The 53,631-nt window shown below is 63.7% G+C and carries 59 protein-coding genes and 6 pseudogenes (1 of these 65 only partly in view); 31 read left to right on the plus strand and 34 right to left on the minus strand.

What is annotated here, in order from left to right:
- Together AC1D2O_RS25780 and AC1D2O_RS25785 are read left to right on the plus strand one after the other, a co-directional pair.
- Positions 1-242, plus strand: a 242-nt coding sequence (locus tag AC1D2O_RS25780; protein ID WP_478095027.1) for an IS30 family transposase, incomplete at its 5' end; no start/stop codon positions are given.
- A 106-nt stretch (positions 243-348) separates the two neighbouring features.
- Positions 349-573 carry a hypothetical protein gene (locus tag AC1D2O_RS25785; protein WP_478095029.1) on the plus strand — a complete coding sequence of 75 codons (225 nt, stop codon included), beginning with the start codon at positions 349-351 and terminating at the stop codon, positions 571-573.
- A gap of 793 nt (positions 574-1,366) precedes the next feature.
- Here AC1D2O_RS25785 and AC1D2O_RS25790 read toward each other — a convergent pair.
- Both AC1D2O_RS25790 and AC1D2O_RS25795 read right to left on the minus strand, forming a co-directional pair.
- Entirely contained in the window at positions 1,367-2,788 is a 1,422-nt protein-coding gene (locus AC1D2O_RS25790) for an AsmA family protein (RefSeq protein ID WP_477650562.1), read from the minus strand.
- Positions 2,789-2,952: 164 nt separating this feature from the next.
- A complete protein-coding gene (locus AC1D2O_RS25795; protein ID WP_478158131.1) occupies positions 2,953-3,189 on the minus strand; it encodes a BON domain-containing protein in 237 nt (78 codons plus the stop codon).
- 233 nt (positions 3,190-3,422) lie between these two features.
- Here AC1D2O_RS25795 and AC1D2O_RS25800 point away from each other — a divergent pair, with 233 nt between their 5' ends.
- The 7 genes from AC1D2O_RS25800 to AC1D2O_RS25830 all read left to right on the plus strand — a co-directional run bounded on the left by AC1D2O_RS25800 (position 3,423) and on the right by AC1D2O_RS25830 (position 11,007).
- The gene (locus AC1D2O_RS25800; protein WP_478158132.1) at positions 3,423-4,622 is read left to right on the plus strand and encodes a DesA family fatty acid desaturase; all 1,200 of its coding nucleotides are present in this window, start codon (positions 3,423-3,425) and stop codon (positions 4,620-4,622) included.
- The gene (locus AC1D2O_RS25805) at positions 4,619-4,777 is read left to right on the plus strand and encodes a DUF3309 family protein (RefSeq protein WP_478158133.1); all 159 of its coding nucleotides are present in this window, start codon (positions 4,619-4,621) and stop codon (positions 4,775-4,777) included. Before AC1D2O_RS25800 ends, AC1D2O_RS25805 begins: the two co-directional genes overlap by 4 nt.
- 295 nt (positions 4,778-5,072) lie before the next feature.
- Entirely contained in the window at positions 5,073-6,137 is a 1,065-nt protein-coding gene (locus AC1D2O_RS25810) for a glycosyltransferase family 4 protein (protein ID WP_478094499.1), read from the plus strand.
- A 28-nt stretch (positions 6,138-6,165) separates the two neighbouring features.
- Positions 6,166-8,325 carry an amylo-alpha-1,6-glucosidase gene (locus tag AC1D2O_RS25815; RefSeq protein ID WP_478158134.1) on the plus strand — a complete coding sequence of 720 codons (2,160 nt, stop codon included), beginning with the start codon at positions 6,166-6,168 and terminating at the stop codon, positions 8,323-8,325.
- Positions 8,326-8,839: 514 nt separating this feature from the next.
- The gene (locus AC1D2O_RS25820) at positions 8,840-9,556 is read left to right on the plus strand and encodes a Crp/Fnr family transcriptional regulator (protein WP_477650554.1); all 717 of its coding nucleotides are present in this window, start codon (positions 8,840-8,842) and stop codon (positions 9,554-9,556) included.
- A 95-nt stretch (positions 9,557-9,651) separates the two neighbouring features.
- Positions 9,652-10,410 carry a hypothetical protein gene (locus tag AC1D2O_RS25825; RefSeq protein ID WP_477650553.1) on the plus strand — a complete coding sequence of 253 codons (759 nt, stop codon included), beginning with the start codon at positions 9,652-9,654 and terminating at the stop codon, positions 10,408-10,410.
- A gap of 39 nt (positions 10,411-10,449) precedes the next feature.
- A complete protein-coding gene (locus AC1D2O_RS25830; RefSeq protein ID WP_477650552.1) occupies positions 10,450-11,007 on the plus strand; it encodes a DUF1003 domain-containing protein in 558 nt (185 codons plus the stop codon).
- 13 nt (positions 11,008-11,020) lie between these two features.
- On the opposite strand, the gene AC1D2O_RS25835 is transcribed toward AC1D2O_RS25830, so the two are convergent.
- Entirely contained in the window at positions 11,021-11,371 is a 351-nt protein-coding gene (locus AC1D2O_RS25835) for a hypothetical protein (protein ID WP_478158135.1), read from the minus strand.
- Between the two features lie 104 nt (positions 11,372-11,475).
- Here AC1D2O_RS25835 and AC1D2O_RS25840 point away from each other — a divergent pair, with 104 nt between their 5' ends.
- From AC1D2O_RS25840 to AC1D2O_RS25850, 3 genes are all read left to right on the plus strand, one after another.
- On the plus strand, positions 11,476-12,165 hold the full coding sequence (locus tag AC1D2O_RS25840) for a Crp/Fnr family transcriptional regulator (RefSeq protein ID WP_478093842.1): 690 nt from the start codon (positions 11,476-11,478) through the stop codon (positions 12,163-12,165).
- Between the two features lie 116 nt (positions 12,166-12,281).
- Positions 12,282-12,548 carry a hypothetical protein gene (locus tag AC1D2O_RS25845; protein WP_478093844.1) on the plus strand — a complete coding sequence of 89 codons (267 nt, stop codon included), beginning with the start codon at positions 12,282-12,284 and terminating at the stop codon, positions 12,546-12,548.
- On the plus strand, positions 12,523-12,795 hold the full coding sequence (locus AC1D2O_RS25850) for a DUF1488 family protein (protein WP_478093845.1): 273 nt from the start codon (positions 12,523-12,525) through the stop codon (positions 12,793-12,795). The genes AC1D2O_RS25845 and AC1D2O_RS25850 overlap by 26 nt, the downstream gene beginning before the upstream one ends.
- 137 nt (positions 12,796-12,932) lie before the next feature.
- Here the strand turns inward: AC1D2O_RS25850 and AC1D2O_RS25855 are convergent.
- Positions 12,933-13,330, minus strand: a pseudogene (locus tag AC1D2O_RS25855) (CoA transferase).
- A gap of 439 nt (positions 13,331-13,769) precedes the next feature.
- Between AC1D2O_RS25855 and AC1D2O_RS25860 the strand changes: the two are divergent.
- Together AC1D2O_RS25860 and AC1D2O_RS25865 are read left to right on the plus strand one after the other, a co-directional pair.
- A complete protein-coding gene (locus AC1D2O_RS25860; protein WP_478093847.1) occupies positions 13,770-13,931 on the plus strand; it encodes a hypothetical protein in 162 nt (53 codons plus the stop codon).
- A gap of 24 nt (positions 13,932-13,955) precedes the next feature.
- Positions 13,956-14,156 (plus strand): annotated as a pseudogene (locus AC1D2O_RS25865) (DUF2514 family protein); the annotation flags it as partial.
- Between the two features lie 214 nt (positions 14,157-14,370).
- Here AC1D2O_RS25865 and AC1D2O_RS25870 read toward each other — a convergent pair.
- Positions 14,371-14,625, minus strand: coding sequence for a hypothetical protein (locus tag AC1D2O_RS25870; RefSeq protein ID WP_478093849.1), 255 nt, complete (start codon positions 14,623-14,625; stop codon positions 14,371-14,373).
- A gap of 23 nt (positions 14,626-14,648) precedes the next feature.
- Complete coding sequence (locus AC1D2O_RS25875; RefSeq protein ID WP_478158136.1) at positions 14,649-15,332, minus strand: SOS response-associated peptidase; 684 nt, start codon at positions 15,330-15,332, stop codon at positions 14,649-14,651.
- Between the two features lie 244 nt (positions 15,333-15,576).
- On the opposite strand from AC1D2O_RS25875, the pseudogene AC1D2O_RS25880 reads away from it, so the two are divergent.
- A pseudogene (locus tag AC1D2O_RS25880) lies at positions 15,577-15,768 on the plus strand (VIT1/CCC1 transporter family protein); the annotation flags it as partial.
- A gap of 512 nt (positions 15,769-16,280) precedes the next feature.
- Here AC1D2O_RS25880 and AC1D2O_RS25885 read toward each other — a convergent pair.
- Positions 16,281-16,877: a DUF938 domain-containing protein gene (locus AC1D2O_RS25885; RefSeq protein ID WP_478091433.1), complete on the minus strand. Its 597-nt coding sequence runs from the start codon at positions 16,875-16,877 to the stop codon at positions 16,281-16,283.
- Positions 16,878-17,367: 490 nt separating this feature from the next.
- Between AC1D2O_RS25885 and AC1D2O_RS25890 the strand changes: the two genes are divergently transcribed.
- The 3 genes and pseudogenes from AC1D2O_RS25890 to AC1D2O_RS25900 all read left to right on the plus strand — a co-directional run bounded on the left by AC1D2O_RS25890 (position 17,368) and on the right by AC1D2O_RS25900 (position 19,234).
- A complete protein-coding gene (locus AC1D2O_RS25890) occupies positions 17,368-18,009 on the plus strand; it encodes a hypothetical protein (protein WP_478158137.1) in 642 nt (213 codons plus the stop codon).
- Positions 18,010-18,389: 380 nt separating this feature from the next.
- Positions 18,390-18,647 (plus strand): annotated as a pseudogene (locus AC1D2O_RS25895) (chromate transporter); the annotation flags it as partial.
- A gap of 125 nt (positions 18,648-18,772) precedes the next feature.
- A complete protein-coding gene (locus tag AC1D2O_RS25900) occupies positions 18,773-19,234 on the plus strand; it encodes a methyltransferase family protein (protein ID WP_478158138.1) in 462 nt (153 codons plus the stop codon).
- A 203-nt stretch (positions 19,235-19,437) separates the two neighbouring features.
- Here the strand turns inward: AC1D2O_RS25900 and AC1D2O_RS25905 are convergent, their stop codons facing one another.
- The 3 genes from AC1D2O_RS25905 to AC1D2O_RS25915 form a co-directional block, all read right to left on the minus strand.
- Positions 19,438-19,830, minus strand: coding sequence for a YkvA family protein (locus AC1D2O_RS25905; protein WP_477650313.1), 393 nt, complete (start codon positions 19,828-19,830; stop codon positions 19,438-19,440).
- Positions 19,831-19,842: 12 nt separating this feature from the next.
- Positions 19,843-20,175, minus strand: coding sequence for a YnfA family protein (locus AC1D2O_RS25910; RefSeq protein ID WP_477650312.1), 333 nt, complete (start codon positions 20,173-20,175; stop codon positions 19,843-19,845).
- Positions 20,176-20,299: 124 nt separating this feature from the next.
- Positions 20,300-20,536: a hypothetical protein gene (locus AC1D2O_RS25915; RefSeq protein WP_477650308.1), complete on the minus strand. Its 237-nt coding sequence runs from the start codon at positions 20,534-20,536 to the stop codon at positions 20,300-20,302.
- A gap of 10 nt (positions 20,537-20,546) precedes the next feature.
- Here AC1D2O_RS25915 and corA point away from each other — a divergent pair, with 10 nt between their 5' ends.
- The 3 genes from corA to AC1D2O_RS25930 all read left to right on the plus strand — a co-directional run bounded on the left by corA (position 20,547) and on the right by AC1D2O_RS25930 (position 24,815).
- Positions 20,547-21,521: a magnesium/cobalt transporter CorA gene (gene corA / locus AC1D2O_RS25920; RefSeq protein WP_477650311.1), complete on the plus strand. Its 975-nt coding sequence runs from the start codon at positions 20,547-20,549 to the stop codon at positions 21,519-21,521.
- A gap of 173 nt (positions 21,522-21,694) precedes the next feature.
- Complete coding sequence (locus AC1D2O_RS25925; RefSeq protein WP_478158139.1) at positions 21,695-23,287, plus strand: DUF1254 domain-containing protein; 1,593 nt, start codon at positions 21,695-21,697, stop codon at positions 23,285-23,287.
- 40 nt (positions 23,288-23,327) lie between these two features.
- Positions 23,328-24,815, plus strand: a complete 1,488-nt coding sequence (locus AC1D2O_RS25930; RefSeq protein WP_478158140.1) for a DUF1254 domain-containing protein — start codon at positions 23,328-23,330, stop codon at positions 24,813-24,815.
- A 212-nt stretch (positions 24,816-25,027) separates the two neighbouring features.
- Here the strand turns inward: AC1D2O_RS25930 and ggt are convergent, their stop codons facing one another.
- The 5 genes from ggt to AC1D2O_RS25955 form a co-directional block, all read right to left on the minus strand.
- The gene (ggt, locus tag AC1D2O_RS25935; RefSeq protein ID WP_478091713.1) at positions 25,028-26,650 is read right to left on the minus strand and encodes a gamma-glutamyltransferase; all 1,623 of its coding nucleotides are present in this window, start codon (positions 26,648-26,650) and stop codon (positions 25,028-25,030) included.
- 435 nt (positions 26,651-27,085) lie between these two features.
- Complete coding sequence (locus AC1D2O_RS25940) at positions 27,086-28,006, minus strand: DUF6999 family protein (protein ID WP_478091709.1); 921 nt, start codon at positions 28,004-28,006, stop codon at positions 27,086-27,088.
- Complete coding sequence (locus AC1D2O_RS25945; protein ID WP_478091710.1) at positions 27,990-29,906, minus strand: iron-containing redox enzyme family protein; 1,917 nt, start codon at positions 29,904-29,906, stop codon at positions 27,990-27,992. Before AC1D2O_RS25945 ends, AC1D2O_RS25940 begins: the two co-directional genes overlap by 17 nt.
- A 3-nt stretch (positions 29,907-29,909) precedes the next feature.
- The gene (locus AC1D2O_RS25950) at positions 29,910-30,866 is read right to left on the minus strand and encodes a fatty acid desaturase (RefSeq protein WP_478091711.1); all 957 of its coding nucleotides are present in this window, start codon (positions 30,864-30,866) and stop codon (positions 29,910-29,912) included.
- On the minus strand, positions 30,847-31,620 hold the full coding sequence (locus AC1D2O_RS25955) for a sterol desaturase family protein (protein ID WP_478158141.1): 774 nt from the start codon (positions 31,618-31,620) through the stop codon (positions 30,847-30,849). The genes AC1D2O_RS25950 and AC1D2O_RS25955 overlap by 20 nt, the downstream gene beginning before the upstream one ends.
- Positions 31,621-31,899: 279 nt before the next feature.
- On the opposite strand from AC1D2O_RS25955, the gene AC1D2O_RS25960 reads away from it, so the two are divergent.
- Positions 31,900-32,520, plus strand: a complete 621-nt coding sequence (locus AC1D2O_RS25960) for a YdeI/OmpD-associated family protein (protein ID WP_477650714.1) — start codon at positions 31,900-31,902, stop codon at positions 32,518-32,520.
- A 63-nt stretch (positions 32,521-32,583) separates the two neighbouring features.
- On the opposite strand, the gene AC1D2O_RS25965 is transcribed toward AC1D2O_RS25960, so the two are convergent.
- Positions 32,584-33,288: a hypothetical protein gene (locus AC1D2O_RS25965; RefSeq protein ID WP_478158142.1), complete on the minus strand. Its 705-nt coding sequence runs from the start codon at positions 33,286-33,288 to the stop codon at positions 32,584-32,586.
- A gap of 278 nt (positions 33,289-33,566) precedes the next feature.
- Here AC1D2O_RS25965 and AC1D2O_RS25970 point away from each other — a divergent pair, with 278 nt between their 5' ends.
- Together AC1D2O_RS25970 and AC1D2O_RS25975 are read left to right on the plus strand one after the other, a co-directional pair.
- A complete protein-coding gene (locus AC1D2O_RS25970) occupies positions 33,567-34,703 on the plus strand; it encodes an IS110 family RNA-guided transposase (protein WP_477650599.1) in 1,137 nt (378 codons plus the stop codon).
- Positions 34,704-35,066: 363 nt separating this feature from the next.
- Positions 35,067-35,288: pseudogene (locus tag AC1D2O_RS25975) on the plus strand (IS30 family transposase); the annotation flags it as partial.
- Positions 35,289-35,445: 157 nt separating this feature from the next.
- Here the strand turns inward: AC1D2O_RS25975 and AC1D2O_RS25980 are convergent.
- Positions 35,446-35,826, minus strand: a complete 381-nt coding sequence (locus AC1D2O_RS25980) for a winged helix-turn-helix transcriptional regulator (protein WP_478158143.1) — start codon at positions 35,824-35,826, stop codon at positions 35,446-35,448.
- A 51-nt stretch (positions 35,827-35,877) separates the two neighbouring features.
- On the opposite strand from AC1D2O_RS25980, the pseudogene AC1D2O_RS25985 reads away from it, so the two are divergent.
- A pseudogene (locus tag AC1D2O_RS25985) lies at positions 35,878-36,171 on the plus strand (nuclear transport factor 2 family protein); the annotation flags it as partial.
- The gene (locus AC1D2O_RS25990; RefSeq protein ID WP_477650291.1) at positions 36,151-36,975 is read left to right on the plus strand and encodes an SDR family oxidoreductase; all 825 of its coding nucleotides are present in this window, start codon (positions 36,151-36,153) and stop codon (positions 36,973-36,975) included. The pseudogene AC1D2O_RS25985 and the gene AC1D2O_RS25990, both read left to right, overlap by 21 nt.
- Before the next feature lie 394 nt (positions 36,976-37,369).
- On the opposite strand, the gene AC1D2O_RS25995 is transcribed toward AC1D2O_RS25990, so the two are convergent.
- From AC1D2O_RS25995 to AC1D2O_RS26010, 4 genes are all read right to left on the minus strand, one after another.
- A complete protein-coding gene (locus AC1D2O_RS25995) occupies positions 37,370-38,413 on the minus strand; it encodes an IS110 family RNA-guided transposase (protein ID WP_477650289.1) in 1,044 nt (347 codons plus the stop codon).
- A 114-nt stretch (positions 38,414-38,527) separates the two neighbouring features.
- A complete protein-coding gene (locus tag AC1D2O_RS26000) occupies positions 38,528-39,007 on the minus strand; it encodes a GNAT family N-acetyltransferase (protein ID WP_477650288.1) in 480 nt (159 codons plus the stop codon).
- Between the two features lie 71 nt (positions 39,008-39,078).
- Entirely contained in the window at positions 39,079-39,792 is a 714-nt protein-coding gene (locus AC1D2O_RS26005) for an alpha/beta fold hydrolase (protein ID WP_477650287.1), read from the minus strand.
- Positions 39,793-39,886: 94 nt separating this feature from the next.
- The gene (locus AC1D2O_RS26010) at positions 39,887-40,309 is read right to left on the minus strand and encodes an ester cyclase (RefSeq protein ID WP_478158144.1); all 423 of its coding nucleotides are present in this window, start codon (positions 40,307-40,309) and stop codon (positions 39,887-39,889) included.
- Positions 40,310-40,425: 116 nt separating this feature from the next.
- Here AC1D2O_RS26010 and AC1D2O_RS26015 point away from each other — a divergent pair, with 116 nt between their 5' ends.
- A complete protein-coding gene (locus AC1D2O_RS26015) occupies positions 40,426-40,728 on the plus strand; it encodes a hypothetical protein (RefSeq protein ID WP_477650285.1) in 303 nt (100 codons plus the stop codon).
- Positions 40,729-40,938: 210 nt separating this feature from the next.
- Here the strand turns inward: AC1D2O_RS26015 and AC1D2O_RS26020 are convergent, their stop codons facing one another.
- The 3 genes from AC1D2O_RS26020 to AC1D2O_RS26030 all read right to left on the minus strand — a co-directional run bounded on the left by AC1D2O_RS26020 (position 40,939) and on the right by AC1D2O_RS26030 (position 42,345).
- Entirely contained in the window at positions 40,939-41,367 is a 429-nt protein-coding gene (locus tag AC1D2O_RS26020) for a hypothetical protein (protein ID WP_477650514.1), read from the minus strand.
- Between the two features lie 175 nt (positions 41,368-41,542).
- Complete coding sequence (locus tag AC1D2O_RS26025) at positions 41,543-41,908, minus strand: glyoxalase superfamily protein (RefSeq protein ID WP_477650515.1); 366 nt, start codon at positions 41,906-41,908, stop codon at positions 41,543-41,545.
- Between the two features lie 101 nt (positions 41,909-42,009).
- Positions 42,010-42,345, minus strand: coding sequence for a YciI family protein (locus AC1D2O_RS26030; protein ID WP_477650516.1), 336 nt, complete (start codon positions 42,343-42,345; stop codon positions 42,010-42,012).
- Between the two features lie 176 nt (positions 42,346-42,521).
- On the opposite strand from AC1D2O_RS26030, the gene AC1D2O_RS26035 reads away from it, so the two are divergent.
- Positions 42,522-42,734, plus strand: coding sequence for a hypothetical protein (locus AC1D2O_RS26035; RefSeq protein WP_477650517.1), 213 nt, complete (start codon positions 42,522-42,524; stop codon positions 42,732-42,734).
- Between the two features lie 281 nt (positions 42,735-43,015).
- Here the strand turns inward: AC1D2O_RS26035 and AC1D2O_RS26040 are convergent, their stop codons facing one another.
- On the minus strand, positions 43,016-43,225 hold the full coding sequence (locus AC1D2O_RS26040; RefSeq protein WP_477650518.1) for a hypothetical protein: 210 nt from the start codon (positions 43,223-43,225) through the stop codon (positions 43,016-43,018).
- A 614-nt stretch (positions 43,226-43,839) separates the two neighbouring features.
- Here AC1D2O_RS26040 and AC1D2O_RS26045 point away from each other — a divergent pair.
- Positions 43,840-44,040, plus strand: a complete 201-nt coding sequence (locus tag AC1D2O_RS26045) for a hypothetical protein (protein ID WP_478158145.1) — start codon at positions 43,840-43,842, stop codon at positions 44,038-44,040.
- A gap of 182 nt (positions 44,041-44,222) precedes the next feature.
- On the opposite strand, the gene AC1D2O_RS26050 is transcribed toward AC1D2O_RS26045, so the two are convergent.
- From AC1D2O_RS26050 to AC1D2O_RS26060, 3 genes are all read right to left on the minus strand, one after another.
- Positions 44,223-44,573, minus strand: coding sequence for a VOC family protein (locus tag AC1D2O_RS26050; RefSeq protein ID WP_478090238.1), 351 nt, complete (start codon positions 44,571-44,573; stop codon positions 44,223-44,225).
- Between the two features lie 146 nt (positions 44,574-44,719).
- Positions 44,720-45,058 carry a hypothetical protein gene (locus AC1D2O_RS26055; RefSeq protein ID WP_478090239.1) on the minus strand — a complete coding sequence of 113 codons (339 nt, stop codon included), beginning with the start codon at positions 45,056-45,058 and terminating at the stop codon, positions 44,720-44,722.
- A 116-nt stretch (positions 45,059-45,174) separates the two neighbouring features.
- Positions 45,175-45,915, minus strand: coding sequence for an acid phosphatase (locus AC1D2O_RS26060; protein ID WP_478158146.1), 741 nt, complete (start codon positions 45,913-45,915; stop codon positions 45,175-45,177).
- Positions 45,916-46,612: 697 nt separating this feature from the next.
- Here AC1D2O_RS26060 and AC1D2O_RS26065 point away from each other — a divergent pair.
- The gene (locus AC1D2O_RS26065) at positions 46,613-47,074 is read left to right on the plus strand and encodes a methyltransferase family protein (RefSeq protein WP_478090241.1); all 462 of its coding nucleotides are present in this window, start codon (positions 46,613-46,615) and stop codon (positions 47,072-47,074) included.
- Between the two features lie 87 nt (positions 47,075-47,161).
- Here the strand turns inward: AC1D2O_RS26065 and AC1D2O_RS26070 are convergent, their stop codons facing one another.
- The 5 genes from AC1D2O_RS26070 to AC1D2O_RS26090 are packed head-to-tail and all read right to left on the minus strand — an operon-like array spanning position 47,162 to position 51,358.
- On the minus strand, positions 47,162-47,788 hold the full coding sequence (locus AC1D2O_RS26070) for a hypothetical protein (RefSeq protein WP_478090242.1): 627 nt from the start codon (positions 47,786-47,788) through the stop codon (positions 47,162-47,164).
- 2 nt (positions 47,789-47,790) lie between these two features.
- On the minus strand, positions 47,791-48,420 hold the full coding sequence (locus AC1D2O_RS26075) for an SCO family protein (RefSeq protein WP_478090243.1): 630 nt from the start codon (positions 48,418-48,420) through the stop codon (positions 47,791-47,793).
- Positions 48,420-49,034: a c-type cytochrome gene (locus AC1D2O_RS26080; RefSeq protein WP_478090244.1), complete on the minus strand. Its 615-nt coding sequence runs from the start codon at positions 49,032-49,034 to the stop codon at positions 48,420-48,422. Before AC1D2O_RS26080 ends, AC1D2O_RS26075 begins: the two co-directional genes overlap by 1 nt.
- Positions 49,009-49,722, minus strand: coding sequence for a cbb3-type cytochrome c oxidase subunit II (locus AC1D2O_RS26085; protein WP_478090245.1), 714 nt, complete (start codon positions 49,720-49,722; stop codon positions 49,009-49,011). The genes AC1D2O_RS26080 and AC1D2O_RS26085 overlap by 26 nt, the downstream gene beginning before the upstream one ends.
- A gap of 4 nt (positions 49,723-49,726) precedes the next feature.
- Positions 49,727-51,358: a cbb3-type cytochrome c oxidase subunit I gene (locus AC1D2O_RS26090; RefSeq protein ID WP_478090246.1), complete on the minus strand. Its 1,632-nt coding sequence runs from the start codon at positions 51,356-51,358 to the stop codon at positions 49,727-49,729.
- A gap of 251 nt (positions 51,359-51,609) precedes the next feature.
- Here AC1D2O_RS26090 and AC1D2O_RS26095 point away from each other — a divergent pair, with 251 nt between their 5' ends.
- Positions 51,610-53,022, plus strand: a complete 1,413-nt coding sequence (locus AC1D2O_RS26095; protein ID WP_478090250.1) for an aminotransferase-like domain-containing protein — start codon at positions 51,610-51,612, stop codon at positions 53,020-53,022.
- A 19-nt stretch (positions 53,023-53,041) separates the two neighbouring features.
- Here AC1D2O_RS26095 and AC1D2O_RS26100 read toward each other — a convergent pair whose 3' ends face one another.
- On the minus strand, positions 53,042-53,631 hold the 3' portion of the coding sequence (locus tag AC1D2O_RS26100) for an adenylate/guanylate cyclase domain-containing protein (protein WP_478090247.1). Its footprint extends 193 nt past the window's final position; only the last 590 of its 783 coding nucleotides appear in the window; its start codon lies beyond the right edge, outside the window — the gene reads right to left on this strand; the stop codon is at positions 53,042-53,044.

Genomic DNA, 53,631 nt, shown 5'->3' on the forward strand with positions numbered 1-53,631 from the left:
TCACCTTGGCGACCGACATCAAGGTGTACTTCTGCGACCCTCAGAACCCGTGGCAGCGCGGAACCAACGAGAATACGAATGGCCTGCTGAGGCAGTACCTTCCCAAGGGCATCGATGTCTCGACCTACTCACAAGCCAAGCTCAACGCGTTGGCGCGCAGGTTGAACGAGCGACCCAGGAAGACTCTCGACTTCCAAACACCGGCTGAGATGTTCAGTCAGATCGTTGCATCGATCGGTTGAATCTGCAACTGTTTGCTGTCCTTCGAATTTGGCTGCCGAACGACGGCGGTCGCCGAAACCCGACCTTGGCCCTTTTTCTTGACGAACGGCCGGTCTACTTTGGAACTTGACCTCGCCGACGTCGTTGAGGACGTTCGAGTTCGACGCCAGCCTCGGATCGCGGGCGGCAATGGACGACCAGCGCGACATCGGGCGTGAACGGCTGCTTCTGCATGTCGCCAACCAACGCTCCGGGCCCGAAGCGGAAGTACGCAGCGCTGAATTCGACGCCCTAAACCTGACCTTCGGAAACGCGCTACAGCTGCCCCGTTATCGGCTCGACCCTGGGTAACGAGTTCACGTAGGATGCGATCGACGTCGGATGCGAGTTCGTCCGCGCGCGGCGTGGGCTGAATCGAACGCCCATAGCGCAGTTCGTTTGATCTCGCCAGCAGGGCTGCGCGAGCAGATTAGCCGGACGCGGATTTCTCGTGCCGGTCCGCTGCACCGATCCCTCCATAGCGACGGGCAGGTCCGCCTCGACAATCGAGCCCTCAGTTCCGCGGGAATCGATCGCCTATTGCGTCACCGCGTCGGCCGGCGGCGGGGAGCCGGCCGTCGAAATGATGACTGCGCGGCCGTCCGGCGAGGTGTAGATGGTGCTGGAGTCGGTGCCCTCGCTTGACTTACCGCTGGGTGAGATTGCGGTTGACCTGTTTTCGGTCTCAGAATCTCCCGAGCTCCCCAATCGCGCCCGATCGAGAGCGAGGCCAGTTTCGCGCACGCACGCATCGCGCTGTGGGTAGGGCATCGTGCCATCGTTGCAGCGAGCGACACCGCAGGAGCCGCGGAAACGTTGCGCGCCGCCGCAAGCGCAATGTCGCACCGGGCATCGTCTATCGCATGGAGTACTTGCTGCGCATCGAGGCCGAAGGCCCAACTACCTGCGCGTCTCGCTGGGCGCCAGCTCTGGCCCGTTCGCGACCCGGGACTACCTCGCGTCGTCATCGAAGCGATTGCGATGGACGGCGATCGCTCCTTCGTCCATTGCCGCTACGCTCGAGCTTATGGACGAGGTCCTGCGCCGTCTGTCCGCTGAGGCACATAGCGCCATCGAGCGTCGGGCGGTGCGCCCTCGCGCGAAGTCATCTCGGCGCCGCCACCGAACCGGTGTAGAACACTTCGCAGCGTTCGCCAAAGAGCTCGCTGCCCTTTTGCAACAGTCCGCGCGCAGGCCCGGTGAGGGACGCGAGCAGACTCGGTTGCTCCACCAGCGGATTCTGGAACGTGCCGTTGATTCGCTGCCGCACCTTGGCGCAGCCCTTCGCGTCAATCAGCGCCATGGTTACGTTGTTGAACCGGCCGTTGACGAAGTCGATCCCTCCGCGCAAGGCGATGCGGTTCTCCTTCGTTACCATCGCCACATCCTGCGCGTGGGCCACGCCGCGCTCGACCTTCCAGTCGGACACGAGCGCGCGGATCTCGCTGCTGCCACCCGTTCCCTGAAGGATGTTCGCAAAGTCATACCCCTTGGTGACCACCAGGCCGAGAGGCCCGGCGAAGAAGAAGGCCCCCGCATCCACGAGGCTGAAGTTCTGGCTGGACTCAAACCGCGAAAGCTTTGCGTCCAGATCGCCGCCACTGAGCGTGAGGTTCTTGCCGCGCAGCGAGATCTGCCCCTTCATGGACTGCCGCATCTCCTTCCCAGTTCCCTGCATCGACAGGTTCGCGGAGAAGTCCATCCGGCCTGCTGCGACCTTCTGTCGCGCCATGGTCTTCAAGAACTCCTCGATGGGGAACTGCGGGAGGGAGTACTGGATGCGGTATTGCGGGACGGCGCCCGAAACGTCCACCTGTAGACTCCCCGATCCCTGCGTGCCAAAGATCCACGCCGTGAGCGGGCTCAGATCGAAGACCCCGTCCTTCGCGACGGCCGAGAACTTCAGATCCGACACTGTGAGGCCCTCGTTGCGGAGCTCCCCGCAAGCGAGTTCTGCGGTGAATGAAAGGTCCTTGATGAGGTTCGAGACCTGCCCGCCCGAAAGCCGCAGGCGATGCATGTCCAGGCGGCAATCCGCAGCCTCGAACCCTCCCCCGGATCCTTGGTCCACGTAGACGAGCGTCCCGTGCGAAAGGGAAACGTTCGGCCAGTCCAGTGGAGGCAGCGTTGCTGCGGCGGCCTCCGGCTGCTCGAAGTTGAAGCGGCCATCGCGGTCCTTCTCGATGGAGACCGTGGCGTGTTGCAGCGTGATCCTCTCGACCTGCACCTCGTTCTTGAGTAGGGGCAGCAGGCCGACCTCGATCCTGGCCTGCTTCGCGTATGCGAGGTCCCTCCCCATGTTGCGAATGTGCACATCCTCGAGCGTGACGAGCATGCCGGGGAAGAAGCTGATTCCCCGCCGTCCGCCGACGCTGACCTCCACCCCCAAGGCGCGCGAAGCCGCCCCCTCCAAGCGCGCCTTGCCGACGTTGCCGTCCACAAGGAAAAACAGCGCCCCCGCGACAAGGACGAGAAGACCCGCCACCCCGATGGCGACGGAGAGGAGGGTTCTGGTTGATCGTGCCATCGGCTCAGCTGTCACCGAGGTCGGTGTTCGCTATCAGACAAACTCGCGCGCGCCGATGGGACGAGAGTGTTGGTGCCGCGAGTCCAAGGCGACGTCGAAGGCAAAGGAGAACGGGACGAAAAGCCACCAAACCTCACGAACGCGGCGTCCCAATACGAACTGCGTCATGGGGTGGGGGGGGCGTGGCCGGCGGTGTAGCTGGTGCCCCAGTGGCCGCAACGATGATGGCGCGAAGGGACCGAGGGACGCACGGCGATCTCATTCTTGACCGCCTTCACACCGTTGACCTTGCACGCGAAGCTCTCGGCCATGCTCTTTTCCGTTGCGTTCCTGGCGAAGTCAGACCGCATGATGGTGCCATTGAGCGTCTCGACCCGCATGCTGGACGCGTCGATGTCCATGCTGTCGACGAAGATACAGGCCATAGCGGTATCGCTTCGGATCTGTCTTGACTGTACGGTGGCGCACAGACAACGCCCATGGCTCGCTCCATGCTACCAAATGACAGTCATCCGGCGCTGGTACGGTAGCGCACAGACGGCGGCCCGGGCCTGACTAGGATTGCGGACAGGGACATCGTGACCACGTCCGAAATCATCGGACGTCGGTGCGCCGTTCTGCCGTGGACCTTGTGATGCAACTTAGCCTGCTCGATCTGCCCTGGTGGGGTCTTGTGCTGGTCACGCTGGGCTTGACCCACGTCACCATCGCTGCGGTCACCATTTTCCTGCATCGCCATCAGGCTCATCGCGCGCTGGAACTGCATCCCATCGCCAGCCACTTCTTCCGTTTCTGGCTGTGGCTCACCACCGGGATGGTGACCAAGGAATGGGCGGCGATTCATCGCAAGCACCACGCCAACTGCGAAACGTCCGAAGACCCCCACAGCCCGCAGATCCATGGCATCAGGAAAGTGCTGTTCGAGGGCACCGAGCTCTATCGTCTGGAATCCAGGAACGCCGAAACGCTCGAAAGGTACGGCCGTGGCACCCCCAACGACTGGATCGAGCGCAACCTGTACGCGAGACACACCCGGCTCGGGATTGGGGTCGTGCTGATGATCGACGTCACCCTGTTCGGCCCGATCGGGCTCAGCATGTGGGCGGTGCAGATGCTGTGGATCCCGTTCTTCGCCGCCGGCGTCATCAACGGCGTCGGTCACTACTGGGGCTATCGCAATTTCGCGCCGAACGACAGCTCCAGCAATGTCGTGCCGTGGGGCATCCTGATCGGCGGCGAAGAGCTCCACAACAACCACCATGCCTATGTCACCTCCGCCAGGCTGTCCAGCAAGTGGTGGGAGTTCGACATCGGCTGGATGTACATCCGCATCCTGGAAATGATCCACTTGGCCAGGGTGCGCAAGGTGGCGCCAAGGATTCGCTACAACGCATCCAAGACTCGCTGCGACATGGGTACCCTGCAGGCCGTCATCACCCACAGGTACGACGTGCTGGCCAAGTTCGCCAGATTCTTGCGCCCGATCGCCGTGGAGGAACTCCTCCGCCTGCGGGCGAGCACGATCCCGAGTTCGACCGACTCCAGAGCGCTGGATTCGGTCAAGTACTTGCTGCAAAGGGACGCGAGGGGACTGCCGGAGAAGGAGCGCGCCGCCCTGGAACAGACTCTGCATTCGAGCGCGGTGCTGAGCACTATCTACTCGATGCGGCAAGAACTCATTGACCTGTGGAGCCGATCCGCCGCCTCGAAGGAGCAGTTGGTGAAACTGTTGGAAGACTGGTGCCGGCGCGCTGAGCAAAGCGGCGTTGGTGCTCTGCGCGAATTCTCTCGAGTACTGCGCCGCTACGACTCACTGACAGGAGAAATGAAATGACATTGGGAACAATTCTGCTGATCATCGTGGTTCTGCTGCTCCTCGGCGCGATTCCAAGCTGGCCCCACAGTCGGGGTTGGGGCTACGGCCCCAGCGGGGGTATCGGGCTGGTGCTGCTGATCCTGGTCGTTCTGTTGTTGATGGGAAAGATCTAGCCCTCATCTAGCCCTCGCGCCGAGTTGATCGATACCTCCAGGCGCCGATGCCGTCGCCAGGAGACTGAGTATGGAACAACAAGCCGGTAGCTTACCGACCGCCCCACGTCACCGCACTAGCGGCCCCTCGACAGCCTACGCTGCGTCGAGGCCTCCTGGGCTTTCTTATACGCCGCAGCATCTATGTTTTACAGACCGTCCCCGCTCGATTTGTCTGCCTTGATGAACACGCGCAGGTAGTACGGCACATTCCGCGCACCCCCGAGTTTTTCTTCGAGCACCTAGGAGAGCAGCCATGAAAATTGCTCAGGTCGCACCGCTCTACGAAGCGGTGCCGCCCTACCTGTACGGGGGGACCGAAAGGGTGGTCGCTCACCTGACCGACGCGCTTGTGGACCAAGGCCATCAAGTCACCCTATTCGCGTCCGGCGAGGCGCGAACGCGAGCCACGCTCGTGGCGACGCGCAGGCAGGCGATCCGGCTGGACCCCGCCGTGCTCAAATCCGACCTCGCGAGCCACCTGTCGATGCTGGATGAGGTACGGCGCATGGCCGACGAGTTCGACGTTCTGCATTTCCACATCGACATGTTGCACTTTCCCTTGTTCGAGGATCTCGCCGGGCGTACTTTGACGACACTGCACGGCCGGCTCGACATCGCCGACCTGCCCGATACCTACCGCCGATGGAAGAAGTATCCGCTCGTGTCTATTTCGGACAACCAACGCAAGCCGCTGCCCGATGGCAACTGGTACGCGACCGTGCACCACGGCATAGCCGCAGACAGCTGTCGGTTCAGCGATTCGGCGCGCGGCGACTACCTGGCTTTCCTCGGTCGCATTTCGCCTGAGAAGCGGCCGGACCGCGCCATCGAGATCGCGAAGCTGTCGGGCGTTCCGCTCCGCATCGCCGCGAAAGTCGACAACGTCGATCGCGACTACTTCGAGCGTGAGATTCGCCCGCTGCTTGACCACCCTTTGGTCGAATTTCTCGGGGAGATCGGCGATGAGCACAAGAGCCAGTTCCTCGGCGACGCGCGCGCGCTGCTATTCCCGATCGATTGGCCCGAACCGTTCGGCCTGGTGATGATCGAGGCGATGGCTTGCGGCACGCCGGTGATTGCCTGGCGCCGTGGATCGGTGCCCGAGATCGTCGACCCCGGCGTGACGGGTTACATCGTGGACGACGTCGCGCAAGCGGCCGAGGCCGTCGAAGCCGTGCGGCGTCTGCCGCGCGCGCGGGTACGTGCCGTATTCGAAGAGCGCTTCACGGCGCAGGCAATGGCGCAGCACTACGCGCAACTCTACTGGCAGCTCGCGCGCGACAGCCGAGCCGCGCTGCTCGAAGGCGAGGCGGCATGAAGAGACCTGGACCTGAAGGAGCGGTGCCTTGATCGCGGCAACAGAAAAATCCACGGTGACGCAGGAAGATGCATGGCCCGCCCCGCCTGCGCGCTCCGGGCAGCGGCTTTTCGTCTTGAAGGAAGGCGACACCTTCCTGGTCGCCGATGCGTTTGGCGATGTCACCGGCGAGGGTGACGGCCTCTTCCACAACGATACCCGCCTCTTGTCGACTTTCCGCCTGCTGATGGACGGGCTCCAGCCGGCGCTCCTTTCGAGCGCGGTGAGCCAGGACAACGCCTTCTTCACGGCCAACATGACCAACCGCCCGTTGCCGCCGCTGGGTGAAACCTCGATGGCCGAAGGCGTGATTCATCTGGAACGGCGGCGTTTTCTGTGGAACGCCTGCGTGTACGAACGCATTTCACTTGCCAACTACAGCGACGCCGCGGCGCGTGTGCCGATCCAACTGCTTTACGCAGCCGACTTCCGGGACATGTTCGAGGTGCGAGGCCAGAGCCGGCCCAAGCGCGGCGATCTCGCCGACGCGCAAGTCGACGACCGCGGCGTCGCGTTGCGCTATCAGGGTCTCGACGCCGTGTGGCGCAGCGCCGTGGTGTCGTTCTCGGAGGTGCCGCAACGCTTGACCGAAGGCCACGCGGAATTCGAGGTGTTTCTAGCCGGACGCGCACGCTGGACGTTGTATGTCGAGGTCGGGACCGCGCAGACCCTGCCGTCGCGCCAGAGCTACCGTGATGCCGCGGCGCAGGCACGCTGCATCCTGCGGCTGCACCGCCGCCGTGGTGCGCGGCTGCGTGTATCGAATCGGTTGTTCCAGGCATGGATCGACAAGTCCGAGGCCGACCTCGCGTTGCTGACCACCGAATTGCCCACCGGCCCGTATCCCTACGCCGGCATTCCATGGTTTGCGACGCCCTTCGGCCGCGATGCGGTGATCACGGCGATGCAGACGCTCTGGATCGATCCGGCCCTTGCGCGTGGGGTGCTTTCTTTCCTGGCGGCTCACCAGGCGCTCGAGACGTCGACCTTCCGGGACGCCGAGCCGGGCAAGATCATGCACGAGACGCGCAAGGGCGAAATGGCGGCGGTCAACGAATTGCCCTTCGGCCAGTACTACGGCGGCGTCGACACCACCCCGTTGTTCGTAATGCTGGCCGCAGCCTACGCCCAGCGCACCGCAGACTCCGCATTCATCAACGGCATATGGAGCGCGCTGGTGGCGGCAATGACGTGGATCGAGGGCAACGTGGCACGCCATGGCGGCTTCCTAAGCTACGCACGCGGAGAGGCCACCGGGCTCGCCAACCAGGGCTGGAAGGACAGCCACGACTCCGTGTTCCACGAAGACGGCAGCTCGCCGGTTGGACCGATCGCCTTGGTGGAGGTACAGGGCTACACGTATGCAGCATTGCGCGGTATGGCGTCGCTGGCAACCGGCCGCGGCGATGACCTTGCTTCTGCACGGTGGAGCGAGTCTGCGTCGTCCCTGGCGGCCCGGGTGGAGCAAGCCTTCTGGCAGGACGATCTCCAGTTCTATGCGATCGCGCTTGACGGTAAGGGCAGCCCATGCCGCGTGCGCGCTTCCAACGCCGGCCACCTTTTGTTCAGCGGCCTCCCCTCGCCCGAACGTGGCCGCATCGTGGCTCGGCATCTTCTTTCGGGCGCTTTTGATTCCGGATGGGGCGTGCGCACGCTGCCTTCAAACATGGCGCGCTTCAACCCGATGTCCTATCACAACGGCTCTGTCTGGCCGCACGACGTGGCACTTTGCGCCGCGGGGGTGGCGCGGTATGGCGACCGCGATGGCGCCGTCCATCTGCTGAACAACCTTTTCGAGGCCGCCGCGTTCTTCGGGCTGCGCCTGCCCGAATTGTTTTGCGGATTCAAGCGTTCGCCAGGCGAATCGCCCACCGCCTACCCGGTAGCCTGTCTTCCGCAGGCCTGGGCTGCTGGATCGGTGTTCATGCTGCTGCAGGCGTGCCTGGGGGTGGAAATCGACGCACAGGCAGACGACATGCTCATCAACAGACCTCGGTTGCCCGTCGGCATCGATTCACTGAACATCGGCAACGTTTCCGTGGGCGCAAGCCGATTCGATTTGGCGTTCCGGCGGGTGGAGGGCGGCGTGGTGGCCTTCGTCGAGCCGGAAGGCGGCGCGTCACCCACGCGCGTCGAAGTGCGCCTCTAACGGCCGCCGGCCACGCGCGTTGTCTTCGCGGCCCTGCAGGCCTGTTGCGCCTCCGTGGCACGCTTATGTGCCGCTTGTTCGGCCTGGAGCCCGCCGCTTCGCCCGGACTGCGCACGCGGTCGACACCCTTGTCGGCGACGCGTGGCCTTGCGCAAGGCAGCGCGTGGCAGATAAGCCGGACGACCGCTGGCTGCACTGACGACTCGCAGCGGCAGGGTCACTATGCTCCGGATTCGGTTTCCCGGATGGCCTCGTGCCTGCGTCAAAGGAATTGGGGACAGTCCCGGCATCGAGGACCCTCCCAAGACGGGAGGGCGCCGAAGCAACCTCTACCAGCGCCGGATGACTGTCGATTTGCAGCATGAGCCGATGCAAGATTCTTGTCTGTGCGCCACCGCACGGCTCGTTTGTGCGATAGCGGACATGGTTTTCGGTTCAAGTGCCTATACTGGCGAGACGGGGTACGCACGAGCATGCCCCAGGTCATCCTCAAAGCCAATATGCGGAGGAAGCGATGGCCCTTCAGCCCGAACCGAGAGGAAACCGCCTGCTCGGCGCATTGCCCGATGCCGAATGGCAGCGCTGGCTGCCTCAGCTGGAGGCGGTCGAGATGCCGCTGGGCCAGGTGCTGTATGAGTCGGGCACCACGTTGAGCCACGTGTACTTTCCGACAACCGCCATCGTCTCCTTGTTGTACGTCATGGAGAACGGAGCTTCGGCGGAGATCGCCGTGGTCGGCAACGAAGGCATCGTTGGCATCTCGCTGTTCATGGGCGGAGAGTCCACCCCCAGCCGTGCGGTCGTGCAAAGCGCCGGCCATGGCTTCCGGCTCAAGGCACAGGTGATCAAGGAGGAGTTCAACCGGGCACCCGTCCTTCACCTGCTTTTGCGCTACACCCAGGCGTTGATCACGCAGATGGCGCAAACGGCGGTCTGCAACCGGCACCACTCGCTGGATCAGCAACTGTGCCGCTGGCTGCTGCTGAGCCTGGACCGGCTGCAGGGGAATGAACTCGTGATGACGCAGGAACTGATCGCCAACATGCTCGGTGTACGCCGCGAAGGCGTCACCGAAGGGGCACTCAAGCTTCAGAAGGTCGGTCTGATCAGCTATGCGCGTGGCCACATCTCCGTGTTGGATCGGCAAGGGCTGGAGCGGCGCTCCTGCGAGTGCTATGCAGTGGTCAAGAAGGAGTACGACAGGCTCCTTCCGCGCAAGACCGCCATCTAGACGGGGAAAGCGGCATGGGTCGCGCATCGGGCGCGATGTGCGTTGCCGTACAGACAGCGCCTCGGCGCTGCCTTACAAAAGGGCGTAAGGATTTCATGCCAAAGCCCGACCTTCGCCAGGGTGGCCCTCTTTCCATCGACGCCTTCGCGGGTTTCGCCGGCATGTTGAGGATGCGGTTCCAGAGCGACCAGCCTGTGGTGGTATGCAGGCTCTGTCGCACCGTCAATCGCGACGAGGCCAAATTCTGCGCTGGTTGTGGCGGCAAGCTCCCGGCGTTCTACGCGGCCGCCTCGGAGTCGACTCCTGATCGATCGGTCCGGGAATCAAAGTGGACGGAACACTCGGGGAATTGGACGGCGTTTCCGAGCCCACGCGACGGCAACACCGACGACTGCCCGGATCGAGGCCTTCGTGCGAAGAGGAATAACGCAGCGGCACAGTTGGTTCGGCGAGCGGAGCAATGGATTCGCCACGCCGATGCCGGCGAATTGCTGCACGTCCTCCTGGTCGGCGGGCTGAGCGCCACCATCGCGGAAGACAACGGCCACTTCCGCAGCGACGTCGACCTGAGCGAGCGTCGAGATGCGCTCTCGGGGTTGGGAATCATCTGGGCGGATCTTCCTGCAGATGAAACCCTGTCGATCTTCGCCCAGGTCTGGGGTGCCTCGGCGCCGCCTGCGTGCGACGACGCGCGGGCGGCATGGTTCGCGGCCGACATCAACGCGCAGGAAGGCGCCAGGCAATGGCTGCGAGCGGAAGTCGCAGAGAACATCGCTCTCTTCGACGCGTGCGTGTCGGAATGGTGTCTACTGCGCACGGCACAGGAGCAGATGAGGACGCCCCAGTCGGCGTAGGCGTTTTGGACTCCGACCCGACGAACAGGAGGCGGAGACATGCATCGACCGGAAGAAATCGCAACCAAGCTGCTGGGTTCGCGCTACGACGCCCTCGACGAGCGAACGAAGCGCATCGCGCGACACGTCGCCGAGCGAACGCATGTTTCGCGCAATGTCGCGCAAGATGCTGATGCCGGACAGTCATTCGGCCAACGCGCGGCAGACGCGGTCGCTTCCTTCGGCGGCTCCTGGACCTTCGTCGGGCTCTTCGGCGCGACCATGCTGCTGTGGGTCGCGCTCAATGCCTTGCTCCTGGCAACCCGCGGCACGACCTTCGACCCCTACCCGTTCATCTTGCTCAACCTGTTTCTTTCGATGCTGGCGGCGGTGCAGGCGCCAATCATCCTGATGTCGCAGAACCGGCAATCCGAAAAGGACCGGATCCATGCAGAGCACGACTACGAAGTCAACCTCAAGGCCGAACTGGAGATCATGCTGCTGCACGACAAGATCGATCAATTGCGCGAGCGGCAGTGGGAAGAGTTGCTGGAGATCCAGAAGCAGCAACTCGCGCTATTGACGGGGTTGATCGAGAAGAAGACGCTGCCGCCGTAGCTTGCGACAAGCCTTAGCGGGAACCTGTCGGGTTCACCATCTTCGAAGCGTCCGCCACCTGCTGAGACATCTGGGCCTGTGCTTCAGCGGCCATCCCCATGAGGGCTTCGGCGTGTTCTCGCGCGAAGGTCGAATAGTTTTCCGTGAGACTTCGGATCAGGTCGGCCTGAGCCTCGGACGCGGGCGCACCTCCAAAAGTCTTCTGTGCCAGCTCGAGGTACTTCTGTACGCTGGTGTTGACCAGGTCGACCATTTCCTGCGACTGCGAAAAGCGCGTGATGAGTTCCGCATTCGCGGTGGAAAGATTGACGAAGGGTTTGGTGAAGTTTTGCATCGGGGCCTTTCTTCGGCTGGTGCCGTTCAAACATCATTTATAGAACGCTGTCGCTTTCAAGTCTGTGCGCTGGCAGACAGTCGCACCGGACATTTGCGCGCAAAGTGGCTCGTACCACTCACACGGAGCATCTCTTGGCCGCGATCGAGAACCACCTCATCGAACTGCTCCCGCGCAATGACCGCCGGCGGCTGCTGGACGTCTGCGAACCGATCCATCTGATCCTGGCCGAAGTGATCCACGAGCCGGGCGCTGCAACCCTTCACGTCTACTTTCCCGTCGACGGCTTCATCTCGCTGGTTGCGGAGATCGACGAGCATCCCGGACTGGAAGTGGGCATGGTGGGTCGCGAAGGGATGTTGGGCTCGAACCTCGCCCTCGGCGTGGAGATCGCGCCCTTGCGCGCGCTGGTGCAAGGCGCCGGCGCGGCCTGGCGCATCACTGCTGCCGACTTCCAGCGCGAACTGGCACGCAACGCGCCACTGCAGCGAGTGCTGGATCGCTACATCCAGGTCTCGATGTCGCAGCTGGCCGCGTCGGCTGCCTGTCTGCGTTTTCACCAGATCGGCCCGCGCCTCGCGCGTTGGCTCCTGATGAGCCAGGACCGCGCCCATGCCGACAGTTTCCACGTCACGCATGAGTTTCTCGCCTACATGCTGGGCGTGCGCCGTGTCGGCATCACCGAGGCCGCCGGTTCGTTGCAGCGCAGTGGGTTGATCGAGTACAACCGCGGAACCCTCAACGTGCTCGATCGTCCAGGACTCGAAGCAACGGCGTGCGCCTGCTATGCCGCGGACAGGAAAAGCTACGCGGGATTGCTTTGAACCGATGCGGGGCATCCGGCGGCCGATGCTTGTGTCTGTGCGCTGCCGTACGGACGAGTGGCGGTGCCCGGCGTAGAAGGGAACATCGGGCTCAGCCCCTGTTCAAGCAAGGCACCATGGAACACGACCACGACTCAACACGCTCCTCCTATCAAGGCTGGGAGATACGCAGCCACCTCACAAGCGTTGCCTACGACGGCACCGTGGCCGCCGGGGCAGTGCTGTACTTCGACGAGGTATGCCAGTGCCACATCATCTCGTGCAGGCAATTTGCCAACGGCGGCGATGCCATCCATGCCATTGAAACCAAGGCGTCAATCTGGATCGACGACCGCGGAAACCATCCAAGGACCTCGTATGTCGAACACTCCCTTCTTTCATGAGGCCTCGGGCGCCGTGCATTTCTGGGTGGCCATCGATGACAAATACGTTGGTGCGAGCATCGGCAAGGAAACGTTGCACTACTGCTATCGTTCGACCGCCATTGACGACGAGCCGCTGGCGACCTACCACCTTCACGCGCAGGAACTCAATGCAGCTGTGCGCAGGCGCGTATCGGGCGGCTCCATCGAACCGGTGATGCTGCGCGACTACGACCTGCACGAGGCAGTGGGAAAAGGCATCGAATAGGCCCGCGGGGCGCAATCCCGGCGCCTACAGCAGGCTTCGCAGCTTCACGAAGGCCAGAGGCCTTCCAGCCGAGTAGCCTCTCCTTGTATCGCTGCATCAGACAGCAACTCCTGAATTCGTTCATCGGCATAGCCAAACTAGCGCAAGATCTCCACTGTGTTCTCTCCGAGCCTCGGCGCATGGTGCCGCCGCTCGGGCACCGAGTGCGACCACTCGGTCGGGTTGGCGGTATCGAGGATCTCGCCCTCGCTCGGGTGCGTCACGGGCTGGAGGTAGCCGGTCTCCTCAAGGTGAGGGTCCGCAAGAATATCTTCGATGCTGTACATTCGCGCGGCCGGGATGTCGGCGCGCTCCAGCAGCGCAAGCCACTCCGAGGTGCTCCGCGTGCGGAAGATTTCGCCGAGAAAGCCATAGACGTGATCGATGTTTTCGAGGCGCTTGCCTGGCTGCCGAAGCGTGCGTCCTGCGCGAAGACCTCGGGCTGGCCGATGGCCTCGAAGAAGCTGCGCCAGTGCTTGTCGTTGTAGACCAGCACGCAGATGTGGCCGTCGCTGGTCTCATAGGGCCGCCGGTCGCGCGCGAGGCTTGCGAGGTCAAGCTCTGCGCGCTGTCGGTGGGGTCATCCCGCGAAGGATTACAGTGATCGGCTCGTCGCGCGGTTCGCTCTGGCCATCGACGTGGCCGCGCCGGAGTGCCGCTGATGCTGGTCATTTTCTGGCCCCTGATGTGAATGTGTCTGATGGACCCGTTCGCATTGCCCGACCTGCCGGAAGACGACGAATGAAGGCCTTCTTCGCCGCCTTCGACATGCTGCCCGGGGCGCTGTGGGCGCTGCTGCTGACCGGCGCGCTGGCCAGTCAAGGAAGTGCAATGGAGCAAGGCTCCAGTTGAAGCCGCCGAGGCCCGCGCGGACCTCTCCGACTACATGGCGACGGCTGCCGAGAGTGCGCGGCTGGCCGATCGCGCGGAGCGCCATGAAGAGGCGCGGCGCACCGCTGAACAAGGGAAAGGCTCTCAATGAAGCTGCAAAAGAAACGCTCACTGCCCAACCGAACTTTGCTATTGCTCGCGTTACTGATGAGCGGCTGCGCGTGCAAATTGCCCAATTCCGCGCCGCCGCCGATCGAGCGCCCTGAGCCTCCGCTCTCGAATCAAGCGCGGCAACCGGCGATCCCATTGGAGTGCTTGCCGCCCTGCTCGGCCGCGCTGACAAGAGAGCGGGAATCCTGGCTGCCTACGCTGACGCTTCCCGAATAGGTGGAAAGCTCTGTGAGCGCACCATCGGACGAGCGCGAACAGCCGGGACTCGCATGCTCGTCTGGCCGAACGACTCGGCCGAGCCGTGGTGTGAGCGGTCCTGACACATCGCCATCACACGGCGGCGGACGCCGGCCAGGTCGATGGGAGTGGGGGTTTTAGCGGAAAAAATCTGGTCAATGAAATCAACGTCCTCCAGTGAAAACGCCCTCAGAGACTCCTCTAAAAACCCCGGTATTCCCCGTCAATCTCCCCGGGAAATCTCCCCGAGACTGCCTGAAGTCTAAGCAGCGTCTCGCAGGCGTTGACGTGCATGTGTCACCCCCTCTTGTCCATAAGGACCCAGCCTGCAGCCTTATCCAACTCGAACATAACGTCGTAGCCCTCCAGCTTCTTGGTCTCAACCCTGTCGGGTCGGGTCCATCCGATGTCGTAGCCGGCCTTCTTCGCCTCGTTCTCGAACCCCGACGACTGCGGCCATGTGATCTCAACTAGCTTGTCTTCATCCTTCCAGGCGAAGTGTTCTTTGATGTCCTTGGCCACGTCGTAAATGAACCCAAGCGCGTCGATCATGGTGCGTTCCTCGTTGCTGTGGACTAGAGCAGGCCGGCCTGCGGCGCGTGCTGCAGCGGCTCAGGCGTGGCCACCAGCAGCTCGGCGGGGTACTTCTGCATGAACGCCATCGATTCGTCGGCGGGCGCCGCCAGCCACAAGTCGTATATCGCCTCCGGCAGGATCACGACCATGCGCTTGTCCTTGCCGGCGCGGTGAAAGTTCTTCATCAGCGCGTGCGTGGTCGCGTCGATCGTGAGGATCGTGAAGCTGAAAACGACCTCGCCGGTGCCGGCGTCGACCCACCGGTCCCACAAGCCCGCCAGGCCCATCGGATCCCCGTCAACGCGCTCGATGCGGGTCTCGATCGCCTTCCCCGTTCGCCAGTCGGGCTCGTAGATACAGTCGGCCGGGATCACGCAGTGCTGGCGCCGCCAGGGGATTGCGTAGGAGAGCTCCTCCGCCGCTGTTTCCGACCTGGCCTTCAGCGTGTCGCGCTTGATATCGCGCTTGCGCGTGCGCGCAGGCAGCAGCCCGAACTCCCCAATGAGGCACTCGCGCTCAAGGCCTCCGGCTTTGTCGGGGCCTGCCGGATTGATGACGAACGGAGCTTGGTTGTGCTTGTAGATGTGGCCGCCGTTCGGTGCCACCCAATTCGGCGGCAGGATGACGTCGAACTTCCTCTGGAGACGTTCGCGCGCCTTAATCGTCTGGTAGTGGTTCCACATCCTCAGATGCTATCGGCTTCAGCCACTCGACGGAAGCCCGGGCTGGGGCCATGGCTCGCAGGCGATCGTCGCGCCACAGGTCGGCAGCTACCTCGTCGAGCAAACCACCGACTGGCGGGCGTTAGCGTGGTTCGACGGGTCGGGCGCCGCATCATGGGTATTCTCCGGTCTGACTTACCGCCCGGAATGTGCTGGCGCCTGTGTCGGGGCCTGCTTGCGACCGACCCACCGACAGCACTGCACCATGACATCGTGTCGCCGCCACACTGAACGTCACCGCACTGACCGCATCGGCTGGCTGCGCGCCGCCGTGCTGGGCGCCAACGATGGCATCGTCTCGACCGCCAGTCTCGTAATCGGCGTCGCGGTTGCCGGTCCGAGCCACGGCAACATTCTGGTGACCGGCGTCGCGGGGCTGGTGGCCGGGGCCATGTCGACCGGGCGATCCATTTTGGAGTGCTCGGCGCGGGCGGCGCTCTTCGCCCTCGCACTGGACAGGCTCGAATCGATGATCTTGCGCAGCGCGGTGATGCGCTCCTGGTCGGGGTGGCCCGTCAGCGCGCTCTTGTCGTGGCGGATCATCTCCGCGGCCTAGTGGAAGACGTCCTGGCCGAAGCCGATGGAGCGATGGCGCACGCCGATCAGGTTGCCGCTGAAGTTGATCCCGCTTGTTCCAGCGGCCCTGTTGCTTGGTGTCGCGCTTGTCCTGGCGGCACTGGGCATCCTCATAGCTGACCGTCGTGAACGACTCCTGATGGCCGCGAGCACCAGTTCGCGGCCGTCACTGGTAGCTGACCTTCGGCGTGAAATCGCCCGATTGGCCAAGGACTGCTATCGGCGAATTTGGCGAACAGGCAGTTCCGGCCAGTTCCCGCCATTCGTGGCCGACAGCTTTGGTGCTCAAGCAAACGCGTCGATGAGGGCCCGCGCGCCGGGGAGTGCGCCGTTTTACTTCCGCCAGACCAGAGTGAAGTTGTTTGCCGGCATTGGTACGGCCTCCTCCAGCACAAGGCCTTCATTGCCCGCCACTTCCGCCACTTTGTCGATGTCGCGCACGCCCCAGAGCGGATTCCTTGCGCGCAGTCTCGCATCGAACGCTTCATTGCTCCGCGACGTATGCGCGCCGACGCGCATGTACGGGCCGTAGGTCACAAGCACGCCACCGGCGGGCAGGATCCTGCCGGCGCCCGCCACCAACGCGAGCGTGGCCTCCCACGGGGAGATGTGAATCACGTTGATGCACACGACCGCGTCGGCCGCGGATACGGGCCAGGGATGCTTCGTGACATCGATGGCGAGGGGCGGCTTTACGTTCGACAGGTTGCCTTCGGCCACCCACGCCTCGATGGAAGCATGGCGCTCCACGTCCATCTCGCTGGGCTGGAAAGTGAGGGCGGGCAAAGCCCTGGCGAAGTGCGCCACGTGCTGCCCGGTGCCGCTGCCGATCTCGAGCACGAGGCCGCGTGGCGGCAATACGCGCGCAAGTACCTCGAGGATCGGCTGCTTATTGCGTTCGGGGGAGGGGGCGGTCTCGCGTGAGTCCATGCAGCGATGGTAAGCCTCAAGTCGTGCTCGGCGCCTCAACCGCTCCGTCTGCTGCCTGCCGATGTGTGCCCTCCGCTGCGGGACTTCCTTCAGGTCCCTGTGGGCGGGCTCGGCCGGCAGCTTTGCGGCAACGAGATCAGGAAAGTGGATGTCTCTTCAGGGCCGGACTACCAATTCGGCGACGTGAAAAGCGGCCGTTCGATCGGGCTTCGAAACTGGGTTGGCGCAGTCGGTGAGGCGGGTGGATCGCGGACGAAGTCTGATATGCCTTGGGACCGGTCGTTGCTACCGGGATCTCCTTGGCAACTGGATGACCGGACTCGACGTCTCAGCGTGAGTTCGCCCGGAAGGTTCGGAAACTGCCCTGACCGTTCCATAAAGTGCCAATTGGCCACACCTGCGTTGTCGGTCTCCGTCCGCCCAGTGTCGATGCCCGTTGATGCCAAACATGCTGGGTCGTACGCTAAATCAACTTTGAAAGGGTTTCCTGTTGACGATCGATTTCAGCGCCATCGTGGCGCGTAGCGGCCAAGTGGCCAAAGGACCGTTGGAGCTTCGCAGTTGCCCCGATCAGTATGTTGGCATGCTGTGCGAGTTGGAACGACTCGGGAAGATAACGACCCGCGCCCCGGCGTCGGAGCGCCCGCACCGGCCCGCACTGATCATCGTCCTCGAGTCCCCACACACAAGCGAGTTCGACGGCGACCCGGCGCCTGCCAAAGGGCCAACGGGGCGCAATCTAGCGCAGTTCCTTCGCGAAGTGATTGGCCTGAATGCATCGATCGACCTGCCAGTCATCTTGGTCAATGCTGTGCAGTACCAATGTTCTCTCAGTCACAGCACCAGCGTCTGCCGTGACAAGATTTTTCATGCTGTTTGGACGTTGAACGGCAAGGCCTGCTTCCAGAGGCGGCTTCGGAAGATCTTTGAAGCGGGCGATGCTGTCGCGTGCCTCTGCACGAAGGGTGATAGAGTGCCCTGGCTTCGTCTGGAGGTAGTGGCCGCCATGGAAGAGGCGCTTCCCGGCGTCTCAATCCAACGGCGCACGCACCCCGCCTCTTGGAGCCGCGGGGCGCGCAATCGGACGCCTGAAGACTGGAGACAGCCGGCACCACGGTTAAGGGTTCGATGACTGCGCTGGCGATCGTACAACCCAAGTCCAGCCGCCATAAGTGGCGAGCCATCTAAGCATAGCGACGCCAAAGCTCTTAGGGTCGCAAGCAGGCTTCTGCTGTCCGCCAGGAACAATCTTTCGCCAAGAGCCAGCGGCGGTCGGATTCAGACTGGTTGCGGTCGATCGGATTTCGCTGCCGAAAGACGGAGGCCGTCGAAAGCTGACTTCGGCGCTTTTTTTTGCGACCGCCCGGTCTACTTTGGAACCTGCCTTCGCCGACACCATTGACGAAATCCGAGTCAGCGCTACTGGCCGGATCGCTGGTGGCAGCGGACGACCAGAACGACGTCGCGTGCGAAAGGCGGCTTCCAAATGTCGCGAGATGGCGTTCGGGGCCGCTTCCGCTTCTGCAGGCCAGTGTCGTGCCCAGTGGCCTGGTGCCGAACGATGTATTCCTTGCTGGCTACGGTGCGGCACCAGCGGTGCCGGGCCCCTTGTTCACCTTCGCCGCCTACCTTGGTGCCGTCATGCCCAGCCCGTTCGGCGGATGGATGGGCGGACTCGCGTTGCTCTCGGCCATTTTCATCCCCGCCTTCCTGCTTGTGGTCGGCGCGCTTCCGTACTGGGAAACCATGCGCCAGCGCGATGGCGTCCAACGTTGGTGGTCGCGCTCGCTGCGGTCACCGGATGGATGCTTGCCATCTAAGGTAGAAACGCATCCTCGACTAAACCCAGCACATTGAAGTAGCCTGCGACGAAGCACTCAAGCGACAGGAATCCCATGAATGCCCTTGAACTGAAGGTTCCGCCCCCGGTCGTGGCGTTGGTTCTCGCGTTGGCGATGTGGGCTGTCTCTCGGCTCACGCTGACCGTCGAAGTCGCTGCTCCCCTGCGCATTGCTATAACAGTTGCCATCGCGCTCGTCGGCGGCGCATTCAGCGCTGCAGGCATCACCGCCTTTCATCAGGCCAAAACAACCCTGAACCCGATGAAGCCCGAAACTTCCTCATCGTTGGTCACCACCGGCATCTACCGAGTCACCCGCAATCCGATGTACGTTGGTTTGCTTTTCGTGCTCGTCGGCTGGACGGCGTTCCTTTGCGCGCCCTGGACATTGGCCGGACCGATAGTGTTCGTGGCCTACATGACTCGCTTCCAAATAGCACCTGAGGAGAGAGCCCTCATGTCAGCATTCGGTGACGTGTATGCCAGCTACAAGGCAAGGGTTCGCCGGTGGCTCTGAAGCGCCGGGCGTCGCTTTGGGCTCGCAGTCCATGCGATGAAGGAGCCGGGCGGCAACTACGGCCGCGCGCGCATCCGAGAGGCCTGCGCATGCGCCACCAGGGATAGGGCTGAAAGCTGGAGCGGCCCGATGGTCTCCGTCCGCTGTTTGGTCGCAGTCGGTCGTTGTGGTCAGCCCACTATCGGCATCAACCCGGAAAGGGTCTATGGACGCGGATTGAGCCAAAGCCATACTGCCGCACCAATGGCAATCCACAGAACCACGATGACGACCGCGCCGGCCCGGCTGCTTGGCTTCGAGCCCTCCGTCTGCATCCACTCTTCTGCTTGGCTGCGACATTCCGCGAGGACTTCAGGAGGCAGCAGTCTGATGGTCAACCAGATTAGCCCAGGGAGTAGCAGAACATCATCGACGTAGCCCAGCACCGGGATGAAGTCTGGAATCAGGTCAATTGGACTCAGCGCATAAGCGACCACAAACACACCCAGGGCCTTCGCATACCAAGGCGTTCGGGGATTCTTGCCTGCAAACCAAAGCGTCACGCCGTCGCGTTTGAGTTGCTTGGCCCAGGTCTTCAGGTTATTGCTGATATTCATCGGCCAAGAATGTCATGCCTCGCGCGGTCCGAAAATGATGATGGCCATGCCGATGAAGCACACGGCAACACCAACCCAGTCGCTGGTCGAAGGCGTGACCTTGTCCACCGCCCATAGCCACAGGATGGCGACCCCGACGTAGACACCTCCGTAGGCAGCGTACACGCGACCGGCGGCCGTTGGGTGAAGGGACAGCATCCACGCGAAGAGCGCCAAACTCAGCGCGGCCGGCAGGAGCAACCAAGCTGATTTGCCCTCTTTCAGCCAAAGGTAAGGCAGATAGCAACCAACAATTTCTGCCACAGCGGTGGCCACGAACAATCCAAGAGTCTTGATAACTTCCATGCTCGCATTGTGCTCAACGCCAGCTCGCAAGAAAAACGCGTCGTCCACCTCGATACCGAGGTACCTCACCGTCGACTCGAGCCTGGCATGGCCAAGCAGCCACTGCACGGCGCGCAGGTTACGCCTAGCGCACAGACTCGTCGGCAATCAACGCTTCGATGAACGGCAACAAATCGGGGTCGTCGCGTCGAATGTGCTCGATCAGCAACTCCCGGCCACGCCGCCAGGAGACCGACTGAAGGCGTGTTGGAAAGCAAGCGCTGAAGACTGACAACAACCGCACGTCCTTGCTATTTGCGGCGGCTCTGTCATCGAGCTTGTGCCCGACCGTGGCACCATCGACCCTCCACAGACTTTCCATGAGCGTTTCAATGCTGATCAACTGCGTTGCCTACGAGAACGGCGCCAAGCTGGCTGACATCCCGGTGGTCGACATCAGCGAGCACATCGTGCGGCCCGGTTGTTTTGTCTGGGTCGCCTTGGCTGACGCGACACCCGCCGAACTGGATGAAATGCGCGAAGAATTCGGCCTGCACGAACTGGCCGTGGAAGACGCGAGACACGGCCATCAGCGGCCAAAGATCGAGGAATACGGTTCCTCTCTTTTTGTGGTGATGCACCTGCTGGAGCCCGAGCCGGAGCGCCCAGGCCACTTCAATGTCGGAGAGGTGGATGTGTTCGTCGGCAACAACTACGTCCTGTCAGTCCGCAACCGCAGCAAGCAAGGCTTCCTGGGGGTAAGGGAACGTTGCGAGCGCGAGCCCGACCTGTTGCGGAACGGATCTGGGTTTGTGCTGTACGCGTTGATGGACGCCGTGGTTGATCGATACTTCCCCATCATCGACGCGTTGGAGGTTGAGCTGGAAAAGGTCGAGCAGCAAATCTTCACCAGAGGCGCCGCGCGAGAAAGCATCAAGCAGCTGTACGACCTGAAGCAACGTGTCATGGTCCTCAAGCATGCCGTGGCGCCGCTGCTCGAGGGTGCGAGCAAGCTGCACGGAGGCCGGGTTCCGCAGATCTGCGTCGGGTCGCAAGAGTATTTTCGGGACGTGGTGGATCACCTGGGGCGCATCAACGGACTGATCGAGGGCATGCGGGACACGATCGGCACTGCGATCCAGGTCAATTTTTCGATGGTCACCATCGAAGAGAACGAAGTCACCAAACGCTTGGCCGCATGGGCCAGCATTTTCGCAATCTGCACTGCGTTTGTCGGCATTTGGGGGATGAACTTTGAAAACATGCCTGAACTGAAGTGGCGCTACGGCTATGCAGCTGCGCTGGTGCTCATTGCCAGCGTGTGCGGCTACCTGTACTACAGATTTCGACGAGCAGGATGGCTGTAGAGACCCAGGTGCCCAACCGCGCTGTGGAAGATCTCCGTACCTTGGCGCCACCCGCACCCTTGCGCGTCTGAAACGCGATGGCGTCCTGTCGGGATGGCGCTCGTCCCGTGTCTCGATGCGTGCATGTCCGTTGGCGGCGGCATTGCCGTTGGTCATGTCAGATGAGTACTTGCATGAAGCAACGAATCGCGTCAGATACCAAGTTTCAGCCGGAGGCTGTCGCGCATCGAATTGCCCTCTTGAAGGTCGGCGGATTCGATATGCACAATGCTCGGTTTCGATTCCCAATAGCAAGGCAAAGAACACCAATGAACTTGAAGCCCACGCCAGCGCTGCTGGCGCTATGCGTCGCCTGTGGCATGGTCTCGACGAGCCAAGCCGCCGAGAAAACCCGGCCCAGCGCTCCCGCGATTGCCATGCAGGGCGATCTGCCGTCGCCAGCTTCGGTCAAGCGCCTGTACGACGAGTTCGATGTACAGCAGGCCACGCAGACCTACCTTTGGGCCCTTCCGCTCGTCTCGGTGGCGCAGTGGCAAGCCGCACAGGCGAGCACGCTCGGCGCCGGCAACGGCGATCTGGTCGTCTACGACACGTTCGTCGACAAGCTCGGGATCCTCACGCCCAACGCCACGACCCCCTACGTGATCGCCTTCGTAGACCTCAACAAGACGGGCCCTCTGGTGATCGACATGCCCGCAGGCCATGCCGCAGGCGGCGTGAATGACGCGTGGCAGCGCGAGATCGCGTCGGTCGGCGAGGCGGGACCCGACCAGGGCAAAGGTGCTCGCTATCTCTTGCTGCCTCCGGGGCAGCAGGCGCCTGCCGATGCGCAGGGCCTGTCGCCGATCCAGGCGACCACCATGAACGTGCTCATCGGGTTCAGGGCGCTCGATCCCAATCCGAAGGCGGCTCAGGCGCTGATCGAGAAATTCAAGCTCTATGCCTATTCCGATCGCGCCCATCCGCCACCCACGCGCGTCATCATGCCGAAGGACCGGCGTTGGTATGGCGGCCAGCCTGAAGGCATGGACTACTGGCGGCGATTGCACGCGGTGATCCAGACGGAGCCCGTGGCCGAGCGTGACCGCTTCTTCATGGCCATGCTCGCATCGCTTGGCGTCGAGAAGGGCAAGCCGTTCGAACCCACGGCGCCACAGGCCAGTGCCCTGAAGCGCGGTGCGGAGCTCGGCGCCAACATGGCGAAGGCGATGGCTTTCGCCAAGCGCGCTCCCGAAGCCAAACTGTGGCCGGACCGCGAATGGAAGACGGTGCTCGAGATCGATGATCCTTCGCAGCGCGTTGCCAACTTCGACCAGCTCAACGAACGCACCGCCTGGTTCTATGAGGCCGTCACCAACTCGAAGAGCATGCTGAGCAAGACACCCGGAGTCGGTCAGGTTTACCTCGGCGTCTACGCGGACAAGGCCGGGCAGTGGCTCGACGGCGGCAAGACCTACCGTCTGCATGTCCCGGCGAATGCGCCGGCAAAGAACTTCTGGTCGATCACGCTGTACGACACGCAGACGCGCAGCTACGTGGATGGGCCCGCGCAGTCTTCGGACCGCTCGTCTCGCATGCCGCTCACGAAGAACGAGGACGGCTCGGTCGATCTGTACTTCGGACCCAAGGCGCCCGCAGGCATGACCGGCAATTGGGTGCAGACGGTGCCGGGCAGACACTGGTTCGCTTACTTCCGGCTGTATGGCCCTACCGAGGCGTATTTCGACCGCAGCTGGAAGTTGGGCGATCTCGAACTATCCCGCTGAATCGCAACCCATGACCTTCACTTTTCGCATTGGATTGACCATGAAACGTTCCACGCGCGCGTGGCTTGCCATCGGCCTCGGCTTGGCCGCGCAGGCCGGAGCCCAAACACCACCGCCGGACAACCATCACTGGCTGGGTACCGAGACTGTCAAGAGCCGGCTCGGCAACTTCGAGTTCAAGGGCGGCTTTCCGACGGCGAAGGCGAGCGGCCAGCTGAACGACCTGCTGGTGATGAACCGCGCGGTCGAGGTCTACCTCCAGAACGTCTCTGCCGTCTCGATGTTCAAGTTCCGCAAGGGCCTGGGCGACTTCGGCGCGAAGACCCCGAGCCAGATCGCGATCTGGTCCGAACTGCTCGATGCCAACACGCTGCTGCTCACGCCGAATTCCGACACGGTCTACACGATTGCATTTCTCGACCTCAAGAAGGATGGGCCCACTGTTGTCGAACTGCCGCCAAAGATGCTGGGACTCTTCGACGACATGTGGATGCGCTACATCGTCGATGGGGGTGTCGCCGGGCCGGACAAGGGCGAAGGCGGCAAGTTCCTGTTCCTGCCGCCCGACTACAAGGGCGAGGTACCTGCCAGCGGTTACCACGTTGCCAGGTCACCGACGTACGGCGTCTGGATGCTCATGCGCGCGGTGGATCCCGATCCCAAGGCCGCGTCCGAGCGGTCCAGGCAGATGAAGGTCTATCCGCTTGCGCAGCAGGCCAGCCCGAGAGCCACCACTTTTCTGGATGCCTCCGGCAAGTCCATCGACACGATCCATGCGGACGACATCAGCTTCTACGAGGAGCTGAATGATCTGGTGCAGCAGGAGCCCGCCGACGCAATCGGCTCGCTGCAACGCTTCTACCTGGCATCCATCGGAATCGTGAAGGGGCAGCCGTTCGCGCCCGATGCGGCCCGGCGCGCTCTGCTCGTCGAGGCAGCGCGAGTTGCAGCGGCGACCGCACGGATGGTCGCCTACGGCGGCAAGGATCCCGACGCGATCGTCTACCCGGACCGGCGTTGGCAATGGGCCTTCGTCGGCGGGAGCTATCTGTTCGACAGCCAGGGCTACGAGAACATCGACCGCCGTGCGGCCTTCGCGTATGCGGCAACCGGCAACACGCCCGCGATGGCATCGAAGGTGGTCGGCGCCGGCTCGCAGTACATGTGGACGCCGCGCGATTCCAAGGGCAACTACCTCGACGGCAAGAAATCCTACCGCCTGCGGATTCCACCCCATCCGCCGGTGAAGGACTTCTGGTCGGTGATCGTTTACGACGCGAAGAGCCGGTCGATGCTCCAGAACGGGCAAAAGTTTCCGACGGTGAGCCTGTATTCCAAGCCCGAGCTGAACAGCGACGGCTCGATCGACGTCTACTTTGGCCCGAAGGCACCGGCCGGCAAGGAGCGAAACTGGATCAAGACGCTGCCCGATCGCGGCTGGTTCCCGATCCTGCGCTTTTATGGCCCCCTGCAGCCCTTCTTCGACAAGACCTGGCAGCCCGAGGACATCGTCGAGCTGAACGGATAGCGCAGATGGCAGCCATGGGGCATCGAGCCGACATGGGTTGAAGAATTGCGAGCTTCAGCTCATAGCCGACTGGAGCCTGCCGCGCCATGGTCCCTGTGTGCGGGATCGGGTGCATCGGCCGCTTCGCCAGTGCGCAACCTCCGCTGCCGGACCGGCCCGGCGAGACGGGCCGGTCACGTAGCACTGGGTGTCAAGGATCCCATCGATCCGCATCAATACCCGAGCGACAGCCCGGTGTTGCGGCGAGGATCGTTGGCGCCGTAGAACCGGTTGCTGGCCACCGGCTTGCCGCCCAGCGAGGGGGCACCGACGATGATCGCCGCAAGGTGGTTTGCCGGCTGTGGCGCGCCCAGATTGTGGCCCATGTCGGTCAGGATCTTGCGCGTGTCGGGGCTGAGTGCGAAGGTCTCGACGTTGGTCACGTCGGGCAGCCACTGCTGGTGAAAGCGCGGTGCGTCGACGGCTTCCTGCACGTTCATGCCGTAGTCCACCACGTTCAGGATGGTGAGGAGCACCGCCGTGATGATGCGGCTGCCGCCGGGCGTGCCGACGACGAACACGGGCTTGCCGTCCTTGGTCACGATGGTCGGGCTCATCGAGCTCAGCGGACGCTTGCCAGGGGCGATGGCGTTGGCTTCGCCCTGCACCAGGCCGTAGAGGTTGGGCACGCCGACCTTCGAGGTGAAGTCGTCCATCTCGTCGTTCAGCAACACGCCGGTCTTGGCGGCCGTGATCTTGGCGCCGAACCAGTCATTCAGCGTGTAGGTCACTGACACCGCATTGCCCCACTTGTCGGCGATCGAGTAGTGCGTGGTGTTGTTGCCTTCATGCGGCGCCACGCCCGGCTTGATATCCTTGGAGACGCCGGCCTTCTTCGGGTCGATGACGGCCCGGATCTTCTCCGCATAATTCTTGTCGAGCAGGCGGTCGAGCGGGTTCTTCACGAAGTCCGGATCGCCGAGGTAGCTGTTGCGGTCCACGTAGGCGTGGCGCATGGCTTCGATCTGATAGTGCACGGCCTGGGCCGAGTGGTAGCCCAAATCCTGGAGCGGATAGCCCTCGAGGATGTTGAGCATCTCGCAGATGATCACGCCGCCCGAACTCGGCGGAGGCGCTGACACGAGGTGGTACCCGCGGTAGTCGCACTCGACGGGCGCCAGTTCGCGGGTCTTGTACTGGTCGAGGTCGGCCTGCGTGATCAGGCCCTTGCCGGCCTGGCTCGACGCCACGATGGCGTTGCCGACCCAGCCCTTGTAGAAGCCGTCCGTGCCCCTGACGCTGATGGCCCTCAACGTCTTCGCGAGGTCTTTCTGCACCAGCTTCTGGCCGGCCACGAATGGCTGGCCTCCCTTGTTCAGGAAAATGGCACCCGACGCGGGGTCTTCCTTGAAGTCGGCCGTGGCGGTGTTGAGCAGGTCGACGTCGCCCTGCTCCAGCGCGAAGCCATTTTCGGCCAGCTGGATCGACGGGGCGAGCAGCGCGGCGCGCTTCATGGTGCCGTACTTCTCGCGCGCGTATTCCATGCCCGAGACGCTGCCGGGCACGCCCACGGCGAGGTGGCCCTTGGTGCTCAGGCCCTTGATGACGTTGCCTTCCTTGTCGAGGTACATGTTGGCGGTGGCGGCCAGCGGTGCCTTCTCGCGGAAGTCGAGGAAGGTCTTGCGGCCGTCGGCCAATTGCACGGTCATGAAGCCGCCGCCGCCGAGGTTGCCCGCCGCCGGATACACCACAGCCAGCGCGTAGCCCACAGCGACCGCCGCGTCGACCGCGTTGCCGCCGCGCTTGAGCACGTCGGCGCCGACCTTGCTTGCGAGGTGCTGCGCGCTCACGACCATGCCGTTCTCGGCCGCAACGGGCGATTGCGAGAATGCATGCAGCTGCGCTGCGCCCGCCAAGGCAAGCGCCGCCACGACGGCGCGACGCAAGTTTGAAGTCCACTGAAGTTGTTTCACGGCTTTTCTCCTTTTGAACAATGTGAGGCGTGAGTTCGCCTGCATCACAGGGCCCGACCGCCATCATGCTCTTTCGTTGAAAGTACAGGAGCTACTCAAGCTGGACGGGCCCCTTCGCCGGACCGAGGCGTATCGTCGGCGTTGTACCATCGTCGCCGCAGCTGCGCCAGCAAGGCGGCCAGCAGAGGCACTTCGGCGCGATAGGTGGGCACTTGAACGGGCGGAACCGCCAAATGTTGTTTTGCGACTACCGTAACTGGGGTCCGTTTGTTCTTTGTGCGATTTGGGACGGTAGCAACCCCCAGCATTCATGCGGGCTCACGATTCAATCGGCGCCGACACTGAGGCGCTAAGACACTCCGGCTCCCCGGCTTTCTGCGCCGCCTGCATCCGTTGGAGCAGGCTGTGCAGCATCTCGGTGGACAGCCCGTGGATCACCAGCCGATGCCCTGCCCGCAGGGTCGACAGGGGCACAAGCGGGTGTTTGTTGTTGACCAGGATCAGATGTTCGGGCGCCGCCAGGATCGTCGCCGTGTAGATGCCGATGGTTTCGTCCAGTTGCAGCGAATTGGCCGCGCGCCAGAAATCGTTGTCGGTGAGCATCAGCTGGTAGAGCGGCGTAAACAGTTCGATGGCGCTCTGCAGATCGAGGAAATTCAGCCTGCCCCGTGGCATGTCTTCCAGGCGCAGCTCCGGCTCCCTGATCATCGAGAAATCGACCTTTTCCGCCTTGCAAAGCGCCACGCCCTTGTCGCGCAGCGCCTTGTTCAGCCGGATCACGAAGTTGAAGAGATTCAGGTCGTGCTTCAGGAACATCTCGTCCTTCAGCGCGTCGATGTCGGCCGGCTCCAGCGGGTTGGTGGACACCGGAACCGGCGAATTCCGCCCGATGAAGGCCAGCACCTGCGAGCCCAGGTGAAAGTGCCGAAGGATCAGCCAGTTGGCCTCCGGCGAGACGAAGCGCTTCAGGCCCCAGGCCAGGAATCGGTGCAGCAGCATCGAGTGCGACCAGTCGCGCGGCAGGAACACCTTCACGATCTGGATCAGGATGATCGTCAGCCGCGCGATCGGCCGCAGGAACGGCAACAGGTATTGCCGCGAGCCCGAACTCGAATCGGCCAGCCATGCGGCCTTGACGTTGTCGGACAGCGGCGTGCTCTGGTCGAGATACAGCGCCAGCCAGGGACTGGGGTCGCGCTCGTCGTGCGCCTGCGTCAGGAAATCAGGTGTTCGATCCATGGGGCATTCGCTCCGTGATGTTCTGGAACTGCATCAGGTACAGGGCAGCCGTGTGGCGGGCGGTGTCGATGATCTGGCGGGCGGCGCGCGCCTGCCCTTCCAAGGCCATCACCATCTCGACCGCCGCGAGCCAGCGGCTCAGGTGCTGCTCGTCGTTGTGGCCGTGGTACTCGAGAAAGCGGAAGGCATCGGGCGGCAGCTTCAGGCTGGCCTTCAGCAGCGGCAACAGCGCCGGCACGATGCGCTGGCCCGTACCCTCGATGATGTAGATCGCCCCAAGCAGCCCGATCGGGTCCCGCGTGGCGGCCAGGCCGTGCAAATAGGCATTGAGCGCTTCGCCGCCGGGGTTGCGGCGCAGGTCTTCGATCTTTTCGACCGTGCCGCCGGCCTTGCGGTAGTCGCCAAAGAGGATGTTGAAGTCGTTCTGCTCCTCGCCTGCGTGCACGCCGATCAGCGAGGCCAGCATCTGGTATGGCTCGCTCAGCGAGGCAGCGCCTTCGCGCATCCACAGGCTGCCTTCACGCACCTGCGGCACCCACTGCTCCATCCAGTTCAGGTAGTCGGGCACGGCGAAGCGGCGCTCGCGGATCTGGCGGATGAGCGGCGTGCGCCAGACGCAGGAGCGGTAGTCGTGCCAGATGGCGGCCAGCTCTGTCAGCAAGGCGCCGAGGCCTTCGGGCGCTGCGGCCGGGTCGTGCGGCGGGGCGATCACCAGATCGTCGTCGGGCGCCGCCGCCGTGCGGGGAGCCACCGCCACGGGAGCCGCATCGGCCGCCTCGACTTCGAGCAGCATGTACGCCGCCATGAAGCGCCCCGACTCGGGCACGTAGCAGAAAATCTGCTCGCCAGGCTTCAGCGTCTTGGTATGCAGAAACTCGGCCAGCATCACGAGGATCGACGCCGCCCCCGTATTGCCGCGCCATGCGAGGTTGCTCCACCAGCGCTCGCGCGGTATCGACAGATCCGCCTTGGCCATCAGGTCCTCGACCACCGGGATGAACTTCTCCGACGAGTAGTGGCACAGGAAGTGATCGACCCGCTTCGGATCGACCCAGCCGTCGCGCACCAGCCCCGCGTACTCGTGGATGCCGATGTCGAACAGGTGCGGCAGCAGGCGGATGTCCTGCCGCAGCGACAAGGCGCCCGCCGCCTCGGCTTCGGCCCAGGAGCCGAAATCGAGATGCCCGCGCGCGCGGTCTTCGGTCAGGCCCAGCTGCATGCAGACTGGATAGTCGCCCGAAAAGGCACGCTGGTGCACCCACTTCAGCTTCAGGCGCAGCCCCGGCGCGCCGGCCAGCATGGGCGTGCCGTCAGACAGCAGCAAGGCGCCCGCGCCATCCGACAGCATCCAGCGCAGGAAATGGGAGTCGAAGTCGGTTTCATAACCGCGCGCCGCGAAGCGCGAGCGCTTGAAGAGGCGCGACGGCATCTCGCTCGCCACCGCCATCGCCGAGTGGTGCGCGCCCAGCTCGATGCCTTGCGCGGCGGCCTGAATCGCCGAAACGCCCGCCGCGCAGATGCCGTGCACCGAATGCGTTTCCATCGGCTGCGCCGCCAGCTCGCCCTGGATCATGTTGGCGAAACCTGGCATCAGCGTGTCGCCGCCCGAGGAGCCGCTCGCCAGCAGCGACACGCGCGACAGCTCCGCCCCGCCCCGCCGCAGGCAGTCGCGGATCGCGCCAGCAGCCAGCTGCGCGTTGGTGTGCCGGGTCACGCCCTCCGCGTCGATGGCGTAGTGCCGCGTGAGGATCCCGTTCTCCGTCAGGATGCGCCGCTTGATGCGCTCCGACATGCGATTGAGCGGCGCGATGTACGCGTCCATGCGGTCGTTGGGAATGGGCTCGCCCGGCATGAAGTAGCCGGCGCTTTCGAGGTAGACGCGTTGGAATGAGACGGGCATGGTTCAGGTGAAGGATGAATCGGGAGGCATCAGCGGGCGGCTGCGAAAGCGCGGCCACACGGTCCCCAGCACGAACACGCGCACCATGTACGGCACCAGTCCACCCTCGTTGAGCACGCGGTCCACCAGCGCGCGGTAACGCGTGCGATGCAGGTGGGTGAGCTCGGACCAATGGGCATGCGGGTTCTCGTGGTGTGCAGTGTGCAGGCCGATGTTGAACAGCAAGGGGTTCACCAGCCCCTCGAAATTGCGGGCGTAGTTCAGCCGGCTACCGGGGGTATCGCCGGGCGCCTCCTTCCGCGCGGCTGTACGCACGGACTTGCGGCCATCTGCATGGGCGTGCTGCAGGTAGTTGGTGGCCAGCAGCCAGTGCAGCCCGTGCAACTGCGGCACGATCACGAAGACCAAGGCCTTGCGCCAGTCGAGCGCCACCAGCACCGCCCAGCTGCCCAGCCACAGCGCGTACTGCGCCATGCAATAGCGCCATGCGCCGCGCCGGTGCTGCTGCAGCCGCGCGAGCCATGCGAAGAACACCGGCATCAGCACCCATGCAGCCTGGAACGGATGCAGCAGATAGCCCCACAGGTGGTTGGTGTCGCCGCCGAAGCGGTAGGTGCGCGCCACATCCTTCGGCCCGTGCCGGTGGCGATGGTGGTTGGCCACGTGCGCTGGCCAGAACACGAAGGTCGGGTGGCCCTGCAGCAGCGTGATCCAGAAGTCCGTCAGCCGATTCATGCGCCGACTGCGCCACATGCGCAGGTGCACATGGTTGTGATGGATCACGCCGATGCCGAGCGTCAGGAACAGCATCAGCCCGTAAAGCAGCGCGTTGAAGCCGTGGAGCCATTGCCAGGCCGCCAGTGCGGGCAAGGCAGCGAGGTAGGCCAGGCTCTGCCAGTCGCGCCAGTGGCGCAACCCCGGCAGGCGGCGGCTAGCGTCGTCAGGCCGTTGTTGCGCCACGCTTTTTTCGGAAAACCTGAAGCACCGGCTCGGCCGCGTCGGCCGCGATGCGCGTCCTGAACAGCCGGTCCATGAACGTGAACTGGAAGCCGTAGTTGCCGTTGTGCACGGCATGGTGCAGATGGTGCCGGCGGCTCGCCGCGAACCAGTGGCTGTACGACACGCCCGTGAAGAAGTCGTAATTCGAATGCCCGACGCAGTTGAAGAGCAGGCTGAACACCGGCACCGCCGCCAGCGACCAGAAGCTGAAGTCGTGCACCACCATCGGCAGCAGGATCACGTTGCCGAGCATCAGCGCCTCCACGGGATGGAAGCTGTAGGTCGCCCACGGCGTGGTCACGAACGAGCGGTGGTGCGGCCCGTGAAAGCGCCGCAGCCAGCGCGTGTGCAGCAGGCGGTGGTTGATCCAGAAATGCACGTCGTTCCAGAGCGCGAGCGCGAGGATCTCGACGACGATCTGAGGCCACGCCGCATCGCCGTCGAGCCGCGCCCAGCCCAGCTGCAGCAGCCCCCACGGAAACACCATGCCCAGCCCGAAGATCAGCACCGACTCCCCCGACTGCCTCAGCTCGCGCTGCAACTGTCCCGGCTGCAGCGGCCGCGGATCGAGTTCGCGCCCGACACCCAGCGCCGGCAGCAAGCGCTTCGTCACTAGCCACGTCAGGCCGCCGAAGCCGAGGTAGATGCCACCGAAAAAAAGAACGCCCCACAGCATGACCTGCGGGGCGGACAACGAAGTGAAAGTCTGCGCCATCCCCCGAGGCTACAACAGAAGTGGCCCCGGTCGTCTGAACAGCTTTTCCCGATTTCCAAGTGGACTGCGGGCGGTTTGGCAACGGTGCAGAGAGAATGGAATGGACGCCCCCTTTCACTGGCGTCCGCCTGCTGCCAAAGTCTGAGCGAGCGATCTTGCCCGCTCACTCTGTGGAGGCAGCCATGAAGATCAATCTACCCCATCGCCTGCGCGTCGCGCTGGCCTTGCAGCATGGCGATCGTGCGGATCGAAAAGCCAGCCACTAGGTAAACTGAGCGGATGGTCTCTGCAGCGGTGAAAGAAATGAAGGGTGGCCTGCCGATCATCGCGTTCGCCTCCCCCGAGGACTGGGGAACGTGGTTGACCCAAGAAGCAGCCACGTCAAAGGGGCTTTGGCTCAAGCTGGCCAAAAAGAGTGCCGCGGAACGAAGTGTCTCCCGCAAGGAAGCCATCGAAGTCGCTCTTTGTCATGGCTGGATTGATGGGCAGCTCGACAAGTACGACGACCAATGGTGGCTGGTTCGATTCACGCCGCGCTCGCCAAAAAGCAAATGGTCGGATATCAATCGCACGGCAGCGATGAAACTCATCGAAGACGGCCGGATGCTTGCATCTGGCCTGGCACAGGTGCAGGCGGCCCAGGCGGATGGCCGCTGGGATGCAGCCTATGCACCCCAGAGCACCGCCATCGTCCCCGCGGATTTGCAGGTGGCGCTTGACGCATCTCTTGTGGCCAAGCGCTTTTTCGAGGAACTCGATGGCGCCAATCGCTTTGCAATCCTCTACAGGATACAGGACGCAAAGACGCTGAAGACACGTCTCCAGCGCATCGAGAAATTCGTCGGGATGCTCGCGCGGGGTGAAACGATACATCCCACCAAAAAGCTCGCAAAAAGGTAGCGCGCAGTCTATGCTGCTTACGCTGCCGAGCCGCTGTCCAGCAACCGATAGCGACCATCAGGTCTAGAACCGCACCCCGAGCCCGGCCTGGATCAGGTCGGCGTCGTGGTCGTATCGTGTCGCAAAGCGATTCCATGTCACGCGCGCCAACCACCGCTTGCCGAACTTGTAGCTCGCCGAGACCGAGACAAGGGCGGACACCCGGCCGTCGCCGGTGCGATCCGTAGGAATTTTGTCCTGGGTGACGGCGACATAAGGGCCCACGCCTGCTGACAATGCAAACCGATCGTCGAAGAAGGCGTTGGTTGCCCAGATCTGTGCCACGATGCCGTAGCGCCGCGCCTGGAACTGGCCGCTTTCGTGCATGAGCGACGCGCTCACGTCGACATGGCGGCCAAGCCCGTGTCGATACTCTAGGGTTTCGGCAGGAGACGAACCCGATTTGTCGCTGTTCTGGATCGAAGCGCCGAGCATCAGGGTGAATTCATTGCCAGTGACGTTCGAATCTCGCACGACCGAGCGCTCGCGCGGACCCGACTGCTCCGAGCCCTCCAACTGATAGCCGACGCCGAACAGGAGCGCCGTCGTGTCCGGACCGCCGTTGGCTTTCACGCGATTCAGCTCGATCTGTCCGATCCAGCGGCTGTCGAAGTAGTAGGCGGCGCGCAGGCTCAGGAGAGCGCCCCAGCCGTGGGCATTGACAAAGGCGCCGTCGGCGCGGCCGGTGACCATGTCGAAGTAGCGGTCACCGGCCGCGCCGGCCGACAACTCCCATCGGTCCAGAAGCGGAAGACGTCCTCAGATCTGAATTGCCTGCCCGTCGCGGTGATGGTTCGGGAGGTGTCCTTCGTTGAGCCACGAGAAGCTCCAGGCCGCGTAGGTCCCGAGACCCGACCGATAGGTGCCCTCCCACGAATAGGTGCTTTCGCCACTGCTCCTGAGCGAGTCGAGTGTCAGACCGACATCAGATGCTATGTGGGACTATCCGAGAGAGACCCGTTTAGCTACAACGGGATTTCCCAACCTCTACTGCAAAGGAGCCGGAAATGTCGACAACTCAGACAGTCCCACAAGTCAAGGATACGGCGATCGCGGGCGAGCTGTACATCAGCTTCGAACTCGGCGACAAGAAGTGGAAATTGACGGCGAGCGACGGCCACCGCGGCCCGAGCCGATTCAACGTGGATGCTGGCGACACGGCCACCGTTGCGCATTGCATCGGCAAGGTCCGGGAACGCTGCAGGCTCGAGCCGCAGGCCCGGGTGCACTCGTGCTACGAAGCAGGGCGCGATGGCTGGTGGCTGCATCGCTGGCTGGTTGAGCAGGGCGTCGACAACATTGTGGTCGACTCCTCCAGCATCGAGGTGAACCGACATGCCAGGCGGGCCAAGACCGACCGAATAGATGGCGACAAGCTGTTGGCGATGCTGCTGCGCCATCATCGCGGCGAGCGTGTGTGGTCGGTGGTGCACGAGGCCACGCCCGAGGACGAAGACGCGCGCCGCACGCACCGCGAGCTTGCACGGCTGACGCAGGAGCGCACTTCACACATGAACCGCATCGGCTCGCTGCTGGTGCTGCACAACCTGCGTCCGCGCGTCATCATCGGCGGGCGAGACTGGCACGCCTGGTGGGCGCGCCATGGCGAGCAGGTGCCGCCTGTCTTGCGCGCCGAGATCGAGCGCGAGAGCGCGCGGCTGACTCTGGTCAAACAGCAGGTCCTCGCGATCGAGGCGCATCGGCGCCAAGAGCTGGAAGCCGGCAAGCAGCCGCTGGTAGCGCAACTGGCCCTGCTGCGCGGCATCGGGCCCAAGGGCGCCTGGGTTTTGGTCAAAGAATTGTTCGGCTGGCGGCGCTTCGCCAACCGGCGCGAATTGGCTGGCTGCCTAGGGTTGGCACCCACGCCCTACGACAGCGGCGGCAGCCAAATCGAGCAAGGCATCAGCAAGGCCGGCAACAAGCGGGCGCGTGCGTTGCTGGTGGAACTCGCCTGGGCCTGGCTGCGCTTGCAGCCCGACAGCGTCCTGACCCAGTGGTTCAACCGACGCTTCGCTGGCGGAGGAAAGCGCATGCGACGCGTAGGCATCGTAGGCGTGGCGAGAAAACTCGCGATCGCGCTATGGCGGTATCTGCAGTACGGCGAGATCCCGGCCGGGGCCTCGCTCAAGCCGGCCGCAGCCTGAAGTTGCGGCGGCCTTGTTTCAACACACGGTGACATGGGAATGCATCATCATGATCAAAGGTCGACGCGCCCGAGAAGTAAACGGGTCACTATGTGACCGTCATCTCAGATGGGGCGCTTCGGTAATCGGGGTTTGCCAGTGCGCTTCGCGCGCATGCAGCATGAGGTGCAGGGTGTTTACGTCCTGCACGGATAGAAGGTCGTCCGAGCACTGGCTCGAACGCTCGCCATACCTCGACCTCGGCTCAGATGCATAACGCCACGCCACCGCCCTCATTCGCTCAGCAACAACCAGGTGGGGTGCCATGAAGTAACCACGCATCGATACGTTGATCAGGAAGAATTGACAAAGGAGTCCTCATAGAAAGTCTACTTCTGCGATCCGCACAATCCTTGGCAGCGCGGAACCAACGAGAACACGAACGGCTTGCTCAGGCAGTACTTCCCCAAAGGGATCGATCTCTCGAGCCATTCACAGGCCAAGCTGAATGCCGTTGCAAGACAATTGAACGAGCGACCAAGGAAGACCCTCGACTTCCACACGCCGGCTGAGATGTTCAGCCAAATCGTTGCATCGACCGGTTGAATCCGCAGACCAATAGGGGTGATTGCGAGGAAGACCACTTTCGCTCCTGTTGTGAATTTGCGGGGATGGCTGAGTGACCGGTTCTGGCCGCACGCTGAAATTGGAGCAACAAACCGCTGTCGCAGTGCTGCTCCCGCTCCGGCGGCCATTGAACATCCTACTGAATACCGTACTGCTCCCGTAGCTCAGCCCATTTCAGCAAGCTGTCCAATGCCGGGCAGAGCTGCTGCCCCCAAGGCGTCATCCGATAGTCGACTCTTGGTGGCACCTGCGAGTGCACGGTGCGTTCGACGATGCCGTCAGCCTCAAGTTGTCGCAATTGCTGGGCAAGCATCTTCTGGGAAATGCCGGTGATGCATTTCTCCAGGTCCGAGAACCGCAGCACCTTCCCACCGAAGAGGTGGAACAAGATAACGAGCTTCCAGCGCCCCTCCAGAAGGCTGAAGCACGCCTCGACGTCGATGGCGGCGGTGAGCGGCGTGTAAGCCTTGCGCTCCGCGGGGGGTGGAGCACTAACCTTTTGGTGCGTACTTGTCATGAGGTGAGCGTAGGCCGAGCATCCGTGCATTGCAACTACCCGCTGAATTCCATGAACGTCCAGACCCCTGACGCCATCGCGCGATACCTTGAATCGCGTGGAGCCGACAATGAAGCCTCGCTCAGCGAGTACTTCCACGCGGATGCAGTTGTTCGAGACGAGGGCCAGACGTTTCATGGCTTGAACGCCATCATCGCCTGGAAGGCGGAAGCTGAAGCCAAGTACCAGTACCGGCTGGTGCCACTCGGCCTCTCGGGGGAAGGCGGCACGTTCAAGCTGTTGGCGCACCTTGAAGGCAATTTCCCGGGAAACCGGGTCGATTTGATGCACGTCTTTGGCCTCAAGGACGGCCTCATCGACTCTCTCGAAATCCGTACACCTGTCGAACTCGAGGGTCGAAGGGCGCTCGTCACGGGCGGCTCCAAAGGGATTGGAGCCGCCGTGGTCGCGCAACTGACCCAGGCCGGAGCCACGGTGCTGACCACAGCCCGCGCGGCGCCTGCGGACCATGGGAAGGCAGCCTTCGTGGCCGCAGACCTGTCCACGGCGGCCGGCTGCGACGGCGTCGTACGCGCCGTCGAAGACCAGCTCGGCGGCGTGGACATCGTCGTCCATGTGGCGGGGGGCTCGTCGGCACCCGCCGGCGGCTTCGCCGTGCTTGATGACGACGAATGGCAAAAGGCGTTCGCCATGAACCTCTACGCTGCCGTTCGCATTGACCGCGCCCTCCTGCCGGGCATGCTTGCCCGCGGCGTGGGCGTCATCGTGCATATCACCTCCATCCAACGGCAAATGCCGTTGCCGGAGGCAACCACTGCCTACGCTGCCGCCAAGGCCGCCCTGTCGACGTACAGCAAGAGCCTGTCCAAGGAGGTCAGTCCGAAAGGTGTGCGCGTGGTGCGCGTCGCGCCTGGTTGGGTGGAAACCGAAGCCGCTGTGAGCCTCGTCGAGAGAATCGCCAAAGAGAACGGAACTGACTACGACGGTGCACGCCGCTCCCTCATGAACTCCCTCGGGGGCATACCGCTTGGGCGTCCTGCCAAGCCGCAGGAAGTCGCAGAACTGGTCGATTTTTTGGTGTCACAGCGCGCAGCCTCCATCACCGGGGTCGAATACGTTATCGACGGGGGAACAGTTCCCGTTGCGTGAGGCAAGCTTCGGCGCTGCGCCGGCCTGCGCAGCGTAAGGCTAGTGAAGCCAAATGTAGAGTTCGACCATCGAATCGGAAGGTCGGTCCGAATGTCGGCTTCTCTGATCGGGCCAACTTGTCAAGCGCAGCGCTCTGCATTTAGGTGTTTGGCTTCGGGATTCTCGAACAGAACGGCTCGGTGCAGCTCACGCTTCTCTACGCAGTCGGACCCGACCCGAAGGTCGGCGCTGCACGCATTGGTCAGACGGAGCGGAGAGCCACGCTATTGGACGCGCTTTGATGCGCAGCAGACATTTACGGCTTCATCCGGACCATCGTCTACACCTTGACGCTCAATTTCAGGATTCTCGGTTTCCTTTCCAACTCAGTGGTCGATGATGCCGGCGTCAATGCTCATGCAGCTGCCGCGATCGGCTCCTGTGCACCCCAGCGGAACTCCGATCCGTCCATCCACATGCGGTGCAGGATGACGGCCAGTTTGCGTGCCACCGCAATCACCGCGCGTCGGTGGCCTCGCGTCTTGGCCAGCCGCATGCCCCAGGCTTTAAGCGACGACCACTGCGCGTTGCGCGTAAGCAGCGAGTGGGCCGCGACGTACAAGGCACTTCGCACATCCGCATCGCCCGCCCTCGAGATATGGCCGGGATTGTCCATCTCCCCAGACTGGTAGCGCCTGGGCGTCAACCCAAAGTGGGCCGCAACCGTTCGTGACGCCTTGAAGCGGGCCGGGTCGTCCACAGCGCACTTGAAGGTGAGCGCGGTCACCGGACCGACGCCGGGGATCGACATCAGGCGCGCGCACAGCGGATCTGCCCTGGTCAACGCTTTGACGGCGTTGTCCAGCTTCAGATAGGTCTTGTAGAGCACGGTCCGGGCGTCCAGCAGCGGTGTGAGGGCACAAGACAGCAACTCGTCATCGGCGAAGGTCGAACGCACCTGGACATCGAACGACCCATGGCCAACACGCGGGGCCAGGCGGATGCCGAAAACGCGCAGCAAGCCGCGCAGTTCGTTCTCGAGGTCGACGCACTTGGCGAGGATCGCCTTGCGGCTGGCAAGCAAAGCTCGCACCCGGTGGCTGTGCAGGCTCTTGATGTGCACGCGGCTGTACCAGCCGGTGCGAAGGATCTGCGCGATGCCGCGGGCGTCGTTGCGGTCGGTCTTGTTGCGCATCGCATCCAGGGTGTTCTTGACGCGTCGTGCCTCCAAGCAAATGACCTCGAAGCCTGCGGCCTGCAGGCCGTACGTGAGGTACTGGCTCAGCGCGCCCGCTTCAAAGCCGACCGACTTCAGCTCGGGGCTGAACGCATGCAGCCAGTCCACGATCACGTCGACGTGCGCGTCGACCTTAGCCTCCCGGCAGACCTCGCCACGGTCGTCCACAACGCAGATCGAGACGGATCTCAGGGACACATCAATTCCGGTGAAGTAGGTCATTCAAGCTCTCCTTCGTAGTGGGTTTACGAGTCTAGGAAGAGAACTCTGCAGGTCAATCAACCTGCCCGATCACCGATGCTGTTGGCCGCATTCTGCCTTCTGAGCTCGCGCGCCTTAGCCTATCGAACTGAGCATTTTTCGCATCGGGAGGCCCTCGATGCCAAACGCCGACACCGGAGAACCGCTCGGCACGAATCCGTTGCGGAGATAGAACGCCCGTGCCGTGCGCGTGCTCTCCAGGCGCAACGCCTCGACGCCCGCTCGAGTTGCGTGGTCCTCGATAGCTACGAGCAGCGCCTTGCCCACGCCGGTAAAACGCACAGACGGGGCGACATAGCAAAGCGTCACCTCGCCGGTCCGCAACGCGGAGCCGAATCCCACGACTGTTTCGCTAGCGATGGCGACAACCGAAAACGCAGTTGGTGCAAGGACGAGCATGCGAACGAAGTCAGGCGTCTTGTTGCTCAGCCACCCTTCAAGCACGGTAGCATCGCCGCGGTGGTCGTCGCTGCAACATTCAAGGATTGAGCTCCGAATGACACTGCAAGCGGCTGTTGCGTCGTTTACCGTCGCGGGTCGAACTTGAAATTCCATGGGCTTCTCAGATGTCGGCTTCTGGGGCCGCATTCTGCCGCTACTTCGTTCCGGCCGCGTGGTGCGGCGAGCTATGCATCGCCCCGAAGCGTAGCCAAGACGCGTTCGAAGACGGCGGCGGACTGAGCTGGGTGCGTTCCAAGCCAGTCGTGAAGGCGATGGCCTGCGCCGGCCAGGCGAATCACCTCAACGCTATTTGCCTTCTGAGCGCGTGTGGCGTATTCGTGCTCGACCTCCTTGGGTATCACTGAGTCCTCCGAGCCACACACCACAAGCAGCCTGCCGCTGATTCGCTCAAGGGCGTCGAAGGCTGGAGACGCAGCAAAGGAGGTCGTAGCGCGGATAACCTGCTGGAAGCCCAGCCCGAAGGTCAAGTCCTGTGCCGCTTGCTCGTATGCCGCAGGGCAGTAGAGCACGAGCGCTGTTGGAGCGAGCGAGTCAATCAAGGTGCACGCCACATGGCCGCCCATGCTGCTGGCAATCATCGAGACCGGACGCTGCATCCTGAGATGCTCGACCACAGCAAGCGCTTGCTCGGCACGATGGCTCAAGCTCGAATCGGCAAGGTCTCCGGTGCTCTGGCCATGCCCCGAGAAATCGAACGCCACGCAAGAGCACCCGCGCTCGGCCACCGCCGTAAGCAGGGGTTGGAATCCCTGGCGCGTTGAACGTCCTCCACCGTGGAGAGCCAGAATGCGCGGGGCGGTCCCGGATGCGCCACGTGTGACCGAGCCGTGAAGCACGACATCACGAAACGGAACCTGGAAATCGGAGATATCAATCACGCCGCCTCGCTCAATCGATGGTGAACCCGGAACGACCGGTGTTGGCCGACTGCTGACAGCGCTGATGACTGGCCACAAATGAAGGCCCGCTGAACTACGCCGGACCTCCCGGCAACGCACCGAGCTGCTGCATGAGGCCCAGCGTGTCCATGAGAATTCGAGTGGATTTAACTTTCGCACCCTCGAAGCGGTCGATGACCATGCCCGAGACACGGACTGACCTCTGCGTAGGAGGAACTCCCAAGAAGGCGCCCTGATGCGTTCCGTGCCATTCAAAGCGCGTTAGCACGCGGTTGTCTTCTGCCATCTGCTCTTCAACATCCCAGCGCATGTCGGGAAACGCCAATCGCAGCGCAACCAAAGTCTCCTTGAGGCCGGCAAGGCCAGGACCTTGTCCTGGCAACGGGACCTCCTCCACCATGTCGGTGTGAAAGTAGTCGCCGGTCGCGGCAATGTCGCCGAGGGAGAGCACCCGGTACAGGAACTCTTTGACAATTGCCTTGTTCTGTTCGAGCACGATATCTCTTTGGGGTGCAGAGTCGAGTTTCCGCATGATAGCGCTTGAATTCTGCGGACCACGGCATCAAAAAAGGAAGCGTGCACGACATCGCCAGTTCCTGAGAAACCAGCGCCATGGGCTCCTCATCTCTGACGCGCAACGCCGCGGGGCCGAAGCGCAACTTCGAGCGGCCGCTGATGGCCGAGTTCCGTCCCTCAGCGCCGCTGCGCTGCGCCGCGCCGGAGAGCTTCAAGGACTGGGGTGGCACCACCAGTGAGCTCAATTCTGAACCCGGCATACGCAGTTTCGAGGTCGCTGTACCTAGCGAGCCCACCTTCGGAGAATCCATGCGCACCGGGTATCTCCCTCCAGTCGAGGGGGGCGGCAACTTTTCCAGCCAAGGCAGCCCCGATGAGCGAATTCAAGCTGCTCGATAGGGCCGAGACCTCTGCGTCGTCGGCAGCATGCCGGGTCAACACCGCACGGAGGTCTTCTGCTGCTTGTCGGAGCTTTGCTTGGTTCATTGCTGTTGCTCTGTGGTTCAGACGACTGCCTCGGACCGACTGTAACGAGGGCGAGCCCCGCTTGGAGCTGGCGGAGGAAAACTGGAGGTCCGTAGCTTACTTCCGGTCTTGGCCGACTGCGGTCTACCGCGGCGAGAGCCATCGAACGGTGAGTATGCATGCCGGCTGGACGCCAAATGCACGATGAAAAACGCCTGGGCCCCATATGACGAAGTCACCATGGCGGCGCAAGGTGTGCGCCAAGATGTCCTGCGGCGGGAAGTCAGCGGTCGCGGAGAACTCAATTCTGAATTCGCTGGTTGGGCTCACCAACACTGACATCGTCCGCCCCTCGCTCAACGGCTTGGGTTCGCCGTTCGGATTTCCCGCCGGATGAGAGAACCACTTGACGCACAGCCCGGCAGCAAGCTCCTCTGCAGGCACATGGCGCAGTTCGCCAGGTGGTTCCTTGGTCCAATCGCTGAACCCGACAAACCAGCCTGTTCCGCTCGTGTCCAAATCGCCGGCGTTGCCGAACTCCACGTTCTGCTCGAGAAGCTGCTTCGATTGCATGCCGAATTCTGTCCTCGTGTTGAACGTCCGGATATGGCCGACTGTAGCCGGTCGCCGACTCGGAGCTTCGGGCCCTCAGCGGGCGAATGGCTCGCTCCGAAGCGGTCGCTCAACCCGTCGACACAACACAGCTTGCGGGACCCGGTGAAACTGGAGCCTGTTCTATGGAAGCAACCTAGTTCTTGGCCAGTTCGCAGAAGCGAATGCGATTGCCAAATGGGTCGGCCACTTCCATCACGCGACCCCAGCCAACAGTTTCGACACCGGGCTTTGCGTAAGAGTACGACTTCGCCAACAGTTCACGGTGCAGCGAATCGATGTCTTCGACTGGCACGAACGTCGTCGACCCCGGTGTTGCGTCTCCGTGGTGCTCGCTCAAGTGCAGCGTCAGGCCAGACCGCTTGACCTGAGCGTACAAAGGAAAGTCCTTCTCAAATCGATGCTCCCATTCGAGGGAAAAACCGAGGAAGTCAAGGTAGAACTCCTTGGCCTTGTCCACGGAAAAGATGCGAATGATGGGTATGGCAGCAGAAAGGTCCATGGCGTTCTACCAAATCGGGATGGGAGTTGTGGGCGACCGCTGTTGGCCGACTGTAGCCGCCCGAGCCCAGCAGCCGATAGACTGACCTGAAATGCGAGCGCTCAACCTGCACTGGCTTCCCAGAGCGCTCTGATTTCTATGTATCCCTCAGCACGGGCGCATGGCGTCTTCGCAACAAGGCGAAGCACCTCGTCCAATGTCTCCGCCTCTATGACGGAGAAGCCGGCCAGCGGGAGAGCATGCTGCGCGTATGGTGTGTCGGACAAGCGAATACTGCCATCCCAATTCGTGACGGTGCTGACCTCCGGTCGAACGGCGGACATCAGGTCGCCGCGAGCGCGGACAACCGCGTCGGCAGCCAAGACTTCGTCCTTCTCAGACGCGCTCAAGCGCTTCCACCCAGCCTCGTCTCCGTACGCCAAACACAGAAATTTCATCTTTGACCCCGATGCTGCGCTACGCCAGTTGGGCTACGCGTCCGAAGCCTCAGTATGCCGGCTTTTGGCCGACCGTCGCCGGTCGAGACCCAAAGCGTTGGGCTCGAAAACCGGGGCCGCGAACACAGGAAGCCTAAGATGCTACTTGGGCGTTTGCCCGGTTTTGGAGCCTTCGCATGACATTGGACGAATACAACACAAGCGTCAGGAACATCCTTGCTGAGCAGCAAAACATTGCTCAGGAGACAGCAAAGCTTGCCCTGTCAGGGATGGCCAATCCGGCCAACCCGCAGTTCGCGGAGTTGATGACGAAGCAGTGGTCCCTCGTTCAGGAACTCGCAAAGCTCAACGCGGACCTGATGCTCGGAATCATCAGACCGAGTTTGTAAGGCGGCCGGTGGTCCGCCCTTATGTGGTCTAGATGGGTCTTCAGACCGCTGAACTGAAGGTCGGACGCCAGCGGCGGCTCATGGCCGGGTACTGTCAGCCTGCCGAGGCCGCAGCTTCAATCCAGACGTCGCCGACCCTAGAGTGTCCGCGAACTGGGCGGCATGGGCGAATGGCCGGTCTTGGGCCGACTGCCGGCAAGCGCGCCAAGAACCATCGAACCGTGGGTATGGACGCCGGCTGGGCGCCAAGGACGACCCGGGCGTGAAGAAGGCTCTCCAAGTCAGGCGTCGCTTTTTCGGCGGCGACCGAACAGCATGGCCGCGAGCGGGATTGTGGTCAGCACGCCAACGGCCACCAGCGTCCATCCGATGTTTTTGCGTTGCTCTTCACTGAGCTTGTCGGAAAGCAGCAGGCCGACTCCCGCCCCCAAGGCGCCGCGGGTCCCAGCCAATAAGGCGAGCTCGGGCAAATTAACTTCAGTTGTGAACACGGCAGAACTCCTTTCGTGCCAGGAAGCTGGCTTAAGTATGCGCTGGAGGTGCCCGTTTTGTATTCGTCAGCGCGCCGATTTCCTCCAGGCGCTATCAAGCGGGCGCACCATCGGAAAACGGCCCAGCTCAGCATGGACGCCGACAATTCCTACGGCCTGGGTCCTGACGCCGTTTCGTGTGGCATGGCCAACGTGTGACCCTGCTGTTGAAGCGCACGGGTTCAACGTGCGAGCGAGCGTCCGCTAAGAAGCGATTTCCACAGCGCAGTCGAACGGCTGGTCCTGGCCGAACGGCGACCTACGTGTGTCGCTACAAATTCAAGGGCTCATCACCAACGCAGTCATCACAAGGGCATTCAGCGCCCTGGCGACCGATGTCAGCTTCGTGCGAAATTCGTTGCTTGGCACCTCGAACTCCGCGGCTGCGCTGAGTCTGTCCGATGTAGTTCGCCGACCGCTCGTTTCCGTGGCGCCAGGGATTCCCAGTCACTAATTCTCAGCGGCGAGTGAAGGCCCCTCCCTACTCCGATTCGAACTTTCTCGCAAGAGAAATTCCAAGGTGGCGCGCTGGTTAGACGCGCGACGATACTGGCTGCCCGCTGAAGGAGAGTGCGATGGCCAACAAGAAAGTTCAGCTCAACGACGAACAGTGGAGTGCGCTCCAAGCTCTCCAGAAGGCCAATGCCCGGCGGTATCCGACCGACTCAATCAAAGTCTCGAATCGCCTAAGTTCGAACGGATTTGTGGAAATGGACCGCCAAGGCGGCAAGCTCCTGACAGACCAAGGGTTGCACCGGTTGCAGCAAGGACGCTAAGCGATTTAGTCGTCTTTGTAGGCGACCACGTCCTCTCGATGCGTGGTTTGCCGGTGTCGGCACGGTGCGGCGACGGGTCGAAGTCAAGCGGGGCTCAGCCGGACCGACCCATCCGCAGCGTCCAGCAACGGACGCGGTGACGGTCGGCTTGTGGCCGAATCTCGTGGTAGACAGGATGGCGCTCATAAGTGCGCAAGGATATTGACCAGCTTCCCGAATGGATCGCGAACGAAGAATCGGCGGACGCCCCAGGGTTCGTCAGCGGGTCCGTATTCGATAGAGAAGCCGGCGGTCCTCATGCGCTCGAGCGCAGCATCCACATCATCCACTTCAATCGATAGGTCCGGCACCAGGGTGCCAGAACCACCTTCCGCGGCGAAGCTCACCTGTATGGCCATCTCTGTCGGAGAGCCAAAGGTCTGAATCCAGCCATGGTCCATCAAAAGCTCGAGGCCAAGGACATCTTGATAGAACGCCCGGGCCCGGCCGGGTTCCAGCGCCTCGAAATTGGCGACGATCCGTTTGACTTGCAACTTGCTTCCTTTTTGTGCTGCTGCGTTCGAACTGGACGGTAGGTCCCAATGACGGCTGTTAGCCGCCTGCCTGTCTACGGCGCCCCCAACGCGATTGACCTCGGTTGGCGCACTCCTCGCGATGGCATCCTGCGGTCATCTTCGAACTATCCGCGCCGAACCCAAGTCACCTTGCCGCCAGCAATCCCCAATGTCCGCCGCGTCGGTTCGAAGTCCATGGTGCCGGGAAATTGCTGGCCGTCCCGTTCTCCGATGCGCCAAGGGCAACCCTTGAGCAGGGCCAGAGCGTCGGCTTCCGTCTTCCCGACAAGGGATGCGTCCGGCACTTGGTCAGCTTGGCAGACCTTGGTTGTGTCAGGCGAGTCGTGAACGAGGCCGGGCGGGCTCGCTGGCGCGGCGGCCGGTGCACCCGTGCATGCACAAAGCAACTGCATGAAAGCTGTGGTGCAGGCAAGCTTCAACCTCGGGCAACGGAAGCGGTTCATGTGGCGTCCTTTCAGGATGAATCGTTGACGGTCCGCTCGTGGCCGACTGTAGCCGGTCATGGCCTCGGGGCTATGGGCCTTGAGCTTCCGCTGCACGACTCGCGCGCCCTACGCGATCAAGGCGCCGACGAACTTGAAACCGCGATGGTCGCTGCTTCGGTGGTGCATGCCGCCGTTTGCGGTGCGCCGACGGCGCGGGCCTTGGCGATCTCGTCGCGTGCAGCGGTCATCTGTGCGTTGAACACCGGGTTGGTGTGCAGACGTGCCACCGTGGCGGAACCGACCAGGCGCCCTGCCGCGATGTCGCTCTGCCAGTGAACGCCGCAAATGCCGCGGCTTTGTGAGAAAGCCCGGCCGCGTTGCAACAGCGCGTCGGCGCGATCGGGCGCCAGTTCAGTCAACACCAGCGCCCAGCCCCAGCCGATGGCTGAGTGGCCCGACGGATAGGAGCCATCCTTGGCCAGAAAGGCTTCTTCCTTCGGCGTGCAACTACCGGTCTTCAGCATGACGAAAGGACGCGTGCGCCCGTACTTGTCTTTGGCCTTGTAGGTCGCCAGGCCGGCATCGGTCAACGTGCGCCGCAGCAGCATGTTCAGGTTGGGTGTGGCCTGCTCGGAAATCTGCACGCCCAAGGCGCACGAGAAAACCGATGCAGCTTCGGGGAAATGCAGGTTCGCATCCGACACGGCCATGGCGCCGCGCGGCGTGCCTTGTTGTTTGGTGAGGTTGCGGAAGGCGGCAGTGTCGGCCGCCAAGGCAGGCGAGCCTTCGGCCGGTGGCGGTGGCAACAGGGCGAGGCTGTCGGGCAGTTCGGCGGGCGCGAGATAGCCTTTCAGGTAGCCGGTGCCGGCGCGCACTTCGCCCACTTCGGTCGGCGAAGTGGGTGCGACCACGCGCGGTGCCGTGGTGCAGGCGGCGGCGAGCAGCGCGACGGTCAGGGCCGCGGTGAGAGTCTGGATTTCCATGGATGCCTCGTTCTAGTGGGAGACGCCATGTTAGTGGCGCTCACGCTCCAAATGTCCGTTCCTGGCCGGCTGCTGCCGGAGCATAGCCGTCAGCGCTGCGGTCGGCGCCTTGCCTTGTCTTCTCGTCTGGACAGGCGTCTCATGCTTCGCTCTCGGGCCAGGTCCGCGGCGGAGGGGCGCGTGAAGTAGCGCCATAGCGCGCCTGCAACGGCTAGGGCGAGCATGACTAGGAAGAAGTACGCCATGAACTCTGTGAGCCATGGCATCAGGTCCTCGCCTTCACCGCCGCCCCCGCCTCGTCTGCGCGCATGAGCCGATGCTGTCATAAGGCTCACCAGAGCGATGGGAGCCAGCATGCGGAATCGAGAGATGGTCATGCGTTCGTGTCGAATGGAAGGGGCGGTTCGAAGGTCTGCAGCTGGCCGACTGTAGCCGGTCGCGCCGGCGGCGGCACGGTGCAACGCGCAGCGCGATCGGAACTGGAGCGATGTCAGGCCCAACCGCGGAGCTGCACAAACCAATGTCCGCATCCTCGACTGAACCCGGCACATTGAAGTAGCCTGCGATGCACTCAAGCGACAGGAATCCCATGAATGCACTCGAACTGAAGGTTCCGCCCCCGGTCGTGGCGTTGGTTCTCGCATTGGCGATGTGGGCTGTCTCTCGGCTCACGCTGACCTTCGAAGTCGCTGCTCCCCTGCGAATTGCTGTTGCGGTTGCCATCGCGCTCGTCGGCGGCGTATTCAGCGCTGCAGGCGTCATCGCGTTTCATCAGGCCCGAACAACCTTGAACCCGATGAAGCCCGAAACTGCCTCATCGTTGGTCACCACCGGCATCTACCGAGTCACCCGCAACCCGATGTACGTTGGTTTGCTTTTCGTGCTCGTCGGCTGGACGGCGTTCCTTTGCGCGCCCTGGACGCTGGCCGGACCGATAGTGTTCGTGGCCTACATGACTCGCTTCCAAATAGCGCCAGAGGAGAGAGCCCTCATGTCGGCATTCGGTGACGTATATGTCAGCTACAAGGCGAGGGTTCGTCGATGGCTCTGAGGCTCTGGGCGTCGCATTAGGCTTGCAGCCCTTGCAAGGAGCCGGGTGGCAACGGCGTCCGACGTGGCGTTGCCACGGGTGCCCGGTTCAGCCCGGGTCGCACATCGACCATGGCGCCAGCGAAGGCACCTGCCCCACCGCGACGTCTTCCGAACGCCACGAAGAGCGGGCGACAAACCACAGCCAGGCGACCAGCCCCGCCGACGCCCAGGCCACCATCGCACGGCCGGCCTGCCCCTGCTGGTCGACCAGGTACACGCTGCACAACTGCTGCGGCGCTTCCTGGTACATCAGGCCCGCGGCCAGGGTCATCCAGAACCCGTTGAGGACGATGAAGGCCTGCAGCACGGTGCCGGCAGAGGCCCAGGACGCGCGCAGCAGCAGCCCCGCGGCGACCAGGCTCGCGACCTTGGCGACGGCCACGCCCGTGTGCAGCACGGCCAGGTCGAGCGCCGCCGGCACCATCCAGAACCCGGTCACGCACAGCGCGAACAGCAGGCCCGGCAGCCCGTGGGCGTTCCAGCGGCCGATGGCGCGGCTCAAGCCGTCTCCGGCCCGGGCGGCCGCGAACCCGCCGAGCAGGAGCAAGGCGGGCAGCTCGAGGCCCATGTGGCGCGCCATCGTGTGTTCGAGCCAGGGATGCGCAGCCGCCAGGCCGGCCAGCAGCAGGCCCGGCGCGAGGTCGCGCAGAAGGTGGCTCCAGCGTCTCGCCATGCTCACGCGCCTGCGGCGCTGCGCAGGTAGTCGGCCAGCGCGATGTCCGGGCGATCGATGTCGTAGGCACGGCTCAGGCGGCCGTCCTCGCCGATCAGGAACAGCGCCGCGTTGTGCGAATAGCCGCCCTGCCCGTCCGGCAGCACGACGACGCCGAACAGGTCCAGCATGGCCCGCAGCTGGCCTGGATCGCCGACGCCGGCGAAGCGCCAGACCGCGGGGTCGGCGTCCAGCCGCCGCGCCTGTTCGGCCAGCACCTGCGACGTGTCGTTGGCCGGATCGAAGCTGAGCGTGAGCAGCCTTACCCGGTCGCCGAGCCCGCGCGCCTGGATCTCGCCCTGCAGCCAGGATTGCCCGGCGACGCTGGTGAGGCACACGGACTGGCAGCGCACATAGGCCAGCGTGACGAAGGTGACCCGCCGCGCAGGCCGGCCGTAGTCGCTCAACGCCAGCGGCTTGCCGCCGGCGTCGATCAATCCGATCGCGGGCAGCGTGCGCGGCGCACTTGCGAGCTCGGCGCGCCTCACGCCGTCCGAGGTCACGGCGGCGAAGCCATGGGTCACGGCCGCGAACGCAGACAGCGCCGCGACGGCCACGATGGCCGTCGACGCCAGCGTGCGCCAGCCGCGCATCACGGCGGCGTCCCGCCGGCGGACGCTGCGAACTTCTGCAGTTCGGCAATGCCCGGCCAGGGCTGCGTGCGCTCGGCGCTGGCCTTGCGCGCGGCCTGCACGGCCGTCGCGTCCACCGCGGCACTGGCATTGCCCCATTCGGCGCGGATGAAGCTCAGCACGGCGGCCAGCTCGGCGTCGTTCATCTGCTCCCCGAAGGCGGGCATCGAGCCGTTGTAGGTCGTGCCGGCGACTTCGATCGGACCATTCAGTCCGTGCAGCACGATCTGGATCGGGATCTCGGCCGGCCCCTTGACCCACGACGCATTCGCCAGCGGCGGAAAGACGCCCGGCAGCCCCTGCCCGGCCGCCTGGTGGCAGGCCTGGCATTTGGCGACGAACAGCTGGCGCCCGTCGACGGTGCCTCCCTGCGCCGGCGCCGTCCCCTTGGCCAGCGTGGCCGGCGCGCGCTGGTCGCCCAGTCCCGCGAGGCCATCGGGCCTGGCCAGCAGGATGTAGCCGACGGCCCACACCACGAGCCCCAGCGCCAGGCCCAGCACCACCCGCGGCACCGGGTTGTACTGCTCGTGCGGATCGGCGTGCTCGCTGCTACGGCTTTGCTGGGGCTGCTTCATCGTTGTTCTTTCCTGTGGGGACTTCGGGCGACGCGTTGGCGGCGGCCGGCGCTTCGAGCCCGCGGCGCGCCGGCAGCATGCGCGTGACGGCCTCCGCCTGCGCCGGCGTGAGCACGGGGTACTCGCGCTGCAGGCTCTGCAGGTAGGCCACGAGATCCAGCGCCGCCGGCGTGGCGACCACCGTCTTGCCGAGCGGCACGGTGCCGGGCGGCAGCGCCACGATGCGCTCGCCCTTGGCCGCGCTGCCTTCGTTCTTCACTTCGAACAGGAAGGGATACGACGGCATGATGCTGCCCGGCACGTAGGCCCGCGGCTGAAACAGGTGGCCCAGGTGCCAGTCCGCGCTGGGCTGGCGGACGCCGATGTTGAAGAGGTCCGGCCCGGTGCGCATCGTCCCGAGCAGCGGCGGCTCGTCGTAGTGGTAGTCGCCGGCCACCGAGGCGCGGCCCCAGCCCCGCTGCGCATCGGCGATGCCGGCGCCGGTGGTGCTGGGCTGCTGCGTATGGCAGGCGATGCAGCCGTTGGCCATGTAGACCGTGCGGCCCCGGAGCTCCTGGCTGCTGTAGGGCTTGAGGGCCGGCGGCGCCGGCTCGTCCTTGAGCTGCAGGAAGGGCACGATGATCATCGCGGCGGTGGCGAGCGAGAGCGTCACCATCGCGCCGCTCACGAGCTTGAGTTCGTTTTCCATGGTGTCAGACCGCCGAGGTGTGGAGTGCGATGCGGTCGGTCTGCGTGAACACGCCCGAGCGCGCGGTGATCAGCGCGACGTGCCACGCGAACACCAGGTGGCCGAGCGTCATCAGCGCGCCGCCGATGGAGCGGCCCTGGAGCCAGGGCAGCGTGACCGCGACCGAGTCCATGAAGGGGCGCGCCGGGTCGAGCAGGATCAGGCCCTGCAGGATGCCGCCGATGCTCAGCGTGATCATGTAGACCGCGAAGCCGGCCACCACCAGCCAGAAGTGCAGGCTGATCAGCGCGGGCTTGGGCCAGCGGGTGTCGAGGATGCGCGGCAGCGCGAAATACACGCCGCCGAAGATCACCATCGACACGAAGCCGTACATGCCCAGATGCGCGTGCGCCACCGTGAAGTGCGTGAAGTGCGTGACCGCGTTGAGCGAGCGCAGCGCTTCGAGCGAGCCCTGCAGCGAGGCCAGCGTGTACATCACGGCGCCGAAGAAGATGAAGCGCAGCACGTGGGAGTGCTTGAGCGCGCTGAAGTGGCCCTGCAGCGTCAGGTGCTGGTTGAGCGAGAAGGCCACCACCGGGATGATCATCATCACGCTCTGCACGATCGACAGCGTGATCAGCCACTCCGGGATCGGTCCGCCGATCAGGTGATGGGCGCCGACCTGCCCGTAGAAGAAGGCCAGGGTCCAGAAGCCGAGCAGCGACAGGTTGTACGAGCGCACCGGCCGGCCGATGACCTTGGGCAGGAAGTAGTAGACGCAGGCGATCGACAGCGGCGTGTAGAACAGGCCCAGCACGTTGTGGCCGAACCACCAGTTCATCGTCGCCTGCTCGACCCCGAAGTGCACGCCGGGGATCTTGGCCACGATGTAGAGCGTGGGGAACCAGAACAGCGCCGCGCCCATGTACCAGACCGACACGTACAGATGCTGGACCTGGCGCCGCTGCAGCATCAGCGCCATCGGCAGGCCGATCAGCATGCCGCCGACGGCGAACAGGCCGCCGATCTGCCAGGGGATCTCCAGCCACTCCATGCCGGCGCTCAGGCCGATGGCGATCGCGCCCAGCCCGGCGATCAGGCCCGCGTTCCAGAGCACGGCGCCGACGATGACCAGGCGCCCGCCCATCAACTGGGTCTTGAGCAGGCGCGGCAGCATCCAGATCGCCAGGCCGAGCAGGCCCAGCGGCGCCCAGCCATAGGCCACCGCATTGAGGTGCAGCGTGCGCAGGCGGCCCATCGTGAGCCAGGCGTGTTCGGTCATCAGGTCGGGCCAGTGGAGCTTGAGCGAGGTCAGCAGGCCGGCGGCCGAAGCCACCAGCAGCCAGACCACGGCCGAGCCGATGAGCACGAAGGCCGGGAACGCGCTGGAGCGGTCGGCCGCCTCGCGGACCGTCGCCTCGCTGGGCGCCATGCCCCGGGCCGGCGCTGCCTGGCCCGCGGTCACGGCCGCCAGCCGGCGCTGCTGCTCCGCGCTGGCCGAGGGCTCCTCGGGATGGCCGATCTCGCCGGCCGAGAAGATGGTGCGCGCGCCGGTCGATTCGGCATCGAACAGGCCCTTGCGCAGCGACCAGATGAATGCAAACAGGCCGGTGATCGACAGCAGGAAGGTGGCCAGCAGCAAGGCGGTGGGGTTCATGTCCTCTTTCTGTCTTCCCGAGGGTCAGGCACGGGGCCGGGGAAGAACGTGACCACGATCCTAGGTCGCATGGATCAGATCGTGAATCACCAGTTGCCTCGTCAAAAAGCAGATCAGATAGCGATCCACCCGCCACCCCTTCCCCGCATCGGGCCGACAAGCTCACATTCATGCGTTTCACTACAATCCACGAAATTGCATATCAGCGCACGCCGGGCCAGCCCGTCGCGAGCTGCATCCGGGAGGCATTGATGAAGCTCTACGAAGCGCTGGCCGCCGACATCGAGGCGTCGATCCGCACCGGCGTGCTGCATGCCGGCGACCGCCTGGCGTCGGTGCGCCACACCAGCCAGAGCCGGGGCGTCAGCGCGTCCACGGTGTTCCAGGCCTACTACCTGCTCGAGGCCCGCGGCCTGATCCGGGCCAGGGAGCGGTCGGGCTACTACGTCTCGGCCGGCGTCAGGCAGGTGCCGCCCGAACCGGACCTGACCTCGCAGCCCAGGGACGAATCGATCGCGGTCGACGTCAGCGAACAGGTGTTCGAGATCCTCGAATCCAGCATGACGCGCGATGTCGTTCCCTTCGGCTCGGCGTTTCCGAGCCCGTTGCTGTTCCCGCTGGGGCGGCTCGGCCAGGCCATGGCCTCGAGCGCGCAGTCGCTGGACCCCTGGAGCACGGTGGACGACCTGAGCCCGGGCAACGAGGCGCTGCGCCGCCAGATCGCGCTGCGCTATCTGGCCGACGGCATGCCCGTGCACACGGACGAGATCGTCATCACCAACGGCGCGCTCGAAGCCCTCAACCTGTGCCTGTCCGCCGTGACCCGTCCCGGCGATTCGGTGGTCGTCGAATCGCCCACCTTCTATGCGGCGCTGCAGGCGCTCGAGCGCATGGGGCTGCAGGCCATCGAGGTGCCGACCCACCCCCGCGAAGGCATCGACCTCACGGCCCTGGAGCATGCGATCTCGCGCCACAAGCCGAAGGCGTGCTGGCTGATGACGACCTTCCAGAACCCGCTCGGGAGCTCGATGCCGGAGGCCAAGAAGAAGGCGCTGGTGGAACTGCTCGCGCGCCACCAGCTGCCGCTCATCGAGGACGACGTGTATGCCGAGCTCTATTTCGGCGACAAGCGCCCGGCGCCCGCGAAAGCCTTCGACACGCAGGGCCTGGTCATGCACTGCTCCTCGTTCTCGAAATGCCTGGCGCCCGGCTACCGCATCGGCTGGGCGGCGCCCGGGCGCTTCGTGAAATCGGTTGCGCGCCAGAAGCTGACGACCACGCTGAGCGCCTCCGCGCCGGCGCAACGCGCGATGGCGCTCTACCTGGAGCGCGGCGGATTCGACAAGCACCTGCGCAAGCTGCGCCAGACGCTGGCGGCCCAGCAGGCCACCTTTGCCGAGGCGGTCGGACATCACTTTCCGAGCGGCACGCGGGCCACCCGGCCCGCGGGCGGCTACTTCCTGTGGGTCGAACTCCCCGAGGGCATCGACGCGCTGAAGGTCCATCGCCATGCGCTGTCGCTCGGCATCAGCGTGGCGCCAGGACCGATCTTCTCCGCCAGCCGCGCGTTCACGAACTGCCTGCGGCTGAACTACGGCCACACCTGGGATGCGCGCAGCGAGCAGGCCCTGTCGAGCCTGGGGAGACTGGTGTCGTCGCTGTAGTCTTGGCCGACAGCGCGCCCTACTTCTCGGCCTGCACGAAATAGGTCTGGATCGGCTCCGCCTTGCCCTTGACCAGGGCCGGCGGCATGGGGCGCAGGTGAAACTGATCGTCGATCGCGCGACGGATTTCCTCCGTGATCAGCAGATCGACTTCGTACTTGCCGGTCAGCGATTCGACCCGGGAGGCCACGTTGATCGGATCGCCGGTCACGCTGAACTTCGAAAGGCCCGCGGTCCCGATCACGCCTGCCACCACTTCCCCACCGTGAATGCCGATGCCGAAGCGAAGTTCAGGCAGGCCCTTCTCACGCAGGGTGTCGTTGTAGCGCGCCAGTTCCGAGCGCATGTCCAGTGCGGCGAGTACGGCGTCCCGCGCCTGCCAGGGATTGGATTCCAAGGCGCCGAACAGGGCCAGCAAGCCGTCGCCCACGAACTCGGTGACATGGCCGTGATGATGCGTGATGGCCACCGTCATGTGGCGGAAATAGTCGTTGAGAATGTTCACCGTGATCGCGGGGTCGAGGCGATCGCACAGGGCCGTGAAGCCTCGCAGGTCGGCGAACAGCATCGTCACCTGGCGCCGCTCGGGTACGAAGGCGTCGCCGGTGC

The organism is Variovorax sp. P1_G12 (genome assembly GCF_056405555.1).

Excerpts from the sequence above, each read along its gene's own strand:
- AC1D2O_RS25790 (WP_477650562.1), bottom strand. The coding sequence starts at position 2,788 with ATGGCACGATCAACCAGAACCCTCCTCTCCGTCGCCATCGGGGTGGCG.
- AC1D2O_RS25795 (WP_478158131.1), bottom strand. The coding sequence starts at position 3,189 with ATGGACATCGACGCGTCCAGCATGCGGGTCGAGACGCTCAATGGCACC.
- AC1D2O_RS25800 (WP_478158132.1), top strand. The coding sequence starts at position 3,423 with ATGCAACTTAGCCTGCTCGATCTGCCCTGGTGGGGTCTTGTGCTGGTC.
- AC1D2O_RS25805 (WP_478158133.1), top strand. The coding sequence starts at position 4,619 with ATGACATTGGGAACAATTCTGCTGATCATCGTGGTTCTGCTGCTCCTC.
- AC1D2O_RS25810 (WP_478094499.1), top strand. The coding sequence starts at position 5,073 with ATGAAAATTGCTCAGGTCGCACCGCTCTACGAAGCGGTGCCGCCCTAC.
- AC1D2O_RS25820 (WP_477650554.1), top strand. The coding sequence starts at position 8,840 with ATGGCCCTTCAGCCCGAACCGAGAGGAAACCGCCTGCTCGGCGCATTG.
- AC1D2O_RS25825 (WP_477650553.1), top strand. The coding sequence starts at position 9,652 with ATGCCAAAGCCCGACCTTCGCCAGGGTGGCCCTCTTTCCATCGACGCC.
- AC1D2O_RS25830 (WP_477650552.1), top strand. The coding sequence starts at position 10,450 with ATGCATCGACCGGAAGAAATCGCAACCAAGCTGCTGGGTTCGCGCTAC.
- AC1D2O_RS25845 (WP_478093844.1), top strand. The coding sequence starts at position 12,282 with ATGGAACACGACCACGACTCAACACGCTCCTCCTATCAAGGCTGGGAG.
- AC1D2O_RS25850 (WP_478093845.1), top strand. The coding sequence starts at position 12,523 with ATGTCGAACACTCCCTTCTTTCATGAGGCCTCGGGCGCCGTGCATTTC.
- AC1D2O_RS25860 (WP_478093847.1), top strand. The coding sequence starts at position 13,770 with ATGAAGAGGCGCGGCGCACCGCTGAACAAGGGAAAGGCTCTCAATGAA.
- AC1D2O_RS25870 (WP_478093849.1), bottom strand. The coding sequence starts at position 14,625 with ATGATCGACGCGCTTGGGTTCATTTACGACGTGGCCAAGGACATCAAA.
- AC1D2O_RS25875 (WP_478158136.1), bottom strand. The coding sequence starts at position 15,332 with ATGTGGAACCACTACCAGACGATTAAGGCGCGCGAACGTCTCCAGAGG.
- AC1D2O_RS25885 (WP_478091433.1), bottom strand. The coding sequence starts at position 16,877 with ATGGACTCACGCGAGACCGCCCCCTCCCCCGAACGCAATAAGCAGCCG.
- AC1D2O_RS25900 (WP_478158138.1), top strand. The coding sequence starts at position 18,773 with ATGAATGCCCTTGAACTGAAGGTTCCGCCCCCGGTCGTGGCGTTGGTT.
- AC1D2O_RS25905 (WP_477650313.1), bottom strand. The coding sequence starts at position 19,830 with ATGAATATCAGCAATAACCTGAAGACCTGGGCCAAGCAACTCAAACGC.
- AC1D2O_RS25910 (WP_477650312.1), bottom strand. The coding sequence starts at position 20,175 with ATGGAAGTTATCAAGACTCTTGGATTGTTCGTGGCCACCGCTGTGGCA.
- AC1D2O_RS25915 (WP_477650308.1), bottom strand. The coding sequence starts at position 20,536 with ATGGAAAGTCTGTGGAGGGTCGATGGTGCCACGGTCGGGCACAAGCTC.
- corA (WP_477650311.1), top strand. The coding sequence starts at position 20,547 with ATGCTGATCAACTGCGTTGCCTACGAGAACGGCGCCAAGCTGGCTGAC.
- AC1D2O_RS25925 (WP_478158139.1), top strand. The coding sequence starts at position 21,695 with ATGAAGCAACGAATCGCGTCAGATACCAAGTTTCAGCCGGAGGCTGTC.
- AC1D2O_RS25930 (WP_478158140.1), top strand. The coding sequence starts at position 23,328 with ATGAAACGTTCCACGCGCGCGTGGCTTGCCATCGGCCTCGGCTTGGCC.
- ggt (WP_478091713.1), bottom strand. The coding sequence starts at position 26,650 with ATGGTCGTGAGCGCGCAGCACCTCGCAAGCAAGGTCGGCGCCGACGTG.
- AC1D2O_RS25940 (WP_478091709.1), bottom strand. The coding sequence starts at position 28,006 with ATGGATCGAACACCTGATTTCCTGACGCAGGCGCACGACGAGCGCGAC.
- AC1D2O_RS25945 (WP_478091710.1), bottom strand. The coding sequence starts at position 29,906 with ATGCCCGTCTCATTCCAACGCGTCTACCTCGAAAGCGCCGGCTACTTC.
- AC1D2O_RS25955 (WP_478158141.1), bottom strand. The coding sequence starts at position 31,620 with ATGGCGCAGACTTTCACTTCGTTGTCCGCCCCGCAGGTCATGCTGTGG.
- AC1D2O_RS25960 (WP_477650714.1), top strand. The coding sequence starts at position 31,900 with ATGGTCTCTGCAGCGGTGAAAGAAATGAAGGGTGGCCTGCCGATCATC.
- AC1D2O_RS25970 (WP_477650599.1), top strand. The coding sequence starts at position 33,567 with ATGTCGACAACTCAGACAGTCCCACAAGTCAAGGATACGGCGATCGCG.
- AC1D2O_RS25980 (WP_478158143.1), bottom strand. The coding sequence starts at position 35,826 with ATGACAAGTACGCACCAAAAGGTTAGTGCTCCACCCCCCGCGGAGCGC.
- AC1D2O_RS25990 (WP_477650291.1), top strand. The coding sequence starts at position 36,151 with ATGCACGTCTTTGGCCTCAAGGACGGCCTCATCGACTCTCTCGAAATC.
- AC1D2O_RS25995 (WP_477650289.1), bottom strand. The coding sequence starts at position 38,413 with ATGACCTACTTCACCGGAATTGATGTGTCCCTGAGATCCGTCTCGATC.
- AC1D2O_RS26000 (WP_477650288.1), bottom strand. The coding sequence starts at position 39,007 with ATGGAATTTCAAGTTCGACCCGCGACGGTAAACGACGCAACAGCCGCT.
- AC1D2O_RS26015 (WP_477650285.1), top strand. The coding sequence starts at position 40,426 with ATGGGCTCCTCATCTCTGACGCGCAACGCCGCGGGGCCGAAGCGCAAC.
- AC1D2O_RS26020 (WP_477650514.1), bottom strand. The coding sequence starts at position 41,367 with ATGCAATCGAAGCAGCTTCTCGAGCAGAACGTGGAGTTCGGCAACGCC.
- AC1D2O_RS26025 (WP_477650515.1), bottom strand. The coding sequence starts at position 41,908 with ATGGACCTTTCTGCTGCCATACCCATCATTCGCATCTTTTCCGTGGAC.
- AC1D2O_RS26030 (WP_477650516.1), bottom strand. The coding sequence starts at position 42,345 with ATGAAATTTCTGTGTTTGGCGTACGGAGACGAGGCTGGGTGGAAGCGC.
- AC1D2O_RS26035 (WP_477650517.1), top strand. The coding sequence starts at position 42,522 with ATGACATTGGACGAATACAACACAAGCGTCAGGAACATCCTTGCTGAG.
- AC1D2O_RS26045 (WP_478158145.1), top strand. The coding sequence starts at position 43,840 with ATGGCCAACAAGAAAGTTCAGCTCAACGACGAACAGTGGAGTGCGCTC.
- AC1D2O_RS26055 (WP_478090239.1), bottom strand. The coding sequence starts at position 45,058 with ATGAACCGCTTCCGTTGCCCGAGGTTGAAGCTTGCCTGCACCACAGCT.
- AC1D2O_RS26065 (WP_478090241.1), top strand. The coding sequence starts at position 46,613 with ATGAATGCACTCGAACTGAAGGTTCCGCCCCCGGTCGTGGCGTTGGTT.
- AC1D2O_RS26070 (WP_478090242.1), bottom strand. The coding sequence starts at position 47,788 with ATGGCGAGACGCTGGAGCCACCTTCTGCGCGACCTCGCGCCGGGCCTG.
- AC1D2O_RS26075 (WP_478090243.1), bottom strand. The coding sequence starts at position 48,420 with ATGCGCGGCTGGCGCACGCTGGCGTCGACGGCCATCGTGGCCGTCGCG.
- AC1D2O_RS26080 (WP_478090244.1), bottom strand. The coding sequence starts at position 49,034 with ATGAAGCAGCCCCAGCAAAGCCGTAGCAGCGAGCACGCCGATCCGCAC.
- AC1D2O_RS26085 (WP_478090245.1), bottom strand. The coding sequence starts at position 49,722 with ATGGAAAACGAACTCAAGCTCGTGAGCGGCGCGATGGTGACGCTCTCG.
- AC1D2O_RS26090 (WP_478090246.1), bottom strand. The coding sequence starts at position 51,358 with ATGAACCCCACCGCCTTGCTGCTGGCCACCTTCCTGCTGTCGATCACC.
- AC1D2O_RS26095 (WP_478090250.1), top strand. The coding sequence starts at position 51,610 with ATGAAGCTCTACGAAGCGCTGGCCGCCGACATCGAGGCGTCGATCCGC.